Raw genomic sequence first — 55,558 nt, 5'->3', positions numbered from 1 at the left:
ACTGTCGCCAGAATTTTATGCCCATTCTCTAATTCAACAGTAAACATCGCATTAGGCATGGTTTCAACAACCTTACCTTCGATTTCAATCACATCTTCTTTTGCCACGCAAAAGTACCTCCTTAAATGTCGATTTGATGTCCCTTTTCTCAAAAGGGTAAATAATATAAGTCAGACTTATCAATTATATCACTGTTTATAGCGATTTGCAAGCCATATCTTCTGCTTATTTTAAGTTTCTAGGACTTTTACGATCGACGCAAACACATCATCGATGTCTTGATTGCCATCAATATCATGAACAAGATTTTTTGCACGATAATGTGCTAAAATCGGCTCTCCTTGAGCGATATTAACATCTAAGCGACGTTTGACCGTTTCTGGCTTGTCATCTTCGCGCTGGTAGTAATCGTCCTCGTTGTAGTCCCCAGCTGGTGGGTTGAATAGTTTGTGGAATGTGGCGCCCGTTTCTTTATGGATAATGCGCCCGCTGAGTCTCTCAACTAAGCTCTCTGGGGCAACATCAATGTTAACGACCCCATCCAAGCTTAAACCAAGCTCTGCCATGGCTTGATCAAGCGCTTTTGCCTGATCAAGTGTCCGAGGGTAGCCGTCCAAGAGAACGCCATGTTCCTTGATGTCCCCTTCTGCCAAACGCTCTTTGACAATACCGTTAGTTACTTCGTCTGGAACGAGGTCGCCTTTGTCAATGTAGCTTTTAGCTAACAGACCCAGTTCCGTTTTGTTTGCCATAGCCGCACGGAACATATCTCCTGTAGACACATGCTTAAGACCAAACGTGTCAACAATTTTAGCTGCTTGAGTGCCTTTTCCTGCACCAGGCAGACCCATGATTAAAAGGTTCATCTTGTCTCCTTTATTATTTTGTTTTCAGATGAATCTGCCTTTATTGACAAACTCATCTGAAAACAAAATAGAGAGCGGGACAAGAAGCAACTGCTTCTAGCAGCGCTATTGTCGTCCCGCTTCTATGCAAGTTTCACATTGTGACTGTCCAGTCTAACCCTAAACAATCTTTCATTTCTTGCACGATATTCTATTTTGAAATACCTCTTATTCAGCTGCGTTCATAAAACCAACGTAGCGCCGTTTGAGGAGATAGCCTTCCAACTGCTTCATCCCTTCAATTCCTGTTGAAATCAAGATCAGCAAACTCGTTCCCCCTAAGGCAATATTGGATGACAGACCGAAAATCTGTTGTGCCAAAATTGGACTGAGTGCTACAAAAGCAAGGAAAATCGCACCAATAGTTGCTAGTTTTTTCAACAAACTAGACATGTACTGTTCTGTCTCACGACCTGGACGTACGCCAATGATATAAGATGCACTCTTTTGCAGATTTTCAGCCGTCTTTTCAGGGTTCACCTGCACAAAGGTGTAGAAGAATGAAAAGACGACAATCAAGACAGCGTAGAGTGCCATACCAGTTGGCGACTGATAAGACAAGGCTTCACGTAGCTTGTCCATCCAAGGCACAATCTGGTTCCCTCTTTGAAAGAAAGGCAGGATAGTTGTTGGTAGGGTCGTAATTGAACTAGCAAAGATAACCGGGATGACACCAGCAGGGTTTACCTTAAGCGGCAAATAAGAGCTACTTGATGCCCCTTTTGTTAACTTGGTGTGCTGGATAGGAATCTTGTACTCGGCCTGTTGCACGAAAGTTGTAAAGAAAACAATCAACAAAGTCGCTAATGCAAAGGCACTAACATAAATGAGTGAGGTTTGAAGCTCATCTGATTTAATGTTGACAAAATAATCCTCATGGATCGTCCTAAAGGTGTTAGGAATAGATGAGATAATCCCTGAAAAGATAATCATGGATACCCCATTACCAAAACCTTTATCTGTGATTTGCTCACCTAGCCAAGTCACCACAACACTTCCAGCAGTCAGTAAACTACCAATCATCACATAGGTTTGCCAGACGGGCTTGTCAATCAAGGCTACACTTGAAAGAGCATTAAAACCAGCAGTAATACCAATCGATTGAGCAAAGGCCACAAAGAGCGAAATGTAGCGAGTTGCTTGATTCAGCTTACGACGACCGACCTCACCTTGTTTACCCCATTCCACAAACTTGGGAACGATGTCCATCTGTAAAAGCTGGACAACAATGGAAGCCGTAATGTAGGGACTAACCCCCATCGAAAAGATAGAGAAATTCGTCAATGCATTACCAGACACCAAGTTCAACATGTTTAGAAACGGAAGATCTGCTAATTGCTCCAAACTCTTAACATTGACGCCTGGTACAGTGATATGAGTTCCCACGCGAAACACAAAGATGATAAAGAGTGTGAAAGCAATTTTCTTGCGAACATTCTTTAGCTTCAGGGCTTCAAAGAGTAATTTGAAAAACATAAGAAGTACCTCGCTTAGATAACTTCTACTGAACCACCTTTAGCAATGATTGCTGCTTCAGCAGATTTTGAGAATTTCGCTGCTTTCACAGTGAGTTTTTTGGTCAACTCGCCATTGCCGAGAATCTTAATACCTGATTTCTCAGCCTTAACGATACCACGATCAATCAAGACAACTGGGGTTACTTCTGTGCCATCTTCAAAAACGTTAAGTGCATCAAGGTTTACCAAGGCATACTCTTTCGCATTGATATTGGTGAAACCACGTTTTGGCAAACGGTAGAACAATGGAGTCTGACCACCCTCGAAGCCTGGGCGAACGCCACCACCGCTACGAGCTTTTTGACCTTTTTGACCACGGCCAGAAGTTTTACCGTTACCTGATGAAGTACCACGACCAACGCGGTTGCGAGTTTTACGAGAACCTTCTGCAGGTTTCAATTCATGAAGTTTCATTTATTTTTCTCCTTTTTTAAAATGCTAGCGCTTCTCATCTGTGAAGGATACGCAGACCAGAAACTCGCCAATAAAACGGACTTGAAGTCGCCAGAAATCCTGGCGACTGAGTCCTATATGCATCGAGGCGACTATTTTTTATCGAAAATTGGTCGCCTCACAAAGGGCATCGCCCTCAGGCTTCTCACTGATTAGATTTCTTCTACTGTCAACAAGTGAGAGATTGCAGTAATCATGCCACGGATAGCAGGGTTATCTTCTTTGATAACGGTGCTATGTAATTTGCCAAGTCCAAGAGCAACAGCTGTTTTACGTTGCTCAGGCTTGCGTCCGATTGGAGACTTGGTCAAGGTAATTTTAAGTTGAGCCATGATAATCTCCTTTCTTATGCTAAGTCAGACACTGAGATGCCACGAAGAGCAGCTACTTCTTCAGCACGCTTCAATTGTTTCAAACCTTCAACAGTCGCACGAACGATGTTGATTGGAGTGTTTGAACCAAGTGATTTAGACGTGATGTCCGCAATACCTGCCAATTCGACAACGGCACGTACAGCTCCACCTGCAGCAACTCCAGAACCTTCAGCAGCTGGTTTCAACAAGACACGAGCGCCTCCAAAATCAGAGTAAACTTCGTGAGGAATTGTTGTTCCAACCATTGGTACATCAATAAGGTTTTTCTTAGCGTCTTCAACAGCCTTACGGATTGCTTCTGGAACTTCTTGAGCTTTACCAGTACCAAAACCAACACGACCGTTACGATCACCGACAACCACGAGAGCTGCAAAGCGAAGACGACGTCCACCTTTTACAGTTTTAGAGACACGGTTGACAGCAACCAAACGCTCTTCAAGTTCGGCTACGTTTTTTTCAAATGCCATTATTAAGTATCCTCCTATTAGAATTTCAATCCGTTTTCACGGGCTGAATCAGCCAAAGCCTTCACACGTCCGTGGTAAAGGTATCCACCACGGTCGAAGACCACTTCAGAAATACCTTTAGCAACTGCACGTTCAGCAACGAGTTTACCAACAACAATGGCTTGTTCTGTTTTTGTTCCCTTAGAAACAGCTTTGTCAAGAGTTGATGCACTTGCGAGCGTTACACCCGCTACGTCATCAATTACTTGAGCGTAGATGCCTGTATTAGAACGGAAAACGTTCAAACGTGGGCGTTCTGCAGTTCCAGAGAGTTTTCCGCGAACGCGACGGTGGCGTTTTTGGCGGATTTTATTTTTATCTGGTTTAGAAATCACAATTTTCACCTCTTACATTTTTTGTGCCCTAGGGCATGTTTAATAGACATAGCCGAGCGATTTAGTCAAGAAGACTGACCACTCGATTAGGCTATTATTTACCAGTTTTACCTTCTTTAAGACGAACGTATTCACCAACGTAGCGGATACCTTTACCTTTGTAAGGTTCTGGCGCACGCAAGCTACGCACATAAGCTGCTGTTTGACCAACAACTTCTTTGTTAATTCCTTCAACAGAGATTGAGGTAGGGTTCGTAACAGTGAAGGTAATACCAGCTGGTGCTTCAACTTCGTCTTGGTGAGATTTACCAAGTGAAAGAACCAATTTAGTTCCTTGCAGTTGTGCACGGTAACCAACCCCTTTGAGTTCAAGGTCTTTTTTGAAACCTTCAGATACACCAACAACCATGTTGTTAAGGTTGGCACGGCTAGTACCGTGGATAGTTTTCATTTCTTTTGAATCGTTTGGACGGTGCAGACTCACTTCGTTACCTTCAACACGAATGTCGATATTTGTGTCGAACTCACGAGTCAATTCACCTTTAGGTCCTTTAACAGTTACTAAGCCAGCATTTTGTGAGATTTCTACACCAGCAGGCAAAGTAATGATTTTTTTACCAATACGTGACATATTCTTTTATTCTCCTGTTAGATTATCAAGCCGCTCAACGCGACTAGTTTTCACGGGGGTGGATTAGAGTAAACCTAGCTTCTCTCTAAAAGCTTTGACAAACTCCTGATATTCTGTCAATACATCAATAGCAGCAGGACTATAGCCAATTTCACCTAAAAGAGACACGAGATCATCTTTTGATAATTCAGCCAAGGCGTCTTCTGCAACAACCAATTTTTCATTCAATTCAGTCGCTGTCATACTTTTCTTCAAAACCAATTTCCTCTCTATTTAGCTGACCTGTTAATCAGCTAAACTGAACACAAGCCACTACCTGTGCAAAAGTGATAAACTCTCCTAGAAACCAAGGTTTCTGCGTCAAGTTTCCTATTTTTGCTTTGGTAGCTTTATGCTCTTTGTATCTTGATTTTACCAAACGTAGGCAATCACTTCTCCACCAACGTTCTTTTGACGAGCTTCTTTATCTGTCAAGAGACCTTCTGAGGTAGAGATGATAACGATACCGAGTCCATTAAGGACACGTGGAATGTCGTCACGTTTTGAGTAAACGCGCAGACCTGGTTTTGAGATACGTTTCAAGTTTGTGATAACGCGCTCACCGTTAGCACCGTACTTCAAGAAGACACGGATGATGCCTTGCTTATCGTCTTCGATGATTTCGATGTTTTTCACAAAACCTTCGCGTTTCAGGATTTCAGCAATCCCTTTTTTGATGTTTGATGCAGGCACTTCAAGCACATCGTGCTTAGCCATGTTGGCATTACGAATGCGAGTTAAAAAGTCTGCAATAGGGTCAGTCATAACCATTTTATTTTTCTCCTCTTACTAGTAGTTTGCAAGACGCACTTGCTAGTTAATGATGCCCGATTGGGCAGGGGGTTAAATGCAGCTAGTGCTGTATTTAACTCAAGCAACAACCGATTTTTTTGTGGTTGTTTAACGCTCTCACATCATGTGATTACCAAGACGCTTTAGTGACACCTGGAATCTGACCTTTATGTGCCAATTCACGGAATGCGATACGGCTCAAGCCAAATTTGCCCATATAAGCATGCGGACGACCTGTCTCACGGCAACGATTGTGAAGACGAGTTGGAGATGCATTACGAGGTAATTTAGCTAAACCTTCATAATCACCAGCAGCTTTCAACGCAGCACGTTTTTCAGCATAGCGATCAACAATCTTTTGACGTTTTGCTTCACGAGCAACCATAGATTTCTTTGCCATTATTTTTACCTCCTATATTATTTAGCGAAAGGCATACCAAGGCCTTTTAGCAATGCACGTCCTTCTTCGTCAGTGTTTGCTGTTGTAACGATAACGATGTCCATACCACGAACTTTATCAACATCGTCAAAGCTAATTTCTGGGAAGATTAACTGCTCTTTGACACCAAGTGTGTAGTTACCACGTCCGTCAAATGATTTGGTTGGAACACCGTGGAAGTCACGAACACGCGGAAGTGAAACAGTTACCAACTTGTCCAAAAATTCGTACATGCGTTCACCACGAAGGGTAACTTTTGCACCGATAGCTACGCCCTCACGAAGACGGAAGCCGGCGATTGATTTTTTAGCTTTGGTGATCAGTGGCTTTTGACCTGAGATAAGTGCCAACTCAGCAGCAGCTTTCTCAAGGTTTTTAGCGTTAGAAGTCGCATCACCCACACCCATGTTAAGAACGATTTTCTCAATCTTTGGCACTGCCATGATAGATGGGTAGCTAAATTGTTCTGTCAAAGCAGGAACAACTTCTTTAAGGTATTTTTCTTTTAAACGATTTGCCATGTTACTTCTCCTTTCCTTCGTGATTAGTCAAGCAGCTCGCCTGATTTCTTGTTGTAACGAACTTTTTTGCCGTCAACAACCTTGTAACCAACACGACCAGCTACGCCGTTTTTGTCCAAGACTTGAACGTTTGAAACATGGATAGCTGCTTCTTTTTCAACAACGCCACCTTGAGGGAGGTCGTTGTTTGGTTTTTGGTGTTTTTTAACAAGGGCTACGCCTTCAACGATAACCTTGTTAACTTTTGGAAGTGCGCGAAGAACAACGGCTTCTTTGCCTTTGTCTTTACCAGCGATTACGCGAACTTTGTCGTCTTTTTTTACAAACATGTTTTTCTCCTATATTTTCTTACGCCCTAACGGGCACCCTGCGACTAGCGCAGGGGACTACGTTTGTTTGAAATTAAAGTACTTCTGGTGCCAATGACACAATCTTCATGAAGCCACCTTCACGCAATTCACGTGCAACTGGTCCGAAGATACGAGTACCACGAGGGTTTTTGTCCTCACGGATGATAACGGCAGCATTGTCGTCAAACTTGATGTATGAACCATCTAGACGACGGGCACCCGTTTTTGTACGTACGATAACAGCTTTGACAACGTCACCTTTTTTAACAGCGCCACCAGGAGTAGCTTGTTTTACTGAAGCAACGATAACGTCACCGATGTTAGCGAATTTACGACCTGAACCACCAAGAACTTTGATAGTCAAGATTTCGCGAGCGCCGCTGTTGTCTGCAACTCTCAGACGAGATTCCTGTTGAATCATTCCAATGTTCTCCTTTCAGGCTTAGATAATGACAGCTTCTTCAACAACTTCTACAAGGCGGAAGCGTTTTGTAGCTGACAAGGGACGAGTTTCCATGATACGAACGATGTCGCCTTCTTTAGCAACATTGTTTTCGTCATGGGCTTTGTATTTTTTAGAATAGTTGATACGTTTACCATAAACTGGGTGGTTACGTTTGGTTTCAACTACAACAGTGATGGTTTTATCCATTTTGTCAGACACGACACGTCCAACAAGAACTTTACGGTTATTGCGTTCCATTGACATACTCCTTCCCAATTTATTAGTTCAACTCAGATTGCACCGTTTTGATACGGGCAATTTGTTTTTTGACTTCTTTCAAACGAGCTGTTTTCTCTAATTGACCAGCTGCTGCTTGGAAACGAAGGTCAAATAATTCTTTTTTGAGTTCGTTTTCTTTTTTAGCAAGCTCTTCTTGAGAAAGACCACGAAGCTCTTTGACAAATTCTTGAATTTCTTTAAGTTTCATTGCCTTCTCCTTATTCTGCGTCGCGCTTGATAAATTTCACTTTAACTGGTAATTTGTGACCAGCAAGACGGAAAGCTTCGCGAGCGATTTCTTCAGAAACGCCTGCGACTTCAAACATCACTTTGCCACGTTTCACGGGCGCTACCCAACCTGCAGGTGCACCTTTACCAGAACCCATCCGCACACCGATTGCTTTTTCAGTGTATGATTTGTGAGGGAAGATTTTGATCCAAACCTTACCACCACGTTTCATGTAACGGGTCATCGCAATACGAGCAGCTTCGATTTGGCGGTTAGTGATCCATGAGCTAGTTGTTGCTTGAAGACCAAATTCACCAAAGTCAACTTGTTTACCGCCTTTAGCTTCGCCGCGCATTTTTCCGCGGAACTCACGACGGTGTTTGACACGTTTAGGTACTAACATGTGTTATTTACCTCCCTTAGTGTTTTTGCGAGCTGGCAAGACTTCACCACGGTAAATCCAAACTTTAACGCCTAGTTTTCCGTAAGTGGTGTCAGCTTCTTCCCAAGCATAATCGATGTCTGCACGAAGGGTGTGAAGCGGAACAGTTCCTTCAGAGTAACCTTCGCTACGGGCAATATCAGCACCGTTCAAACGACCTGAAACCTGAGTTTTAATTCCTTTTGCACCGGCACGCATCGTCCGTTGGATAGCTTGTTTTTGAGCACGACGGAAAGCCACACGTTGCTCAAGTTGCTTAGCAATGTTAAGACCAACCAAGTGAGCATCAAGATCAGGTTGTTTGATCTCAATGATGTTGATGTGAACTTGTTTGCCAGTCAATTTGTTCAATTCAGCACGCAGAGCGTCAACGTTGCTACCAGACTTACCGATAACCATACCTGGTTTAGCAGTGTGGATAGACACGATAACTTTGTTCACTGCACGCTGAATTTCGATTGTTGAAATTGATGCTTCAGCAAGCTCTTTGTTGATGAATTTACGGATTGCAAGATCCTCGTGGAGGTAATCTGCGTATTCTTTATCAGCGTACCATTTGGCATCCCAGTCACGGATGATACCAACACGCATACCAATTGGATGTACTTTTTGACCCACGTTCTTACCTCCTTATTTTTCTGACACAACCACTGTGATATGGGTTGTGCGTTTGTTGATTGGTGAAGCTGAACCTTTGGCACGTGGACGGAAACGTTTCATTGTTGGTCCTTCGTTTGCAAATGTTTCAGAAATCACCAAGTTAGCTTTCTCTAAACCGAAGTTGTTCTCAGCGTTAGCGATAGCTGAGTTCAAGACTTTCAGGATGATACCAGCTGCTTTGTTTGGTGTGAATGTCAAGATAGCGATGGCATCCGCAACATGTTTGCCACGGATAAGATCAAGAACAAGACGTGTTTTACGAGGTGAAACACGGACTGTACGAGCCATTGCTTTAGCTGAAGTAATTTCTGCCATTGTCTCCTCCTCCTATTATTTACGACGTGTTTTCTTGTCGTCTGCCGCGTGACCTTTGTAGGTACGAGTTGGTGCAAATTCACCAAGTTTGTGACCTACCATGTCCTCTTGGATGTATACAGGCACGTGTTTACGACCATCATATACAGCGATTGTGTAGCCGATAAAGCTTGGGAAAATCGTTGAACGACGTGACCAAGTTTTGATAACTTTTTTCTTCTCGTCGTTAGCTTGAGCTTCAACTTTTTTCATCAAATGCTCATCGACGAAAGGTCCTTTTTTAAGACTGCGTCCCATTTTGTAATGTTCTCCTTTAAAATATGTACCACAGCGGCCTGGGAACTGGGCAGAGTCACAAGACCATGTTCAATGTCCAGACGATGCGCAGTTGATTGGAAATTTCGACGTAGCGAAGCTACTAGAAACTGCAATCAACTACTGCGCCAAACTGGCATTTCAATCAAACGATAATCTTGGAACTTCAAGTCCAGTAGAAACCCTACCGAGCTGGCGGAAGTCCTGAGGTTGAGTTGTTCTTGTTGCTTTTTGGATAACCAATCAGTCTTTTCAAGCTCAACCCACAGCTAGATAACGGAATTAACTCTTAGCTTATTTTTCGTTGCGACGACGAACAATCAACTTGTTAGAACGTGCTTTTTTGTTACGAGTTTTAAGACCAAGAGCTGGTTTACCCCAAGGGGTAGATGGCGCTTTTCGACCAACCGGTGCTTTACCTTCACCACCACCGTGTGGGTGATCGTTAGGGTTCATAACAGAACCACGAACAGTTGGGCGGATGCCTTTCCAACGGTTACGACCTGCTTTACCGATGTTAACGAGTGAATGTTCACCGTTACCAACTGTACCAATAGTCGCACGGCAAGTTGACAAGATCATGCGCACTTCGCCTGATTGCAAGCGAACAAGGGTGTACTTACCTTCGTGACCCAATACTTGCGCAGAAGTACCAGCGGCACGAACTAATTCACCACCGCGACCTGGCTTCAACTCAATGTTGTGAATCACTGTACCAACTGGGATGTTAGCAAGCGGCAACGCGTTACCTGTTTTAATGTCCGCTTCGGGACCAGAAACGATGCGTTGACCTACTTCCAAGCCTTTTGGCGCAATGATGTAAGCTTTAATCCCGTCTGTGTAATGAACCAAAGCGATGTTTGCAGAACGGTTTGGATCATACTCGATGGTCTTAACAATTGCTTCAACATTGTCTTTGTTACGTTTGAAGTCAATCAAACGGTAGTGGCGCTTGTGTCCTCCACCGTGGTGGCGAACTGTGATGCGGCCAGCGTTGTTACGGCCTGCTGTTTTCTTCAGTGAAACAAGCAAGCTTTTCTCTGGTTTGTTTGTTGTGATGTCAGCGAAATCCAAAGAAGTCATGTTACGACGGCCATTTGTCGTTGGTTTATAAATTTTAATACCCACGTGATTTCCTCCTTAGATTATTCCGCTTCAGCAGCGAACAACTCGATCGCTTTTGAGTCAGCTGTCAACGTCACAATTGCTTTTTTCGTTTTGCTAGTGAACCCTGCGTAACGACCAACGCGTTTCGCTTTTGGTTTCACGTTAACTGTGTTGATAGTTGCTACTTTAACACCGTCAAAAGCAGCTTCAATCGCTTGTTTGATCAACAATTTGTGAGCGCGAGTGTCAACTTCAAAGGTGTATTTACCTGCTTCAAGAGCAACCATAGACTTCTCAGTAATCACTGGCTTTTTGATAACGTCATACAAATTCATTAGGCAAGAACCTCCTCGATGGTAGAGATTGCTTCTTTAGTAACAAGAAGTTTGTCTGCGTTAACGATGTCAAGCACGCTTGCTGTTTTAGCTGTTGCCACTTTAACACCTGGGATGTTACGAGCTGACAATTCAGCGAATTTGTTACCTTCTTCAAGGATAACAAGCACTTTTGAATCGATAGCAAGAGCTGCAAGCACGTTTGCAAATTCAGCAGTTTTTGGAGCTGCGAATGAAAGGCTATCTACAGCTACAAATTTCTCTTCAGCCACTTTAGCTGAGTAAACTGATTTCAAAGCAAGGCGACGCATTTTTTGCGGCAATTTATAGCCGTATGAACGTGGAGTTGGTCCGAAAACCACACCACCGCCACGCCATTGTGGTGAGCGGATTGAACCTTGACGGGCACGTCCAGTTCCTTTTTGGCGCCATGGTTTGCGACCACCGCCTGATACGGCTGCACGGTTTTTAACCGCGTGTGTACCTTGGCGAAGGCTAGCACGTTGGCTGATAATCACATCAAAGACAACTGATTCATTTGGCTCGATGCCGAACACCGCTGGGTTAAGCTCGATGGAGCTCAACTCTTTACCAGTTTGGTCGAATAATTTTACATTTGCCATGTTAACTGATTTCCCCTTTCCTTATTATTTAGCAGCTTTGACTGCTGATTTAACGATGATAAGAGATTTCTTAGCACCTGGAACGTTACCTTTAATCAAAAGAACGTTTTTCTCTGGAATAACTTGTACGATTTCAAGGTTTTGAATCGTCACACGGTTGCCACCCATACGGCCTGCAAGGTTTTTACCTTTGAAGACACGGTTAGGCGCTACAGGACCCATTGATCCTGGACGACGGTGGTAACGAGAACCGTGAGCCATTGGACCACGAGATTGACCGTGGCGTTTGATGACGCCTTGGAAACCTTTACCTTTAGATGTACCAGTAACATCTACAACATCTCCGGCAGCAAATTGCTCAACGGTGATTTCTTGACCAACTTCCAAGCCTTCAATGTTTTTGAATTCACGAATGAAGCGCTTAGGAGTCGTGTTTGCTTTTGCAGCGTGACCTTTGGCAGGTTTGTTGCTCAATACTTCGCGTTTGTCATCAAAACCAACTTGGACAGCTTCGTAACCGTCTGTCTCAAGAGTTTTCACTTGAAGCACCACGTTTGGTGCTGCTTCGATGACAGTAACAGGGATAAATTCACCAGTTTCAGTGAAGATTTGAGTCATTCCCACTTTTTTCCCTAAGATTCCTTTTGTCATGAGAACATGTTTCCTTTTCAGATTTTATTAAAAAGTTTTTAATGAGCGTTTTTCATGCTCAAAAAAGTTTTTTAGGAGCGTTTTTCGTGCTCCGTCTCATCAAATTAAAGTTTGATTTCGACATTTACACCACTTGGCAGATCAAGTTTCATCAAAGCGTCAACTGTTTTTTGAGTTGGGTTGATGATGTCAATCAAGCGTTTGTGGGTACGCATTTCGAACTGCTCACGAGAGTCTTTGTACTTGTGAGTCGCACGAATAATCGTGTAGAGGCTACGCTCAGTCGGAAGTGGTACTGGACCAGCAACTGTCGCACCAGTGCGAGTAGCTGATTCTACGATTTTTGCAGCTGCTGTGTCAAGAGTACGGTGTTCGTACGCTTTCAAGCGGATGCGGATTTTTTTGTTTGCCATCTTTGTCTCCTTTTCGTCTATATAAGATATAGGCTAGCTCCCCAAGAAAACCAACACGAGTTGCGTGGCAATGCAACCGAGCGTGTCGCAACCTCTTGGCTCAAGGCTAAGGCTGTTTTTTACAGCACTCCTAGTATTCTACCAGATATGCTAGGAGATTGCAAGAGTTTCGACTTGTTTTTTTACAAAAAATATAAAACAACCTGCTTCTAATTAAAAAAGACTCACTGACTAAGTCAGCAAGTCATTGTTTGATCTTCTCCCAACTAATCCTGATAAAACAAGATGGTACTAAGGTGCTTCACAAAGTGCGTTCTAAAGGCGAGTTGCAATCGGACAGTATCGTAACTAAGCTCTGGAAAATTATTCAGTAGCTCTGTAAGAACATACTGCCCTTCTGTGTCCCAGTCGCTAATCAGCCACAAGTTCTTAGCATATAAGGCTCGCATATGTTGGACAATCGCTTGAACCTTTGAATAATGGAGTTCTAAAGTAGAAATAGTAGAATAAGTGTAATGCATGGCTTTCTCCTTTTGATGTTGATGGTTTAATTATAGCGACTGTTAAAAAGAAAAAACAGGACAAAACCGTCCTGTTTAAACTGTTATGACTTATGACTCGTCATTTGCCATACGCTCTTTGATCTCATCATAGGATAAAGCATGTGGCGCCTCAACTTGTTCGTCCATATCCTTAGGCATGCTGCCTGTTTCATAAAGCGATTTGATTTGGGCTGCATCTAAAGTTTCGTGTTTAATCAAAGCCTGAGCAATGATTTCCAACTTGTCTAAGTTAGCGGTGATAACCTCTGTCGCCTTGTCCATAGCTTCTGTTAGAAGGTGACGGACTTCAGCATCAATGAGAAGTGCTGTCTCATCAGAGTAAGACTTATCTGGTACCCCTTGTCCTGGGAGGATAGCATGATTACCCTGATACTGAACAGGTCCAAGTTTGTCGCTCATCCCATACTCAGTGACCATCGCGCGCGCCAGACCAGTCGCTTGTTCAAGGTCGTTTGAAGCACCTGCTGTTTGGATGTTAAACTTGAGTTGCTCTGCTACACGACCACCCATGAGACCTGCCAACTGCTCCTTCATTTCGTCCTTAGAATGAACCATCTCATCTTCTTTAGGAAGAGCGAGCATATACCCACCTGCACGGCCACGAGGAACAATGGTAACCTTGTGAACATCGCGAGCATTGGACAAGACTAGACCGACAACGGTATGACCAGCCTCGTGATAAGCAACCACCTCATTTTGATGTTTAGAGCGCTGCCTATCTTTTTTAGACGGACCAGAGATGACACGATCTTCTGCTTCATCAATATCACTGGCATCAATTTTGGTCTTGTTGCGACGTGCGGCAACTAGGGCAGCTTCATTAAGGACGTTTTCTAGGTCAGCACCAACAAAACCTGGGGTATGTTGGGCAACAACTTTCAAATCAACATCATCTGCCAGAGGCTTGTTCTTAGCATGGACACGCAGAATAGCTTCGCGACCTTTGACATCTGGTCGTCCAACCAAAACTTTGCGGTCAAAGCGTCCCGGACGCAAAAGAGCCGGATCCAGCACATCTGAACGGTTGGTCGCCGCAATGACGATGATGCTTTCGTTCCCTTCGAAACCATCCATCTCAATCAAGAGCTGGTTGAGGGTTTGTTCACGTTCGTCATTACCACCCCCCATGCCTGCGCCGCGTCGGCGACCGACCGCGTCAATTTCATCGATGAAAATAATGGCACGCTCTGCCTTTTTAGCGTCTTCAAAGAGTGAACGCACACGGCTAGCACCAACACCGACAAACATCTCAACAAAGTCAGACCCTGAGATTGAGAAGAACGGAACACCCGCTTCACCAGCCACCGCTTTGGCAAGCAAGGTTTTACCTGTTCCTGGGGGACCCTCAAGGAGAATACCTGCTGGAATCCGAGCACCTAAATCCTTGTATTTCTTAGGGTTTTTAAGGAAATCAACAACTTCAACCAGCTCTTGCTTTTCTTCTTCTGCACCCGCAACATCAGAGAAGCGGATTTTGACATCGCCTTTGTTAGCTGGTTTGATTTTGTTACGACCGAAGCTCATCGGATTGCGGCCACCGCCTCCTGCACCGCCACCCATCATGGTCGTTAAGAAAAACATCATGAGGACAAGTGGCAAGAAACTCATCAAAACAGAGACCCATGTTCCCGTAGAGCTTTCAGGAATAACCTTTAAGCTAGTTTCTTTACCCTTGGTCGCTTCCTGTATGGTTTGCAAGGAAGTCTCGCTGGTCAACAGGGTAGCAGAAAACTTTTCAACCGTAATAGTTGGACTTCCAAAAAAGGAAAGTTCGCTTGTTTCTTTGACCTTTTGCGGTTCCTTATAGGTTCCGGTGACCTTAATCACACTACCGGCAGGCTGATAGGTAATGTCTTTAACTTTATCTTCCTCAATCGTTTTAATCAAGGTTGAGTAGTCTATCTTCTGGCTTGTTGTTCCATTTCCTAAAAAGAAATACTGAAATCCAAAAATCAAGGTTACAATCGTGATGATGTAAAGAAATGGATTTCTGACAAAGCCATTTGGTTTTTTATTATTCATCTAAACACTTTCTATTACTTGTTATAAACATCTTCTTTCAAGATACCGATGTAAGGTAGGTTACGGTACTTTTCCTCATAGTCAAGCCCAAAACCGACAAGAAACTCATTGGGTACTCGGCAACCAACATAGTCAGCTTGGATATCAATGACCCTAGCTTCTGGCTTGTCGATCAAAGTCACAATCTTGATAGAAGCAGCTTTCCTATACTCAAACATATCACGCAGATACCTCAGCGTACGACCAGTATCAATGATATCCTCGACGAAAATCACATCACGCCCTTCGATATTAGTATCAACGTCCTTGATAATTTTGACTTCACCACTGCTAGACACGCCACCATGATAGCTTGATACCACCATAAAATCTAACTCAACATGGGTATCGATATGCTTAATTAACTCAGCCATAAAAGGAATGGCACCTTTTAGAACACCGACCAGAAGTGGCGTTTTGCCGGCATAGTCTTCGGTCAGTTGCTTCCCTAAGCGCTTGGCTTCCGCAACAATCTGCTCATTGGTATAAAGAACTGTTTTAATATCCTGCTCTAACATCTTTGTCTCCTTGTCTTACAATCGTTACACTGAACCTCATTATATCACGTTTCGGGTCTTTTCTCAAATAAGTTTTATCACTGGTCACAACGATTTCAATCTGTCCGTGTTGTTCTATCACGAGAGCCTTATGGCGGTCATTTAGCGGTAGCTTATCATCGATAAACAGTCGCGATAGTTTTTTGTGAAAATGGCCGAGCTGAATCTTATCCCCAGCCAAAGGCGACCGTATGAGCAAGGCCGATGAATCTGGCAACAAGTAAGTGGACTCTTGATTTTCAGAAAAAGCAATCAAAAAATCATTGAAAACCACTTCTTCTCCATAGTTTAACACGATGGGTGGCTGAGGCAAATCCGTCTCAGGATTGATTTTTTCGATTCGCCAATGGCTGTAATCCTTTATCAGCCAGTAGCCATTCTTTAATGGGGCACGGTAATTAGCTTTTGTTCTTAAAACAGTCAAGACTTGTTGGTACTGAGCCTTACTCAAGGCTAAATCAGCAAAAGACGATAGGTAATCTTGCAGCAGAAAATACTGAACGGCTGGTGTTTGCTGCCTGAACACCGACACCTCTGTCGCAGACAAACCCTGGGATAAATCAGACAGGGCTGTCAAAAGTAATAAACTCTCTCGACCTAGATCCAACAAGTGCTGGTCAAGTTTTGGACTTTCCTGCCGCAAATAAGGTAAATACTCCAAACGAACACGATTTCGGGTATAAGTAGACTCTTGATTAGACTGGTCTTCAAAGTGTTCGCTGTCTGGAAAATCTGACTTAGAAAAAGAAAGCAAGGGACGAATCAGTTGCCCGTACCCGAAGGATTGAACCTCTTTTATCCCGGATAAATGCCGCAGGCGGCTCCCCCTCAACAGCCTCATCAAAATCGTTTCAACCTGATCATCACGATGATGCCCCGTCACCAAAGCAGTATAGCCCTGCTCTGCCATGATATGAGAAAAAAAAGCATACCGAAAATCACGTGCTTTTTCTTCTGAAAAAGCTCCTGAAAAATGAGCGACAAAAATAGGCAACTGCAACCGCTCCGCCAAGCTACGCAGATGGTTTTCTTCGTCAGTTGACTCAGGCCGTTGCTGATGGTTGACATGAGCAATTCCCAGCTCAATCCCCAGCTCCTCACGCCAATCATAAAGAAGATTGAGCAAGGTCATGGAGTCCAATCCTCCCGAAACAGCAACCAATACCTGTTGATGATGAGTAAAATAGCCCTTAGCCAAGAAGTGCTTTAATAGTTTTTTCTTCATTTATTTCAATAGATTGTAAACGTCATTAGCAATGGCAGTGATCTCATCATAGGAACTATGGGCGGTCAGAATAGATAAAACAAAGGGACGCTCTGCATAGACGACGGCAACATCATGACGGAATTCATCGGCATCACCTGTTTTATGGGCAACAGGGACTGCGATGTCTTTTGAGATACGGCTATCATCAAAAGCTGTCTCTGTCATATAAGTCAGCGCCTCTCCACCCTGGTGATAAAGCTCTGCCATCATCTGTCCAGCTATCTTAGCTGATAACTCCCGCTTCACCATATCCCATTCATCACCAAGCAACAACCAAATATCCGTTTGAAAAGCCCTGTTCAGCTGATCTGCAACATAGTAACCTAGCATGTTACTTGCCACATTATCTGATTGCTTGGTCACAGCCTTTAACAAGTGCTCAACGGTATAGTCCTTGCCGTCTGGTATCTTGCTAATATTCCCAGCCCCTTCAGGGTCATAAAATCCTCTAGACCGATTGACCTCTGGTATGTACTTAAAGGTATCTGACAGCTTAATCGCACCGTCATTGAGCTGTCTTTGGGTCTCATAAATCGTCGCTAGTTTGGTGATGCTGGCACCATACATCCCTTGTTCAGCATTGACGCCTGCTTCTGCACCATCATCTAAACGCTGAATGTAAATAGACAAGTTGTTTTTTTGGTACTTGTCCAATAGCAGAGCTTGAACAACGTCAATAGGATCAGTGTACAGCTCTTCGCTCGATACCCAACCCTTACCAGCAATCAGGTAATAGACCCCATCATGGGTGGTGGCTTGTTCTGTGACGAGTAGCTGCTGACGGGCTACCAAGTCTGTTTTGACTTCCTTAGCCCCGATGACGTAGGGCTTATCATAGACTGTTGCCCCTGCTCTCAGCCAAACGGTCTGTGACACCTGTTCTCTACTCAACTCCACATCATCAAACACCACCAACTGACTGGCTTCGATAAAGTGACCATCGGCTAGCTTGAAAACCGGCAAGAGGTTGTCGTTGATGATTAACTCCTTAATGACAAGAGACTCATCAGCAGATACCAGCTGACCAAACTCGGTTAGGTTTTTATCCAGATAAGCCCGTGTCTCTTGAAAGAGGCGAGGATTCTTTGGAATCGTCGAAAAATCTGATGTCCGTGCTAGAAAACTCTTTTTTTCAGCCTCGGTCAAAACGAGCTCGTGCTCTGTGCTAATGATGGTCAGAGGTGCCAAAAAAACAGGCAGAACCATCAGTGCTAACAGTTTTTTCACAGCTCCTCCTTCCTATGTGTCAGTCTGTTCTCTCAGTGCTTGGTTCTTCTCAGCTAATTCTTCCAGCTTGTCATCTGAGTAAGCCAGAAATTTTTCAATTGTTTTAATTAAATCGTCCATTATTTTGGTAATAAATCAGGCAAGAGATAGACCGTCTCACCTTCTAGTGAATAATAGTATTTGGCGCGAGCGTATTTTTCAACATATTCTTCATTTTGTAGCCGCCGTGCCAACTCTTTTTGCTTGGCCGTCTCAGTTTGGACGTCTTTATAAGTCTGCTTGAGCGTCTCAATTTCAGCTTTTTTTTCATTGAGTTTGACGTAACTGGCCACCATATTGTAGGTTGGCAGGATAAAGAGCAGGACAATCAGCACCATGGTAACACCTAAGAAACGGTGGTGTTTTTTCGTCTCCTCAGCCTGATAACGCCTCTTTAGTTGCTCGTCTTGGATAAACTCATTATTGATTTGGACAACTTTAGACGTCTTCATGATCCTCTATCCTCGTTTCGCTGATGATGTCGTACATCTTGCTCGCGTCTTCTTTCTTGGTACTGTCCAGCATCTCCAGAACACGCACGGTCAAGAGCTTGTTCCCAAAGCGGATTTCCACCTCGTCATTTATTTTCAAGTCCGTTGACGATTTTGCCAAGATGCCATTGACCTTGATTCGTCCCTTGTCTGCGACTTCCTTGGCAACTGTCCGCCGCTTGATAATCCGCGACACCTTCAAATACTTATCTAATCTCATGGGTTCACCTCCCTAACTATCCTATTTTATCACTTTTTTGGAAAAATAGCAGAGCTAAACGCAGAAAAAGTGAGCCTAAACTCACTTTTACCAGAATAATAATGCCGACACAGCTGTACCTGCAAAGAAAATCAACCAGATGGAGAAAATCAATTTTACCGTGAACCAAATATCCCCACGAACACTGGGCTCATGTTTTTTCTTATTGTCCAAGAAGTTGAGAATATCAGCATAGGTTCTAAAATCTTGACTTTTCCAGATATGAAAAATCTGCGCATGTGCATGAATGACAGGAATCGCTAACAGGCTAATTAAAAGAGTAAATTGAGTACCTGTCAACAAAAATCTTGTGGGATAAGCGATAGAAAAGATAAAGAAGGAAATACCAGCAATAAACACCCATTTTTTGAATTGTTTTTGATTTACTTGATGCTTCATCTCATCAATGTCTCCTTTTACTAAATCATCCAAGGACACATCAAAATAGGTCGCTATCAAGAGCAGGCTATTGATGTCGGGATAGGTTTGCCCCCTCTCCCAGTTGGAAATGGTTTGACGTGACACATAAAGTTTCTCCGCCAACTCTTCCTGTGATAACCCCCTTTCTTTTCTAAGTTTTCTTTTCTAAGTGACACTAGTCTGCCTTGTAGTTCCATTGTGATGTCCTCCTTGGTGATACCAGATTACCGCTTTTCCTCCCAGTTTACCACAAAATTCCTTTGTCAGGGAGGCTTTTCTGTGACAAAAGGCTTTGACAAGGGCTGTTTTTAGTGACAAAAAGGTTTACAACCTTGACAATGTTGTAAACCTTTCTCACTTGTTAAAAATTAACCTCATCTGGATTGGACTGGCTCTTCACACCGTCCAATTTATCCAGTATAGCAATATCTGCTGCGCTGAGGGTCAGACCAAAGCAGTCGAGGTTGGCTGCGATGTTGGCTGGAGTAGCTGATTTAGGAAGAGGAAGGAAGCCTTTTTGCAGCGACCACGCCAAGGCAAGCTTACCAACAGGTACCTGGTAGCGCTCTGCCATTTCCTCCACAAGAGGGTTCCCAAAAAGCGTTCCAGTTCCAAAAGGACTATACGCCTCCAGCAAGATACCATGCTGCTGACAAAGGGCAACCAACTCCTCCTGAGTAGTGCCTGGCGCTAGGAGCACCTGATTGACATGAGGGATAATATCAGCCGTCTCAAGCAAAGCCTCAATGTGGTGGGGCATGAAGTTTGACACACCAATTGCTCGGATCTTACCTTCCTCATAGAGGTCTTCCAAAGCAGACCAGACTTGGGCGTTACGGTTCCGCCAACCCTCAGCATCCTGATCACGGAGGCTCTTAGGATTTGGCCAGTGGATCAGTACCATGTCCAGATAACTGACACCCAGCTTATCCATGGACTCTAGCACAGAGTCCCTCGCACTGTCATAGTCTTGCTTATCATTCCAGACTTTGGTCGTCAAGAAAATGTCCTCACGCGCCAGATTGCTGTCTGCAATGGCACGACCAACCGAGCGCTCATTGCCATAAATCTGCGCTGTGTCAATATGCCTATAGCCTACTGCAAGAGCATTTTTTACTGCCTCATAGGCAACCTCGCCCTCTGGAATCTGCCAGGTTCCAAAGCCAATCTTTGGAATAGCAACGCCGTTCGTCAATGTATAATGTTCCATCTAAAACCTCCTGTTACTGATAGGTCTATTATAGGTTAATTGCCGAGCAGAGGCAAGAAAGTGGTATCGTAAACGTTCTTGGAATGAGTGATAATTTTCTTTTCACCAGCTATCAACCGATTAAAATAGCTATTTTGCCTTCGAGATTAAGCTAGCGTTAGAACAGCTGACCGATTGCCTAACAGCCAATCAAAAAAACCATCTACCTGCAGGCAATCAACCACAAGATAAATGGTATAGATTAGTGCAAATTTAATACAAATCAAGGTAATGATCAATTTCCCACTGGGAAACAAAGCTGGCATAGCTTGCCCACTCGATGCGCTTGGCCTCATAAAAATCGGTAAAGATATGTTCTCCCAAGGCAGAGCGAACAGCATCAGCAGTTTATCATCCGAGTAATGTTTGATTGAGGCTAGCGAGCAATGCCTTTCATTTTTGCCCCCTGAACAATCAAGAAAAGACCTAAGCTAGCCACCAAAACAAAACTAATTTGAACACCCAACACCCCAGTAAATTCACTCAGGGAAACCATACTACCTGCAAGGATGTAACCAATTGGGTGAGCCATGGCAATAAAGCCCGAATAGGAGCCAATTTTATTCTGATCCATCATGTCTGCCCGTAAGACTTGACTAGCTGGAACATTGATCATCTCACCTACCGTATAAACGACAGCTGACAACAAAATCAACCAGAGGTTTTTGAAGGTAAAGGCCGAAAAGATACCCACCGCAAAAATCGTCCCTCCTAAGACCAACTGAGGAATCAGTTTCATCGGTTTAGTCCAACGGTTAGCTGTTGTCATCAGAAACACAATCATGATTGTGTTGATTAAAACTGCTAAGCTCAGCAATTTTGCCCCAGTTATCTCAATGCCAAAGACCACCGTCGGCTGGTAGATGGTTTTGTAATGAATGGGAATATAGTTGTCAATTTGAGTCCAGACCGCCGAAAAAAGGACGACTCCAAACGTGTACACTATAAACGCGCAATCCTTAACCACCTCACCATAGTTCTTGAAGGTGGAAAGTAGCCCCTGACCGTGATGAAACACAAAATCAGCCGGCCTGGTCTCCTCAAACTTCCAGAGCATGATGAGATAAGTGACAGCCGCAATACCTGTCATGGCCAAGAGCAATTCAAAGAAGTGTTTGTCATAAAAGGCACCAGCAACACCTGATCCCAGCATCACCGCCACATTGAGAATCCAATAACTAATGGTGTAAACAAAACGACGATTCCCCTCATTAGTTAAATCAACGATCATGGCATCATAGGCAGGATGGGCAAAGTTGGAAAAAACTTCCACCGTAAAAATCCCAACAAAGGTTAATAGCGGCTGAACCTGACCAGGAATATTAGCAAATAAGGTCACCAGGTAGCCAATCAAAACACCTAGATTGCCCCAATCCGTTACTGTTTTACGCCCCAGCGAGTCTGCCAAGTGGCCGCCATAAAGAATGGCGATAAAGCTGGCCGCCTGAGTGCCCATGACTAAAAGCCCCGTCACAAAAGCCCCAAAATACTGGACGTAATACATGGACATAAAGGGAAAAATAGCAGAGCCTAAGATAATGGAAACAAACCGCAAACCTTCTCGCCATTGGAGTTGCTTGGGTAAAGAGAAAAATTCTGTCATGGTTATCTTTCTAAACTATTGTTTCTTCCCATTTTAACACAAAAAGCGGCTGAAAGCCACTCCCGCCGATTATCCTATCGTTAATTGGTTAACTGGGTTTAATACAAATCGAGGTAATTATCAATTTCCCACTGGGAAACAAAACTGGCATAGCTTGCCCACTCGATGCGCTTGGCCTCATAAAAATTGGTAAAGATATGCTCTCCCAAGGCAGAGCGAACAACATCAGATGTTCGGAGTGCTTTTAGGGCATTGTGCAAGGTTGACGGCAAATCAATAATGCCTGCCGCACGTCGCTCCTCTCTGGACATGCCATAAATATTAGTCTCAACCGGCTTAGGTGCTTCAATCTGATTAACAATCCCATCCAAACCAGCCTCAAGTAAGACCGCCATAGCCAGGTAAGGGTTGGCTGTCGGATCAACCGAACGTAGCTCCAGCCGTGTCCCCATTCCTCGGCTAGCAGGAACACGAATGAGTGGTGAACGATTGCGACCAGCCCAAGCGATATAGACAGGCGCCTCAAAACCTGGGACCAGACGTTTATAGGAGTTCACCGTTGGATTGGTAATGGCAGTGTAGCTATAAGCATGTGCCATCAAGCCACCAAGGAAGTAATAAGCGTCTTGTGACAGCCCCATTCCCCTTGGGTCTTTTGGATCTTCAAATGCGTTGCCCTGCTCATTAAAAAGGGACATGTTGCAGTGCATTCCTGAACCAGCAATGCCGTATTTGGGTTTGGCCATAAAGGTCGCATACATGCCGTGCTTACGGGCGATCGTTTTAACAACCAGCTTGAATAACTGAATATTATCACAGGCTTTCAGGACATCGGCATACTTGAAATCAATCTCGTGCTGACCGACAGCACATTCGTGATGGCTAGCTTCGACTTCAAACCCCATCTGGGTCAAGACGTTGACAATCTCGCGTCGGGTATTGTCCGCCAAATCTGTCGGTGCTAAATCAAAATACCCACCCTTATCATTGACTTCCAGGGTCGGAGCTCCTTTTTCGTCTAGCTTAAAGAGGAAAAACTCAGGCTCTGGACCAAGGTTAAAGGAAGTGTAGCCTAGCTCTTTCATATGCGATAGCGCTCGTTTCAAATTGCCACGCGGATCTCCAGCAAAAGGCTCACCCTCGGCTGTATAAACATCGCAAATCAGACCTGCCACCGCACCATTCTCATCTCCCCAAGGAAAAACAATCCAGGTATCCAAGTCGGGGTAAAGGTACATGTCAGACTCATTGATCCGGACAAATCCTTCGATGGAGGAACCGTCAAACATGGCTTTATTTGATAACACTTTTTCTAGCTGTTCTGGCGTTGCAGGAATTTCAACGTTTTTCATCGTTCCTAGAATATCTGTAAACATTAAACGTAAGAACGTGACATTTTTTTCTTCAACTTGTCGGAGAATATCCGCTTTAGTGATGGTCATAACTACTCCTCTTTGAAAATCTAACCTCTATGAGAAAACGGTGTGGATGATGTCGAAAATCGACTCTGCGACTGCAATTCATCTCGCAAAATGCGCCGCACATCATCATCTGTTAGAGATGGTTTTAGTTGAACAAACTGCTGTTCACGCTGAGCATACTCTCTCTTTATGGCAGCAATATTTAACCCCTCAGCAATAAAATCCTTGATTTCCAAGAGCCTGTCCATATCGTTCAACGAATATAGTCGTCTATTGCTGTCTGTGCGTTCAGGCGTTAACAACTCCTGATCTTCATAATAACGAATCTGTCGTGCGGTCAGGTCCGTCAACTTCATCACACTACCGATTGGAAAAACAGCTAACGACCGGCGAAATTCCTTCTCTTTCATGATGTTCTCCTCCTTAACTCATTATAAAAGTATTGCCCAAAAATGTCAATAGACTCATGTTATAATTTATGACATGAGTCTATTTTTTAAGCATATTTTTCCATGTTGCCAAATCGCCATTTACCAAAATAGTAACAAAAACTCCAACAAAAGTCTGAAAAACTCTGGTAACAACGTAGAGCGACGTGCTACCAGCAGGTGCCGCCAAGGAGATAATCAGCAAAGCAGAGACTGAACCAATGACCCCTGACACGTTTGTCAGTGCGACATTTAACACAATCGTCAACATGGTTAACACTGGCAGCAAGATAATGCCAACAAGCGGATGGTGCCCAAACCAGCCACTCACCACATAAAACACCAAGGCTAACAGCCCACCTATGGTATTGCCCAAAATACGGGATGCCCCGAAGGACAGGCTCTTATCAAAGTCTTCACGCAGACTAAAGACAGCGGTCAAGGCTGCAATCTGAGCTCCTTCCCAGTCTAGCCAGCCAAAAATGGTCAACACTAAAAAAACCGCTAAACCAGTCTTAGCCGTGCGCATGCCAATTTTCAATTTACTTTTATCAAATTTGAACCTCATATGTTCATTATACCATAACTTGGTTGGCATTGATCGTTTAGGCGACCATCTCTCTCGAACAAAAAAAGACTTGCAACGTCAAACCTGTTGAAAGTCTTGTCGAGATTTTTCAGAAAATCCGTAATGTCTAATCAGACAGTTTGCAATGCTGAGGTCATGGAAACCCATCGGCACTAAACAAAAACAAGCTACTCAAACATTATGCTGTTGCCTTTGTTGCGATATGTTCAAGTTCTTCAAGGCTTAAAGGCGGCAAGAGTAGATGGGTATCTGTTGTCTACACAGCCATTTCCCTCAACAAGAGAAGGGCAGCCTGGAAGTCGATAATCCCAATCAGGTCGTCACGGCTGGTACTAATCAGGGCTAAGCGGTAATCACTGATGGACTGACCATCTACAGCATAACTGGTCTCAGGCGCATGAGGCAAGAGGGTCAAGGTCCCTTCTGTTAGCGCAAAGCTACCAAAGGTCTTGCTATCTTGGTCTTGATAAAACTGTGGTTGAGCTAGGTAAGGATCTACATTCTGATAATCTCTAGAAACTGAATCTGGTTCTGATTTTTTGAAAAAACGGTCAAACAATCCCATATTAAATTCCTCCTTACCAAATTATACCAACTAAAAACCTGCAATCGCAGGTTTTTAAGCCTCTCATTAATCCTTACGCGACTTTCTCGCGATATCTGCCAAGATGCTCTCCACAAAGCTGTCAAGGGCAACCGTTTCGGTTTCTTTTGAGCCGTAGCGGCGGACATTAACCGCACGGTCTGCCTGCTCCTTGTCCCCGACAATCAGCTGATACGGAATCTTGCTGGTCTGTGACGCACGAATCTTGTACTGCATCTTCTCATTGCGCTCATCGACCTCAGCACGGACACCGCGGTCTTTGAGGGCTTTTGCCACTTCCCAAGCGTAATCCGCGTGGGCGTCGTTGGAAATCGGAATCACTGTTACCTGTTGTGGCGCTAACCAAGTTGGGAAGGCACCTTTATAAGTTTCAATCAAGATAGCGGTAAAGCGTTCCATGGTTGAAATGACCCCACGGTGAATCATAACAGGGCGGTGCATTTCGCCATCTGCGCCGATGTACTTGAGGTCAAAGCGTTCTGGCAAAAGGAAGTCCAGCTGAATGGTGGACAGGGTTTCCTCGTTTCCAAGGGCGGTTTTAACCTGAATGTCCAACTTCGGCCCGTAGAAGGCTGCTTCGCCTTCGGCTTCAAAGTAGTCCACATCCATTTCATCAAGGGCAGCTTTCAGCATGCCTTGAGCATTCTCCCACATCTGGTCGTCGTCGAAGTATTTTTCCTTGTCCTCTGGGTCACGTAGAGACAGACGGAAGCGGTACTCGGTCAGGTTAAAGTCTGCATAGACATCAATGATGAGTTGCAGGGCTTTTTGGAATTCTTCCTGAATCTGCTCTGGAGTGACAAACAAGTGACCGTCGTTGAGGGACATTTCCCGCACCCGCTGGAGACCTGACAGGGCACCTGATTTCTCGTAGCGGTGCATCATGCCGATTTCGGCGATGCGGATTGGCAACTCGCGGTAAGAGTGCACATGGTGCTTGAAGACCTGAATGTGGTGCGGACAGTTCATCGGACGCAGGACAAACTCTTCCCCATCTCCCATGTCCATGACAGGGAACATGTCCTCATGATAATGATCCCAGTGACCTGAGGTTTTGTAGAGGTCAACGCTGGCAAGCGGTGGCGTATAAACATGCTGGTAGCCAGACGCCAACTCCTTATCCACGATGTAGCGCTCTAGCTCACGACGGATAGTCGCCCCATTTGGCAACCAAAACGGCAGACCTTGTCCGACTTCTTGGGAAATCATGAAAAGGTCCAATTCCTTACCAAGTTTACGGTGGTCACGCTCTTTGGCTTCTTCCCGCATTTGCAGGTAGCTCCTTAGGTCTTTCTTGTCAAACCAAGCTGTCCCGTAAACCCGCTGCATCATGGCATTGTCAGAATTGCCCCGCCAGTACGCACCAGCTACATTGAGGAGCTTAAAGACCTGTACACGACCTGTTGACGGCACGTGCGGGCCACGGCAGAGGTCGACAAATTCGCCCTGACGGTAAACGGTCAAGCCCTTGTCCGCATGTTCCTTAATCAACTCCAGCTTGTATGGGTCGTCCGCAAAGAGATCCAGCGCTTCTTCTTTGGTGATTTCCTCACGGATGCATGGGTGGTTTTCTTGAACAATCTTGGCCATCTCTTTTTCGATAGCTTCCAAATCTTCATTGGAAATTTGCTGCCCCTCACCATTGTCCGTGTCATAGTAGAAGCCATTTTCAATGGCAGGACCAATCCCCAAACGCAGGTTAGGGAAGAGACGGCGAGCCGCTTGGGCAAAGACGTGAGCGGCGGAGTGGCGGAGCAAGTCCAAGGCATCCTCGTGGTCAGCCATGACGATTTCAAGGCTGCCATCTTCCTCAATCGGACGCACGGTGTCAATCAAGATACCATTGTGCTTACCAGCCAAAGCTTTTTTCGCCAAACCAGGGCTGTTAGAGTGAGCAATGTCATAAGTTGTTGTGCCTTTGGCGTATTCACGCACCGCACCATCTGGGAAAGTAATATTAATCATCGTTTAAGATATAAAGGGTGTTAAACGGACTCAGAAAAATAGGAAATCAACCACATAAGCTAGCTTCTAGGGAGATTTATCTTTTTTCCGCCGTCAGTAACCCGTATTCAGTTAGAATGAATACGAGCTTGACCCTTCAGTTCCTTTCTATATTTTTTCATTCTTTTTTAGAGACGTGAGCATTTAAGCTAACGTCAAACTAAATAAACGACGCCCTCACAAAAGGACGTCGTAACGTGGTTCCACCTTCATTTATCCATGACAAATAGCCATGAACCTCATGTTTGGCGATAAGGGAACCACCCTTTTATGTTTGCATAAAATGATACCGAGTAGTGTCAGACCTATCCTCTGCGTACTTTCCAGCAACCGCACGCTCTCTCAAAGATTTCCTAGGAATGATATGTCTCTACCCAACAGTATAGCAGGATTCGCTGATGATTTCAAGCTCTTCTGCTCATTTTATGAAACATTCTTGCCTGCATGGCCGTCATAGATGCTTTTTCTTTGGTAAATGGCGGCTACACATCTCTTGGTGGGGCTGATGAGGAAGTCTTTAAAAATTAAGAAAACAATCAGTAGCCGTTATTCAACAAAGTGAGAGCCTGTATTTTTAATCACTGAATAGTGCATATTTTGTGCAAACCACCCATCGAGCATCTGATGATAGTGCTTTTGTCCGATAAAGCGCTGCGGTGACAGCTGATTGGGTCGCGTGGCGAAAACCATGCTCTTCTAGTGCAAGGACACCTGCAATAGTCGCTCCCCCTGGGGAGCAGACAGCATCTCGCAGCTGGGCTGGGTGGTCACTGCTTTCTAGGGTCAACTCCCCTGCTCCGACAAGGGTTTGTCCTGCTAGTTCCAGTGCCAGCTGTCTGGGCAAACCATGAGTCACTCCTGCATCTGCCAACGCCTCAATAAAGGTATAGACAAAGGCTGGACCACAGCCTGCGATAGCAGTCGCAGCATCCATCTGAGCTTCTGGCAAAGGGAATACCTTACCAGAAGCAGCCAGCAAGTCCTGCACGAGCTGCTGAGCTGCTGCATCGTGACTGGAAAGAGTGGTCATCCCTTGACCGATAGCGACAGGGGTGTTGGGCATGATGCGCACCAAACGTTGAGTGGGGAGGTAATCCGCAAGCTGTGCCAAGGTCAGACCAGCTGCCATAGATACCCAGATGACCTCTGGGCGTTTCTGAATGACCGCTTCTAACTCCTCCAAAACAGTCGGCACTTGCTGGGGTTTGACCCCAAGAAAAATGACGTCCGCTTGAGAAACAAGGCCACTATTGGTCATAAGCTCCCCACCAATGCTCGCCTGCACAGCCTTGGCTTTTTCCAGATTATGCTGGCTCAAAAGGACTGTGACATCAGGCACTTGAGCGACTGCTCGAGCCAGACTAGCTCCCATATTGCCCAAACCGATAAATCCAACCTCCATCTATCCCTCCTACTGCCTGATCTGCCCATTGCCACGAATAATGTACTTGTAGGTCGTCATCTCCCGCAAGCCCATAGGACCTCTGGCGTGCATTTTTTGCGTCGAAATCCCCAGCTCACAGTCCAGTCCAAACTGCCCACCATCTGTAAAGCGGGTAGAGGCATTGACATAGACTGCTGCGGCATCCACTTGCTGGGTAAAGCGCTCTGCTGTTGCTGTATCAGCAGTTACAACGGCTTCGCTATGACCCGTCGAGTGCTGGGCGATATGGGCGATGGCCTCATCGGCGTTTGCCACTACCTTGACCACTAAAATATAATCCAAAAATTCTGTATCAAAATCCTCGGCTTGTACAGGTTGAGTGAATTGTAGATAGGACGCAGCTTTTTCATCTGCCCGAAACGCGACCTGTCCTCCAAGTGCTCCTTCTAACTCAGGCAAAAAGGTTGCCGCAAGGTCTTGGTGAACCAACAGAACCTCCGCTGCATTGCAGACAGACGGACGACTGGTCTTAGCATTGGTGACAACCCTAACGGCCATCTCAAGATCAGCAGCCTTGTCCACATAGACATGGCAAATCCCTGTTCCTGTCTCAATGACAGGCACTGTTGCCTGCTCCACGACAGCTTGAATCAGCCCTGCGCCACCGCGTGGCACCAGCAAATCCAGCTTGCCCTTGGCCGTCATCAGCTCTAGCGCAGACTGACGACTGGTATCCTCTACCAGCTCAATAACTTCAGCCGGCAGTCCCGCCGCCACTAAACCTGCCTTGAGAGCTGTCACAATGGCTTTGGCAGACGCAAAGGTCTCCTTGCCACCACGCAGAATCACCGCATTGCCACTTTTGATCGCCAAGGCTGCTGCGTCAGACGTCACATTAGGACGGCTTTCATAAATCATACCAATCACACCAAAGGGCTGTGAGCGTTTTTCAATGATCAGACCATTGTCTAACCGTGTTTCTTCCAAGGTCAGACCGACAGGATCAGGCAGGGCAATCAAGGTACGAATCCCATCTGCCATCTCCTTAATCCGCTCCGCTGTCAGAAGCAACCTGTCCTGCATGACCGAGCTAATCTTGCCTTGGGCTGCTAGCATGTCCTTGGCATTGGCTGCTAAAATCTGATCCGTGTCTGCTTCCAATTGGTCAGCCATGGCAGCTAGAGCAGCGTTTTTTTGTGCGGTATCTGCTAGATTGATGGCCAGCTTGTGGTCCACTAACGAATCGAGTAATGCTTGTGTTGTGTGCATGATGTTCCTCCTACAGGGTTACCCAGTCATTGCGATGGATAAAGACCCCTTCTGCCTGTTTGGTGGTCAACGCCTGTGCAGACCACTTCACCCGACCTTTTCCGATGAGCTGCTCTTCGTTTTCTTGATAGACAGCGACGATGTCACCAACTTCAAAATGCCCTCTGACGTCTTGAATACCGGCGACCAATAAACTGCGCCCTTCCTCTACCATGGCTTGAGCAGCTCCGCCATCAATCACAACAGCTGCGTCTGTCCGAGCATAGAAAGCTAGCCATTGCTTGCGTTGGGTCATGGCATGCTCATCCGTTAAGAAGAGAGTGCCACGATTGGTCTGTGTGACCGCTTCTAAGAGAGCTGTATCCGTTTTGGAAGAGCAGATAAAGACAGGAACACCTGACTTGGTCGCTAACTAAGCGGCCTGCAACTTGGTCGTCATGCCACCTGTACCATTGGAGGAGCCTGCACCCGCTGCCATTTCAAAGAGTTCTTGCGTCACCTGATCTACGACGGGAATATGCTGGGCATGGGGATTGCTGGTAGGATTGTCTGTATAGAGAGCATCCACATCTGTCAACAGCACCAGCAAGTCTGCCTTGAGCAAGGACGCCACCTGCGCCGACAGGTTATCGTTGTCCCCAACCTTGATTTCCTCGATGGCAACCGTGTCATTTTCATTGATGATGGGAATGGCTCGCTGGCGCAATAAGACCTGCAGAGCTTTCGAAGCGTTCTGATAGCGTCTGGAATCTGCAAAATCATCCTGCGTCAGCAAGACCTGCGCCGACACAATCCCATCTTTCATGAAGTTTTGAGTATACTCTTCAATCAGCAAGCCCTGACCAACCGCTGCGCTGGCCTGTTTTTCCGCAATCTTGGTCGGACATTTATCAAAGCCCAAACGACGAAAACCCGCCGCAATCGACCCTGATGTCACCAAGACCACCTGATAGCCTTTTTGATGAAGCTGGGCCAACTGATTGGTTAAACGGGCAATTTTAATGCGGTCAATGGTTCCATTTTCTTGGGTAATGGAGCTGGTCCCGACCTTAAAAACAATCGTAGCGTCTGTCATTCTCATCTCTCTTCTTTCCTAGCATGTGTTAAACCAGTATACCATCTTTTTAGGGGTTTTTCTAGACCTGAAAAAGAGGAGATAATAATGAACTGCACCCCAAAAGTTAAATTTTTTCATCCAACTTTTGGGGTGCTATAACTATAGAAGGAATACTCATCATGATCGGGCTTAAAATGAGGAGATTAGACACCGCAAGACCTTTCAAGACCAGATAATCATAGGGTGCAAAACCGACAATCATCAACAGATGATAGATTTCCGATAACCAATAAGTGATGACCGGTCCAATCACATAAGGCAGATAGTAATAATAGTTTTTTCTCATCAGTCCCTCCCTGATAGCCAGCAAACACAAGCAAACTGGGCTATTCCAAGAAATCCTTGATACTTGTAATCACTTTAATCGGTGCCTTGAAGACCTTGGCAGAAGTCGTTGCTGTCTTTTTGACAAGCGTCACCGGCAAGACTGCCGTTTGCTTGACAAGCTGAAGGGAGCGGTCTGCTGGACTGCCTTCCATTGTCAGAGAATACTTGTACTGGCGACAGGCTGCTTTAGCGATAATCGCATCAAGGTAGAAGCTATAGACAGCTTTGCCGAATTGCTGAGCTGAGATAGCGTTTAGTTTTTGAGTTAAATGCTTCTGTGTCATCTCTGGCGTGCTGACAAGTGCATCAATAATCGCAGCAGGCAAATCCCTCGCATCGTAGTAGAGTGTGCCAAACATCTTGTCTGTGATGAGGTCATCAAGATAAGGATTGCCGTGAGCGATGACTGGTTTACCAGAAGCCAAGGCTTCCGTATAAGTTAGCCCCTGTGTCTCACTAGTCGAAGCTGAGATAAAAAAGTCACAAGCCTTATAATACAAAGCAACCTGATTATGGTCAATCATGCCAGTAAAAATCACCGATGCCTCTAAACCTAGTTGGGTCGTCAGTTGCTTGAGGGTTGTCAGGTAAGGCCCATCTCCAACCACAACCAGCTTAACATGCGGGTACTCGCTTAACACCTCTGGCAAACTAGCTAGGATAGCCTGAATATTTTTTTCAGAAGAAATACGAGACAGGCTTAAAAGCATGGTGTCGTTCGGCTGAAACCCTAAATCCTGTCGCAAGCGGTCAACATCTTCTTGTGAAATGTCGTCGCGAACAAACTGATCCAGTTGAATGCCTGTAGGAATCGTCCGCTTCACAGGCTTAACCTCATAGCCCTCTAAAAGATTGGTGACGATACGACTTGGACAAATGATACCGTCCAAATTATTGAGATAGCCTCTAACGATATATTTGACCATCCCGGGGCGAATAATCTTGCCCTTGGCAATATAGTCAACGTAGTCCTCATACTGGGTATGGTAAGTATGAACGACAGGAATCCGCAGGGCTTTGCCAATCAATTTCCCAAGGTTACCCATCCCAAACTCCGTCTGGGTATGAATAATGTCTAGTTGGTAGGCCTTGGCAATGCGATAAGATGTCATCAACCCGCGATAGACCACACGACGATCCATGAAGGACACAAAAGGTACACTGGGCAGACGAATAATCGTCGGATCCTCGTAGCGACCGACTGCCTTATCTGTTGTCGTAAAGATATAAACCTCATGCCCTAGTTCTTCCAACTCTTCTTTTAGGGTCCGAATACTGGTCGCAACACCAGAAACCTGAGGAAAATAAGTGTCTGTAAACAAACCGATACGCATAACCTCTCCTTTATAGAGGTCAATCTGTAAAATCTAAGACCTCTTGATAAACTGCTTTTAACGCTTCACCGATACGATTGATGGCGCGGGACTGAGCGACAGCATAACCTGCCTCTCTTTTGTCTGTTTTTCCTGATAGAATAGCTGTCAACGCATCCACAAAGCCGTCCACATCTGATGCTAAATGAACCGCTTGGTGATCAGCCCACCCCTTGTAAACAGGGATGTCTCTCAAAACAGTATGCTGGCGACTAGCTAAAGCCTCCAAGACAACAATCCCTTCCGTCTCCTCCTTACTTGGGAAGAAAAACGCATCACTCCCGGTCATCGCGCCTTCAAAGATATCTCCTTTGATGTAACCTGCGAACGTCACATTTTCTGGGTGATGTTTTTCGACAATCCGTCTGACTGACCAAGGGATTACCCACTTGTTGGTCTCTCCGAACCAGATAAAACGAACATGTGGCAATCGCTCTGCCACTTTGACAAAGTCCTCAATCCCCTTACGTTTGAAGTAAAGACCTGCACACATCACCACAGGCTGGTCATCTGTCAAACCAAAATACTGACGAAAAGCTGCTTCCTTAGCAGGATCTGCTTGGTAGCGAGCAAGGTCAATCCCATTGGACACGGCATAAATCGGACGAGTAATCCCATAACGCTCAATCAAAGACTTGGAATAGGTTGTCGGCGTGATAATGGCATCAGCTTTCTGATAAAACTGGCAGAGATACCACTTGAATAGAGGACTGACCAGGTTTGAACCGATAAAAGAATCCCGAAAATCCTCCTCTGTCGAGTGCCCATGCATGATGACCTTCTTTCCAGCCCCTTGGGCACGAGCCATCAACAACCAGCTCTTGTAACCATAGGTATTGATGTGCACCAAATCATAAGAATCTTCCGGATTTTTGGTATAAGGCACACCAGCCAAATCCAGCGCGCGCTCTTGGTGCTTGATGGCACGACCAATACCTGACTTTCTGAGGTAGTGTTCGGCTTCCAAGTAAAGTAAAACATTCATAACTGTCATTATACCTCATTTAAGGTATTTTTTCACCAATTAGCCTGAAAAAACTCTCGAAAAGACCTTACAAACTTGTTCGTTTACGGAGAAATAGCAGAGCTTTTCAGCTGCGTCACACTCATTTTAGAAGATGGCAAATTATTTTTGAGGTTTGTCTTGACATGTGTATTATTTTTATATATAATCAATTTATATATAAAAATTTTATACAAGGAGGTGACAGGATGTATTTTCCAACATCAGCCACAGTCATCGAATTCTTGATTCTGGCGATTGTGTCAGACCATGATTCTTATGGTTACGACATCAGTCAGACAATCAAGCTGATTGCCAACATCAAGGAGTCGACTCTCTACCCGATTTTGAAACGCTTGGTTCAAGAGCGATACCTGACGACCTACTCTCAGGAACATCAGGGACGGACGAGGAAATACTACTCCATAACCCCAAACGGAAGGGAACAACTTGTCTATCTGAAAGCAGAGTGGCAGCTCTACACAAGCAAGATAGACGACATCATCGAAGGGAGATTGACACATGACAAGAACTGAATACCTCAAGCAGCTCGACAGCCACTTACGCAAGCTACCCCAGGCAGATTACGAGGAGGCCATGGCTTACTTTACCGAGTACTTTGCAGAAGCAGGCGAGGAAAATGAAGCCTTGGTGATGGCAGAACTGGGTACACCCAAAGAGGCCGCCAGGGACTTGATTAACAACATCTTGGATAAAAAGGTCATGGAAGACCGCTACCCACCACGCACCAAGCGGCAGATGATTTGGCTGATTATCCTAGCTATCTTTGCCGTTCCTGTTGGAATTCCTGTTATTTTGATCATTTTAGCCCTATTAGCTGCCCTTGTCGTTCTCTTTTTTAGCCTGATGGTGGCTGGTGCATCATTTTGCCTAGCCCTTTTCATCGGTGCAGGGATCTTCCTCTGGGATGCCCTGGCCTATCTTGGGCAGGGGCAACTTTTCGCCTTCGGTTTTGGTGGCGGTCTAGCCATGCTGGGCAGCGCCTTGCTCTTGGCACTTTTGGTTTATGTCTTTGGCAAGTGGACTGCTCATGGTCTTAAAACCTTGGTCAAATGGATTATCAAGAAAGGACAACGCGCATGAAAAAGATTACCCTTAAAAGTCTCTTTATCTTCGGCTTTGCTAGTCTGATTATCGGACTGGTTATGGTATTCAGTAGCTTGCTGACAGGTGGTTTTGACCAATTACGCCAGCTCAACCAACCTGTGACAGTCACCAAAACTTACACAGACTTAAAGAGCATCGATATCACTGCTACGAACAAATACATTGACGTCTACCCTTCTGATGACGATAAGATTCACCTGACCTACCATTACTGGGAAGATGAGGAAAATACCAAGGCGAATCTCTCTGATGCCAATGGTAAACTCAGCCTCTCTGACCACGGCGAACAGGAGGAGAAGATTATTCTCCAAGGTGGGCTCAACGTCATCAGTAAAATCACGAACAGCATCAATCGTGAAAATGGTAAAATCTCCCTCGCCTTGCCTAAAGGCATAACACTTGATGAGTTACGCATCGCAACCCACGGTAGCCTCTTTATCAGAGATGCGCACATTAAATCTCTTGATGTCCCTTATTCTCATTTGGATGCCCAGCAACTGACTGTTGACAAAGGGCATATCAACAACGGGACATTCTATGATAGCCACCTCAAAAACATCACCAGTGATAATTATTATTCCTTGCATTTTAACAAAACGACCCTAGATGGTGCTACCATCACCTATAACAGCGACTTTTCTGCTCAAGATAGCATCATCAAAAATAGTACCATCAAGGGAGAATATGCCCCGATGCAACTTAAAAACACGACCCTGGACAACAGCAAGATGACATTTTCGGCAGCTTCGATTTCTGCTGAAAACCTAACTGTTCTGGGTGATGTGACGATGACCACATCAGAGTATCTCGTTGACATCAGCTTATCTGAAACCAGCAAAAACAACATTGACCTAGACCTCACAACCAGCGAGTACGGTCAGCTGACCTTGGACCCTAGTCTGAAAGACATCACGGACAATGACCAAAAAGCCACTCGTAGCCGAGCAGGTAACAAAAACAAGCTAACCATTATCAATGACCATGCAGACATCAAATTGAGATAAAATCAGTCATCATCTGCCTGGCTATCACAAAGCTCTATCTTCTGTCAGAAAACAGTAACAGCAGAAGATGGAGCTTTTTTGTACCAAAAAGCGCAGAGCACATCCGGTAATTCGTCAGAACTCGCCCTCTCCTATCGACTATATAGGAGCGGGCTAAGCCTGGGACAGAGGTTCTAATTTCTCCCTCTTGGTAATTATTAACTAAGTAAGACGTAGAGGTTGAGCGCTCTAATACGCTGGGGTCATCAGCTTTTACAGCCCTGATCAGACGACATCAGCACCTTAAGGAGGAAAATCGAATGCTGCCTTTGTCATTCAAAATCATAAAAATAGCACCCCAACAGTTAGGTGTTGTATCCAACTGTTGGGGCACCATTTACTTTTGTCTCCGTCTCGTCCTTTTATCCTCATCAAGCAATAAGACGTGGTAACTATGAGCAATCCTTGACTGGTTCTGACAGCACTAGACTTGTCCTTGTTGTTCATTGAGAACTCTAAGACCGATAAAACACTACTGGTTGCTTAGGGTCCCCTTCACCTGCCAAATTATCCTTACGGCTGAACAAGCCTTAAACATTGCTGTTGCCTCCTAAGCCATACCGTTTAGAAGTAAGGAACGACCGATGGGTTAACATCCCTTATCTATCTCAGGTAAAATAGGGCTAACAGCAGGGCACTGAGACCAAGAAGAGCTAGCAAAGCCTGCTGCTTTTGTTTTTTAGAAAAAGCATACGGGTCGACACGGTTTGGCAAGATAACGGCACACAGGGCACCACCAATCGCACCCCCTAAATGTCCCCAGATGTTAATACTTGGCATAAAGAGGTTAAACAACAAGTTCACAACAATCAGGGTTTGAAAGCTCCGTCCCATCTGTTTAAGCAAGAGATTATTCCCAAAATATCCCATAATAGCCACCCCTGCAAAGATACCAAAGATAGACGATGAGGCGCCTGCTGATAGGACTTGAGGAGCTAAAGCGATGGTCAATAAACCACCAAAAACGCCTGACACCAAAAACAATAGGATATAATCTCGTTTCGACCAGACCTGCTCTGCTATTTTACCGACGATGTAGAGGCTAAAACCGTTCATCAACAGGTGCTGCAAGCCAATATGAACAAAGTTACTGGATATTATCCGCCACCACTGGCTACTGTCTACGCGAATCAAGGCGCCAAATAACCCACCAAAGGTCAAAATAGCGGTGTTGCTGGTCGCGTAAAAGGGAAAGACAAGGTTCATCACTAGATAAACCGCCACCATCATCACTAACAGTCCAGCTGTTATCGGGTAGTCTCTATAAAATTCACGGATTTGTCTCACTATAAATCAACTCCTTTACTGCTATATCGTGGGGCTCAGGTGTAAAATGGCAGAGCTGCTTTTCATAAACCGTCGCCAAGGTCATGCCCTCATAGTCTGCCAAGTAGCGGTCATAAAAACCGCCACCATAGCCGATACGATAGCCTTGACGATTAAAAAGTAGCCCAGGCACATGAATGAGGTCAATCTCAGACTTATCAACCACATCATGAGACATCGGTGATAAAATCCCCAAAGCACCTTCTGTCAGCTCATCTGAACAGTAGGGAACAAAGACCATCTCTACGTCACCGACAAGTTTCGGGACAACCACCTGTTTACCGTCTGACAGCGCACGATCAATGAAGGGAGCCGTCTGCCATTCATGGGGGAGGGATAGATAGGTTGCCACTGTCTGAGCCTGACAATAGGCATCGTGCTTAAGCAAGCTCTCCAACAGACCTTGGTCAACAAGGGCTTTTGCCTTAGGCGACCAAGCTCTAAGCCACGCCAAAATCTCCTGTCGCCGTTTCTTTTTTGTCATGTCTCTATCATAGCAGATTTTCCAATTTTTGGATAATCTTTGCTACCTTAAGCCGGTTTAAGGTTTTTTTAAGGTTTCGGATCTATAATAAAATCTTTCCTAAAACTACCAATTTCCCAAAGTGATGAGTGATAGCTAACCCCTATTACTCTCTTTTTCATAAATCTCCTAAAGTTAAGTTTTCAACAACTTAACACACCCCTTTTTAAAAGCAGCCATTCGGCTGATTTTTTTATGTCAACAAAATCACAGGTTCTATGCCAAATAAGCAATTTCTCTAAAAACGGCTGACAAAAAACACTTGCCACATCAAAATAGATGACAAGTGTTTTCTTTATCTAGTGACGTCGTCAACTAGTTGAGGCAGCTGTTCAAAAAATGTCCGACTTGCTCTACCGCAAAAGCAATAGCTCGCTCATCTGGGCTCATTTTGGGATGGTGAAGAGGATACGGGGTGTCCACGCCCAACCAGAACATGACCCCAGGAACTTTATGGAGTAGGTAGCCAAAGTCTTCACCCGTCATGGCTGGCGGGCAGTCAATCAAATTGACCCCTTCTGCCTTCTCAAAAAACGCCATCAGGTTTTTGGTCAAGTCTGGGTGATTTTCCACAGGCAGATAACCGCCTTGGTTGAGCTCGATGTCCACCGTCATGTCAAAAGACTGGGCGACACCCTGTGCTAACTGCCGCACCCGCTCCTGCATGGGCAGGCTATTCTCTTGGGTCAAGCTACGGATGGTGCCATGCAGAAAAGCCGTATCGGCGATGACATTGTTGGTCGTGCCAGCTGTCATGTGCCCAAAAGTCACCACGCCTCCCTTAATCGGGTCAACGTTACGGCTGACGACTGTCTGGACTTGGGTGACAAAGTAACTAGCCGCCACCAAGGCATCCTTGGTCTCGTGAGGAAAGGCAGCGTGTCCCCCCTTGCCTCTAAAGGTAATTTTCACCTCACAAGTACCTGCAAAGAGAGTGCCAGCGTTAGTCGCAATGTCACCAACCTTCATGTCTGGTCTGACATGAAGGGCGTAAAACTCATCTGGCAACCACTCACCAAACGCTCCATCATCATACATGAGCTTGGCACCCGCCAAATTCTCCTCAGCTGGCTGAAAGAGGAAGAGCATGTTGTTCTTGGGTTGCTGCTCTGCTATTTTTTCCAAAAGTCCCAAGGCAATGGTCATGTGGACATCGTGTCCACAGGCGTGCATCCGCCCCTCGTGCTGACTGGCAAAGTCTAGTCCCGTCTCCTCAACGATCGGTAGCCCGTCCATATCTGTCCGCCAGCCGATGGTTTTCTTAGGCGCATAGCCCCGCACAAAGACCAAAACCCCTGTCTGCCACAATTTTTGGTCGATGTACGGCTTGTTGAGCTGGCGTATCTGCTCCAGCAGATAGCTCTGTGTCATCTTCTCCTCCAAGCCCAGCTCAGGTATCTGATGGAGGTCACGGCGAATGGTTACTAAATCAAGTGTCATTTTTTATTCCTCTAGTCAAAGAGACCGACAAGCGGTCTCTGTCTTATAGTGTACGCAAGGCTTCTTCTAAAGCTGTTTTTTGTTGGGTTTTTTCATCAATTTCCTTGATGATGCGAGCTGGAACACCTGCTACCACGACATTTTCTGGGACATCTTGGGTGACGATGGCTCCTGCCGCAACGACAGAACCACTGCCAATCTGTACCCCTTCAATCACCACAGCATTGGCACCGACAAGGACATTGTCTCCGACACGAACAGGCTGGGCAGAGGCAGGCTCAATCACGCCTGCAAGGACAGCGCCCGCACCGATGTGGCTATTTTTTCCAACAGTCGCACGCCCTCCTAAGATTGCGCCCATATCAATCATGGTCCCTTCACCAATCTCAGCTCCAATGTTGATAACCGCCCCCATCATGATGACAGCATTGTCTCCGATGGTCACTTGGTCACGGATGATCGCACCTGGCTCGATACGGGCATTAATGGCCTTTTTATCCAGCAAAGGCACTGCTGAGTTACGGGAGTCATTTTCCACGACATAGTCACGGTTGGCAACCAGACCAGAGAGCAAGGGCTCAATCTCCTGCCAATCACCAAAGAGGACATTGCCTAGCTTGGTCACACTGGCTGGGACTTCTCCCGCTAGCGTCCCTTCAAAGGTGACCTTGACTGGAGTGACTTTCTTGGCTTGAGCGATAAATTGAATGATTTCTTGTGCAGACATCTTGGTTGCGGACATGATAACTCTCCATTTCGTTTTTTACCATTATAGCAGATTTTTCTAAAAGCACCAGCAAAAACGACCTCAAAGAGATCGTTTTTGACCAAGCTGTCTAAAGTGTTTAACGATGTTGACGACGATGAACCAAGCCAAGGCTTATTGAATTAGACGGAACAGATTGAGACACTTGACTACTCGTCAGTTTTCCTTAGTATCCAAGACGATGGTCACTGGTCCATCGTTGACGAGGCTGACCTGCATATCCGCTCCGAAAAGGCCTATTTTGACAGGAACATGTTGGGCAAGTTCGGCGTTGAACTGGTCATAGAGTTGGCTAGCTAGCTCTGGCTGTGCTGCTCCTGTGAAAGCTGGGCGATTGCCTTTTTTGGTCTGTGCAAAGAGGGTAAACTGTGAGACAGAAAGAACCTCGCCCTTGATGTCTTGGACGGACCGATTCATTTTGCCTGCCTCGTCAGCAAAAAGTCGCATGTTGGCGATTTTTCGCACAGCGTAGGCGATGTCTGCGGTGGTATCATCTGGAGCAATCCCAACCAACAGGAGCAGACCTTGCCCGATAGCTGCTCTGCTATGTCCCTCAATCGCCACCGAAGCAGTTGCCACGCGTTGAATAACAATTTTCATGTCCCCTCCTTAACCGTTGGTGCGTTTGACGGAGTAGACGTCTGGCACCATCTTGATTTTATCTGCCACAGTAGTTAGGGTGGCGAGGTTTGGAATGCCAAACTTGATATGAACGTTGACGAACTTCATGTCCTTGGTCGGCTGGGCGTTGACCGCCATCAGGGTCTTGGTGGCATTGTTGAGAATTTGCAGGATATCGTTGAGAATGCCTGGGCGATTGAAGCCGTAGATGTCAATGTCAGCCACATAGTCCTTGCTGGTATTGGTGTCGTCCCATTCCACCTCAATCAGGCGCTCTTCATACCCCTCCTGTCCCTTGATGTTGTTGCAGTCGGAGCGATGGATGGCAACGCCACGCCCTTTGGTGATATAACCCTCAATAATATCACCTGGCACGGGATTACAGCACTTGGCGATCCGCATAAGGAGACCTGATGCGCCTTGGATGATGACACCGTTCTCGCTCTTGACCTTTAGGACGTCACGTTTGGTTTCATGCTTGACTTCGCCGCCCTTGACCAGCTCCTCAGCTTCAGCTCTGGCTCTGGCTTTTTCTTCCTCACGGCGCTCTTTTTCGGTCAATTTATTAAAAACAGCGACAGCTGAAATTTCTCCAAAACCAACAGCAGCATAGAGGGTCTCCTCGTTACGATAGTTGAGCCGTGGCAAAATCTCATCAATATGCTTTTTATCCAGGTATTTATTGGGCACATAGCCGTTGTCCTGCAAGGTGGTCACCAGCATCTCGCGCCCTTTGTTGATGGATTGTTCCTTATCTTGGTTTTTGAAAAACTGCCTAATCTTGTTTCTGGCCTTGTTGGTTTTGACCATCTTTAGCCAGTCGCGACTAGGACCAAAGGAACTCTTATTGGTGACAATCTCGACCACGTCACCTGTTTTTAATTTATGGGTCAAGGGCACCATTTTCCCATTGACCTTAGCCCCGATGGCTTTTTCTCCAACTTCTGTGTGAATATCGTAGGCAAAGTCAATGGGACCAGAGTCCTTAGGCAGTTCACGCACCGCCCCATTTGGTGTGTAGACATAGATGCGCTCCGAGAAGATGTCTTCTTTGACAAAATCAACAAATTCCTTGGCATCACTGGCCTGACTTTGAAATTCGGATAATTGCTTAATCCAGTTGATGCCGATAGCGGTTTCTTTGGTGTCGACCTTGTTGGTCATCCCTTTTTTATAGGCCCAGTGGGCAGCAACCCCGTACTCCGCCACGCGGTGCATTTCCTTGGTTCGGATTTGCACTTCAATAGGACCCGTCGGCCCATAAACTGTTGTATGGATGGACTGGTAACCATTGGCCTTGGGCGCAGCCACATAATCCTTAAACCGACCCGGCATAGGCCGCCAGAGTTCATGAATATAGCCTAGCATGGCGTAGACATCGCTGGTCGTCTCCATCAAACACCGGATGGCAATCAGGTCAAAAATCTGATCAAACCGCTTTTTCTTGTCATGCATCTTGCGGTAGATGGAGTAGATGTGTTTTGGGCGCCCATAGATTTTGCCTTGAAGCCCTTGTTCGCTGGTGTAGTCTTGGATTTTTTGGACGATTTGCTCGACCTGCTCTTCACGCTCCTTGCGTTTCTCGTTCATCAGGTGCTTGATTTTGTAAAATTCTGGCTCGTTAAGGTAGCGAAAAGCCAAATCTTCCAACTCCCACTTGATGCGACTAATCCCCAAACGATGAGCAAGCGGAGCGTAAATTTCCATGGTTTCTCGGGAAATCCGCTCCTGCTTATCTGGTCTCAAGTGTTTAAGGGTCTTCATATTATGCAAACGGTCTGCCAACTTGACCAAAATCACTCGCAAGTCTTTTGACATGGCAATCAACATCTTACGGTGGTTTTCTGCCAGTTGCTCCTCGTGAGATTTGTACTCAACCTTACCTAGCTTGGTGACGCCATCAACGATGCTAGCAACCTCCTGACCGAACTGCTCTGCCATATCCTCAAGGGTAATGTCAGTGTCCTCGACCACATCGTGGAGGAAACCGCAGGCAACGGTGACGGCATCCAACTTGAGGTCCGCTAAAATGCCAGCCACTTCGATAGGGTGGTTATAGTAAGGCTCTCCAGATTGGCGGAACTGCCCGTCATGAGCTTTTTCCCCGTACCGATAGGCTTTTTCGACCAAAGCAATCTCCTCTGGTCCCATATAGGTCTTAATTTGATTAAGGACACTTTGTCCTTTGTTATCCTTGTTTGCCATCACGCACCCTCTCTCTTTCTAAACGTTGTTCTTGTTCGTAAATCAGCTGTCCGATAACTGCTGCCAAATCATCCAGCTGATAAGCCCTTGCCAGAGGGAGATAGACCGTTCTTGTCTCCTCAAGTTTCTCTGCTTGCTCAGGTTTTTCATGCCTGATAGGGTTTGTAGGTTGTGGATACGGTCAGCCAGTTTAACAATTAGCACCCGTTTGTCGACATCTGTTGCCTGTTTAATCTTGTCGATGGTGCAGGTCTTACAGCAACTGAACTTCGTCACTCCATCAACGATAAAGGCCACCTCATCACCAAAGTTCTGACGAATTTGTGCCAACGTATAGTCCGTGTCTTCAACCACATCATGAAGCAGGGCTGCCACTACCGTCACCGCATCATGTTCTTTATCCGCTAAAAAACAAGCCACTGCCAGGAGTGACTAAAATAAGCCGTCACCCCATCATCTCGTGTCTGTTTGACATGTGCCTCATTGCTGATATGCAGTGCCAACAAGACCTTGCCGACTTCCCAAAAATTGAGATAAGTGTTAACCTGCTTCAACAAATAAACTTCTTTGTGGTGGTTTAGCACAATTACTCCTCTTTCAAACTTGTTTTTCCTTCTATTTTACCTGTTTCTCAAAAAAAGTGCAAAGACTTGACCGATTTTTAATGCTAACCCTAAAACTTCTAACAAGGCTTTAAAATCCGTCAATATTCTGTTTTCAACCGTTATCAATTAAACATATTGCCAATTTTATCTTATTCGTGTATAATAATCTTACCGTTTTTGAAAAGGAGATTGAAAATGTCTAAATACTACCGCACAAAAACTGCTGTGCTTTTAGCTACTCTTTTAGCTACTGCCAGCACAAGCCTTGTCAAGGCTGGGGAAAATCAGCCAACAAACCCTGAACAGAACAATACGGTTAATGCAACGCTAAATCAACCATCAACACAGACGGATGATCAAGCAGCAGCTTCATCAACCAGCACCGCTCCTCAAAATGCAGAAACAGCTGCTGCCGCAACGAACGGTAAGGAGTTTATCGCACCAGTTGAAGGGCAAACTGTTGATGTTCGCATCCTGTCTACGACTGACCTCCACACCAACTTAGTCAACTATGACTACTACCAAGATAAGCCATCTCAAAACCTTGGATTAGCTAAAACCGCTGTGCTTATTGAGGAAGCCAAAGCAGAGAATAGCAACGTTGTTCTTGTTGATAACGGTGACACCATCCAAGGAACACCGCTGGGGACTTATAAGTCTACCGTTGACCCTATCGAAGCTGGCGAGCAACACCCAATGTACAAGGCGCTAACTGCTCTTGGTTTTGACGCCGGAACACTTGGGAACCACGAGTTCAACTATGGTTTAGATTATTTGGACAAGGTTGTAGCGACTGCTGGTATGCCTCTGGTAAACGCTAATGTCCTAGACGCACAAACCCACCAGCCACTCTATGACACGCACAAGATTCTCACCAAAACGTTCACAGACAAACAAGGAAATCCTGTTAGCTTAAACATTGGTATCACAGGCATCACACCGCCTCAAATCCTCAACTGGGACAAATCTCACTTGGAGGGCAAGGTCATCGTTCGTGACGCTGTTGAAGCTCTGGAAGAACTTGTTCCAAAAATCAGGCAAGCAGGCGCTGATATTGTACTGGTACTCTCCCATTCAGGTATCGGTGATGATGTCTATGACAAGGGAGAAGAAAATGTTGGCTATCAAATCGCAGGCATTTCTGGGGTTGATGCCGTTGTGACAGGGCATTCTCACGCAGAGTTCCCAGCAGGAGGCAAGGGGTTCTACAGCCGTTATCCTGGTGTCGATGACGTTAACGGTTTAATTAACGGCACTCCAGTTACCATGGCAGGTAAATATGGTGACCACCTCGGTGTCATCGACCTCAACCTCACCTACACTAATGGCAAATGGCAAACAAATACTGCCAAAGGCGCTATTCGGAAAATCGACACCAAATCGGAAAATGTTAACGCACAAATCTTAGCTATTGCCAAGGAAGCACACGAGGGAACAGTCGGCTATGTTCGCCAACAAGTTGGCACAACAACAGCACCGATTACAAGCTATTTCGCCTTGGTCAAAGATGACCCATCTATCCAAATCGTTAATAACGCCCAAATTTGGTATGCTAAACAAGAGCTGGCAGGAACACTAGAAGCTAATCTCCCAATTTTATCTGCCGCAGCCCCATTCAAAGCTGGAGGTCGGAATTTTAGTGATGTGACCAATTACACTGATATCCCTGCTGGTCCTATCGCTATCAAAAACGTGGCTGATCTCTACCTCTATGACAACGTGACTGCTATCTTAAAATTGACAGGCGCTGATATTAAAGAATGGCTAGAGATGTCAGCTGGGCAGTTCAACCAGATTGACCCAAGCAGCAAAGACCCTCAATACCTTGTCAACGCAGGCTATCGCACTTATAACTTTGATGTAATTGATGGATTGACCTATCGCTATGACATCACACAACCAGCCAAATACGACCGCAACGGTAAGCTGATTAATGCAGATGCTAGTCGTCTCCGTGATGTCTCTTATCAAGGACAACCGCTAGATGAGCAGCAAGAATTTATCGTGGTGACCAACAACTACCGTGCTAACGGCAACTTCCCTGGCGTGGTCAAGGCAACCCTCAATAAACTGCTCAATTTAGAGAATCGCCAAGCCATTATCAACTACATCATTTCTGAAAAGACAATCAACCCATCGGCTGATAATAACTGGGGCTTTACCGACAGCATCAAAGGGCTGGATGTTCGCTTCCTCTCTGCCGATAGTGCTAAAAACCTAGTGACTAATGCCAAGGACATTACTTATCTCAATCCAGCCGATAAGAATGACGGCTTTGGTGAATTCCGTCTGGTTTATATCGAACCAAAACCACAGCCAAAACCAAATCAGGAACAAGAGGCTAATAATCCATCTATTCCTGACAACAAGCGGCAACTGGATGACATCGAGCGACAAGAGATTCGTGCGATTGTTACCAAGGCCTTTAATGCACCTCAAGCACAGGCAACCCAAACAAGCACCTCTGCTCAGCAATTACCAAAAACAGGCGATAGCAACACCGCCTTGCTAAGCTTGTTAGGGGTACAGATTTTGGGAAGCCTTGGCCTACTAGCCCGCCGGCCTAAGCAGGACTAAGAACTCGTAAAAACGACAAGAAGATTCTTTCTTGCCGTTTTTATGTTATACTATTTTAGTAGGAGGTTAGGGGCATGACAAAGCCGATTTTACTGAAATTTCTGCGTGAGCTCTTGCTGGGATATTGTTTGCTGTCTCTGGTTGCTCTGGGAATTATACTTGTGCATGGTGAGCCTAGTTTTCACTTCAATCGACCACTGGGCGGTGGAATTTGGATGATAGCTATCCTCAGGCATCTCCCTTATAAGGGCTGGGGTAAGTTTTGGCTTGGACTTGGGGTGCCAATTTTAGTTGCTTGGCTATGGCTTGCCTTTTTTCCACAGGGGCTGATGGTCTCGCGTGTTCAGCTTATCGGGCTTAGTCTAGCTTATCTAGTAACTGGTGGACTCTGTCATGTTTACTTGCAGAAAGGAAGAAAAAATAATGACTAAACGAATTGCCTTAATAATCGCTCGTGAGGTTTTTCTGGGAACGTCTCTATCACTCTGTCTCATCGCCCTCTTGATGGTCGCCAGAGGAGACGAGAGTTATTTACTGCGTTTCTTGTTCAGTACAATTTTCTTGGTAACAGCTGCTTTCAGACATAGCACCTATACAAACTGGAAAAAATTAGGGCTAATCATTTTACCCATTATGGCTTTAGAATTTATCTGGTTTTCCTTAACCTCTGGCTTAGTCATGACCTTGGGACAGGTGCTTCTATACGGTCTGGTACGGGCTGGTCTAGGGCTGCTCTGTCACTGGGGTCTTCGGACGAACTCCTAAGGGTAAGAGCCCTATCTCTGGTCTCACAGGCTCGGTAGAAGTCCCTCTAGTCACTAATCACTCGTTTCAAGAAACTGGACTTATCGTCCATCTGCTCTGCTATTTTCCCAAAAAGAAAGGATACCTATGACAACTATCGACTACATCACACAACTGACCGCTATCCCATCGCCGACAGGGTTTACGCGCCACATCATGGACTGGGTGCAAACCGAGGTCGAGGGGATGGGCTATGCAGCAACTCGAACACCAAAGGACGGGCTGCTCGTCACCATCAAGGGGGCAAATAATGACAAGCACCGCCTCTTGACGGCTCACCTCGACACGTTAGGCGCTATGGTACGGGCCATCAAACCTGACGGTCGCCTGAAAATAGCCCTAGTCGGTGGCTTTACCTACAACGCTATCGAGGGTGAAAACTGTACCATTCATGTGGCGAAAACTGGTCGTCAAATATCAGGTACAATCCTGCTCCACCAGACCAGTGTCCATGTCTATCGTGACGCTGGTAAGCTGGAACGTCAGCAGGACAACATGGAAATTCGACTGGACGAGAAGGCGAGAACGGCTGAGGAGACACGGGCTCTTGGTATTGAGGTGGGTGATTTTATTTCTTTCGATCCACGAACGGTGGTGACAGAGACCGGCTTTATCAAGTCCCGCCATCTGGATGACAAGGTTTCCGCAGCCATTCTTCTCAATTTGCTCAAGACCTACAAGGCTGAACAAGTTGAATTGCCTTATACGACGCATGTTTACTTCTCCTCTTTTGAGGAGGTGGGGCACGGGGCCAACTCAAGCATTCCTGCGAAGACCATCGAGTACATCGCTGTTGATATGGGCGCCATGGGAGATGACCAGCAGACGGACGAATACACGGTCTCTATCTGTGTCAAAGACGCGTCAGGACCTTATCATTACGGGCTGCGCCAGCATTTGGTTGCCCTTGCTGAAAAGGAACAAATTCCCTATAAGCTGGATATCTACCCCTACTACGGTTCGGATGCTTCGGCAGCCATGTCCGCAGGGGCTGAGGTCCGTCACGGGCTTCTAGGAGCTGGTATCGAGTCCAGCCATGCTTACGAGCGTACCCACACCGATTCTATCCAAGCTACCGAACGACTGGTTGATGCCTATCTCAAGAGTGAGATGATTGATTAACATTGCTCAGCCTGCCACTCGATTATCTGACAAGAAAGGATAATCTAATGACCCCTCTTATCCTCATTCGAGGCAACGCTGGTAGTGGAAAAACCACGCTAGCAACCGCCCTCCAACAGCAACTGGGCGAAAATACCCTGCTCCTCTCTCAAGATCTCCTTCGCCGCACCATGCTAAATGCCAAGGACGGCACAAACACGCCGACTATCCCACTCCTCATGAGCTTGCTGGACACAGGCAAAACACTTTGTGACACCATTATCATCGAGGGGATATTTCGCTCCGACTGGTATGCACCAGTCTTTGATAAGATAGCTGAGCAGTTTTCTGACCAACTCCACGCTTATTACTACGATTTACCTTTTGAGGAGACTCTCCGCAGGCACCAGACCCGAGCCAAAGCAGCTGAATTTGGTGAAGAAGCCCTTCGCCGCTGGTGGGTCGACAAGGACTACCTCCCCCAGATACCTGAAACCCTGCTCCCACAAAACCTAAGTTTAGAGGAGGCTGTTCAACTCGTCTTAGCAGAGGTGGCGACAACATCGATTTAGTCATCTGATTGTCTCATCAATTAAGGAAAAAATGAAACTATTAAAATCAATACTCGCTTTTATTAGCTTTATGGGCTTAGGATTTGTCGGTGGCTGGCTGATTTCAGGTTTTTTACCGACAAGCCGTCAGACCATTGATGTCCCTGCCAGTCAAGGATGGCTACTATTGCCGCTAACAATCATCTGCTTTTTACTGGCTGGTATCTTACAAATTGCCATTCATGAGGCTGGGCATGTCTTTTTTGGTTGGCTGACAGGTTATCGCTTCCTCAGTTATCGCCTGCTCAATCTCCACTGGCAGCGTATTGATGGCAAACTAAAACTCTTTCGCCATAGTCTCGCTGGAACTGCTGGGCAGGCTTTGATGACACCACCTCAACCTGTTGAGGGCAAAATCCCCTATGTCCTCTATAATCTCGGTGGAGGCTTGGCCAACCTCATCACCTTGCCACTCTGCTATGGTCTGACTTATTTCCTTCCTCAATTTGCTCTACTTTGGGACACGCTAGCTTTCTTTGGGTTAATCGGTGCCCTGACAAACTTGATCCCACTGGGCAAGACGTTTCCCAACGATGGCTATAACATCTACTCGATTGCCAAGCACCCGAAAGTCTCGCTCTACTTTTATGCTCAACTGGCCGTTCATGCCAAGATGGCACAAGGCGTGCCCTATCAGGACATGCCAAAAGATCTCTTTCTCATCCCAGAAAAAGAAGACATCACAAATCCCATCATTTTTAGCGCCAGCCTGAACTGGGTCAATCGTCTGATGGCTCTGAATCAGTTTGAGGAGGCACGAGATTATCTGAACAGCTTGGCTATTGCCCAACAGCCCCTCTCTCAGATTTATCAGGTTCTAGGGAAAATCACGCTGAGCTATCTGGAGCTGCTCTGTCAACAGGAGACCCGTGTGTCTTTTGACAAAGAGGAGTGGAAGCTGATTGGCGCTCTGAGCAAATCCCAGCCGATGGTCACCGTCTTTGCCTGTGCCTACCATTCCTTAGTTACTGGCGATGATAAAAAGGCGGAGCAGGCCTTAGCGCAGTTTACTAAACTGGCAAAAACCTACCCCTATCCTGTCGACTATGCCGATGAAGCATCGCGCTAACAACGATTTCAGGCACTAAAGGAAACAAGATAAAAATTCAGCGAACAAATCGCTGAATTTTTTTAGTCTACATAAAGTTTTGATTTATTACTCAACCAGCTATACAGGAGACCGATTAAAATCCCTCCACCGACATAGTTGCCCAGAGCTGCAAAGAGGAAGTTAGATAAGACGCTAAGAACAGTCATCCCCTCAATACCACTTCCAAAAGAGAAGAACGACAAGGAAAAGAGAGAGAAGTTAGCGATCACGTGCTCGTAGCCTAAGAAGGCAAAGATAAAGATAATGAAAATCAGAGCAATCACACGTCCTGCATCATCCTTCATTCGCATAGAAACGAAAACAGCAATATTAACAACCATATTGGCGAAAATACCTTCTACAAACTGGGTCAGGGGAGTTTCTGCCAACTTGGCCACTGCCGCCTCGATTAAATAACTATCGGCTTCCACATGCCCCGCTTGAAATGGTGTGGTCAGAGATAAGAGAAAAGTGATAACAACCGCACCAACAAAGTTAAAGAAGATACAGGTAGCTAGAATTTTGAGGGCCGTTTTGAATGGAATCACCTTACGATGGACAGCTGAGGTCATGTACATCATGTTGGATGTCCCTAGCTCTGCATTCATATAGAGAATCATAACCAAACACCAGCCAAACATCAAGGCATAGCTAAATTTCCCGAGACCGTCAACGATATGATTGAGCTTGTCCGCTGTATAAGCTGAAATGGCCAGACCAATTGCCAAGTAAACACTTGCCATAATCGCACGAACGGCGTAGCCCCAGAAATTGGTCTCAATCAAATCAGCCTTTTTCTTAATGCTTTTGTCAATGTTATAAATCAGTGTATCCTGATGTTCTGCCATATTACAGCCCTCGTTTTCTTTATCATTTTTTTCACAATACCTAGTATAGCAAAAATTATGCCAAATAGTAAGCCTTTTTAGCAGAAAAAGAAGAAATTATACTGAAAGCGATTCGCTAAACCATCACGAGAGAAAAATAGGACTTGCTAAGAGAAAATTATTTAGCCTGAGTTTCTAAGCCCTGTCGCAATGCCATTGATGGTCGTATGGATCTGCTTGAGCGCTGTCTCATCCAGCCCCCCTCGTCGGAGACGTTTAATCAACTCGATTTGGACATAATTGAGGACATTGAAGTAAGGGAGGCGGTAGTCTAAACTCGCCTTGAGGAAGGGCAAATCTTCCAACAATTCCTCATGCTGCTCAATCGCTAAAATCATGTCCTTGGTCAACTGCCACTCGTCCAAAATCAGATTGAAGACCTCACGCACCTCAGGAGACTCACACATCTGAGCATACTGGAAGGCGATGTTCATGTTGGATTTGGATAAAACCATGTCAACATTTGACAACAGTGAGTTAAAGAAGGGCCATTTTTGATACATGTCTTGCAGTTTAGACAGATGGCTAGGGTCTTTGTCAATAAAGCGTTTAAAGCTAGAACCAACCCCATACCAACCTGGCAACATGACTCGGTTCTGTGACCAAGAAAAGACCCAAGGAATAGCACGCAAGCCAGAAATATCAGTGATGGTCTTACGCGCCGCAGGACGAGACCCGATATTGAGGCTTGAAACCTCACGAATCGGACTAGCCGCAAAGAAATACTCGTAAAAATGCTCATGTCCAAACACCAAATCACGATAGCTATCGTAACTGTCTGTCACAATCTCGTCCATCGTATCACGGTAATTGTCAATCTGTGTTTCATCCGTAATCATCTGCGTCACCATACGATTCAAGGTCGCAGACAGTAACATTTCCAGGTTGTAGTAGGCAGTGTCTTTATTGCCGTACTTATTGCCAATCACTTCACCTTGCTCAGTGACCCGAATACGATCTTTTATCGACCCAAAGGGTTGTGAGGTGATGGCATCATAGGATGGTCCACCGCCACGACCAACAGTTCCACCGCGACCGTGGAAGAAGGTGATAGCAACCCCGTGAGCATCTCCAATTTGAGTCAGTTCATTTTGCGCCTTGTAGAGCGTCCAACCTGAGGCAAGATAGCCACCATCCTTGTTGGAATCAGAGTAGCCCAACATGATTTCTTGATAGCCCTTGTTTCCTGCAATCCAAGTCTTAGCCACATCTAGGGACAGGTAACGTCGCATGATGTCGCCAGCATTGTCCAAATCCTCGATGGTTTCAAAAAGCGGTACAATCTGAATACGGGCAAAAGCCTTATCGACCAAACCAACTTCTTTTAACAGCACAGCAAGTTCTAGCAAATCCGAGACGCTTTCTGAGTGCGAAATGATGTGTTGTTTAATAATGTCCTCACCCATCTTATCTTTGAGCTCGCGAGCTGTTTGGTAGATGGCTAGTTCCGAAATGAGTAGGTCAGACTTTTCTTGATTGGTCGCAGACAAAAGACGCGGATCGTGTTCCAACTGATAAAGCAAGACCCGACATTTATCCTCCTCAGACAGAGCGGTATAGTCTGACTCGATATTGGCCGAGCGGAGCAGCTCTGCTACGCATGCTTCATTGATTGATGAGTCTTGACGCATATCGATGGAGGCGAGATAAAAGCCAAAAATCTCCACAGCCTGCAAAAGTTCTGAAAAGTCACCGTCTACAAGGGTTACTCCCCCGTGAGCCTGCAGCGATTCTTTCAAAATCACTAAGTCTCGCTGAAAGGCATCAGACGTCTCATAACGCGGCGACGCCTCTCCCTGGTCTAACAAGTAAGCAAGAGTATTGACCAACTTTTTCTCAATATAGGTCAAGGCACGACGGTAAAGTTCTTTTTCACGGAACTCTGATGAGTCTGTCGACAGCTCTGCCATGGCCTGCAAGACGGCGGAAGCCCCCACGTAGTTCGTTGACAGTGAGAAAATTTTGTAAAGGCTGGCGATTTTATCCAAATAATAGTTTAAAATTACCTCGGCTTGTGTTGTGGCAGACAAGCGAAGCGTATCAGCTGTCACAAACGGATTGCCATCACGATCCCCGCCGAGCCACATCCCCATCGTGATCGGCTTAGGGTTATCCAGTTCAATGCCTCTATCAGCTGCCAGTGCCTTGTACTGCCCCACCAGACTAGTGATGGCTTGAATCAATGATTGGTTGTAGTACTCCGTTACATTGCTGATTTCGTTTTTAACCTTGAGCTTTTTCTCTCGGATAATGTCTGACTGCATGATCAGCTCGATATGGCGACGAAGATCAGCTAGCCACTTGTCTTGGTTGACCAAACCTGCTTTGACATCGCGATATTTTCGTAATAACAGATGAATCTGATTGGTCAACCCCAGCATGGTACGACGCTGTACCTGAGTTGGATGTGCTGTTAAAACTGGAACAACATTGACCTGCTCTAAAATCCGTTTGGCATCGTGGTCTGAGGCAACAGCGTCCAAAGTCAGCGACAGTTTCCCCAGATAATCCTGATTGGTATTATTTTGGTAATTGACCTCATAAGCTAAGTCGACATCCTCTGAAATATTGATCAGTAAGGGCAAAATCGAAAAATAACGGGACACAATTTCCATCTGCTGGGTGTCCAAACTAGCCACCTCGGCCTCCAAACCTTGGTAGGCTTGCCGGCGAGACAAGTCTGTCAGGCGTTCAATCACCTCAAACTGCTCATCACCAATCATTCGGCGTGTCACATCCTCCAGCAGTTGCTGCAAAATGGCGACTTCCTCCTGAACAGCAGCCTTATTGTTATTACTTTCGAGTTTCTTGATGGTCATCCGTCGCCTCACTTTCTTGGTTTTGGACATGGCAGAGCTTGCCACTAAGTCTTTTCATTTTACCATATTTTTAGGAAAAAGAGTAGAACTGGGGAAATGATGGATTTTTTGCTATAATAGTCAATGACTAACGATAAAGGAGACAACACAAATGAAACAACATGCCCGTTCAGAATTTCCAGAAAATGAACTCTGGGACTTAACCGCTCTCTACAAAGACCGCGAAGATTTTCTAAACGCGATGGAAAAGACCTTAGAGGACATCAACCTCTTTAGCCGCAACCATCAACACTTGCAAACGGTTGACGAGTTCACCGCTGCTCTGATGGAACTGGAGCAGATTTATATCGCCATCAGCCATATCAGCGCTTATGCCTTCATGCCTCAGACAACGGATTATGGGGCAGAAGAGTTCGCTCAGCTTGCAGCGGCAGGGAGCGAGTTCATGACCAAGGCACGGGTTGCCTTATCCTTCTTTGATACAGCCCTTATGTCCGCTGAGCTGTCAGTCCTAGACGAGCTAGAGAAAAACCCTCAGTTCAGCTCAGCCATTCGCCAAGCAAAACTCCAGAAAAAACATGCTCTAACCCCTGAAGTGGAAAAGGCACTAGCCAATCTGCGCGAGGTTTTTGCTGCCCCTCACGACATCTATACGAAGATGCGGGCAGGCGACTATGCTATGGCAAGTTTCGAGGTTGATGGTAAAACCTATGAGAACAGTTTTGTGCTTTATGAAAACTTTTATCAGAACCATGGCAATGCTGAGGTGCGTGAAAAAGCCTTCCGCTCCTTCTCAGAGGGTCTTCGCAAGCACCAACATGCTGCTGCTGCTGCCTATCTTGCTCAAGTAAAATCCGAAAAACTCGTGGCAGATATGCGTGGCTATGACAGTGTCTTTGACTACCTGCTAGCTGGTCAGGAAGTTGAACGTCAACTGTTTGACCGCCAGATTGACCTGATTATGAATGACTTTGGACCGGTAGCGCAAAAATACCTCAAACATGTCGCTAAGGTTAATGGTTTAGAGAAGATGACCTTTGCGGATTGGAAACTCGACCTTGATAGCGCCCTCAACCCTGAGGTATCTATTGACGACACCTACAATTTAGTGATGAAAGCCTGCGCTCCTTTGACAGAAGAATACACCCGCGAAATCACTCGTTATCAAGAAGAACGCTGGGTTGACTTCGCTGCCAATACCGGTAAGGAATCTGGAGGTTACGCCAACGACCCTTACCGTGTCCATCCTTATATCCTGATGAGTTGGACTGGTCGGATGAGTGATGTCTACACCCTGATTCACGAAATCGGTCACGCTGGTCAGTTTATCTTCTCAGATAACCACCAAAGTTACTTTAACTCTCATATGTCAACTTACTTTGTCGAAGCCCCATCGACGCTTAACGAGCTGTTGCTCAGCGATTATTTGGAAAATCAATTAGATGACCCTCGTCAAAAACGCTTTGCCCTTGCTCACCGCCTAACTGACACTTACTTCCATAACTTTATCACCCATCTTCTTGAGGCAGCTTTCCAACGTCGAGTTTACACCTTGATTGAAGAGGGCAAGACGTTCGGGGCAGAACAGCTGAATGCCATTATGAAAGAGGTCCTAAGCCAGTTCTGGGGAGATGCTATTGACATTGACGATGACGCAGCGCTCACTTGGATGCGTCAAAGCCACTACTACATGGGCTTGTACAGCTATACTTATTCAGCTGGACTTGTCATTTCAACCGCTGGCTACCTCAATATCAAAAACAACCCAAATGGTGCCAAGCAATGGTTGGACTTGCTCAAATCAGGGGGTAGCCAAACACCACTCGACTCCGCCCTGATTATTGGTGCTGATATTTCTACAGATAAACCATTGCGCGACACCATCGCCTTCCTAGACGAGACTGTTGAGCAGATTATGGCTTATTCAGCCCTATTAGGTCAAAGCTAAGCTGATTGTCTCCGAGGCACCGTTTCACAGCCTTAGACACCCCAGTAAACAAAAGAGGCTCTTTGTCAACTGTAGTGGGTTGACCAATTTAACACCGAGAGAGGACAGTTCTTGTCTTCTCTCGTTTTATGTT

General features: G+C 45.6%; 66 protein-coding genes and 2 pseudogenes (1 of these 68 cut by a window edge). 10 read left to right on the top strand and 58 right to left on the bottom strand.

From position 1 onward, the window contains the following. The 48 genes and pseudogenes from infA to ACERC8_RS03400 form a co-directional block, all read right to left on the bottom strand. Nucleotides 1–107, bottom strand: the start of a protein-coding gene (gene infA / locus ACERC8_RS03635) for a translation initiation factor IF-1 (protein WP_018368215.1). Its footprint begins 112 nt before the window's first position; only the first 107 of its 219 coding nucleotides appear in the window; it begins with the start codon at nt 105–107; its stop codon lies beyond the left edge, outside the window. 123 nt (nt 108–230) lie between these two features. Next, nucleotides 231–866: an adenylate kinase gene (locus ACERC8_RS03630; RefSeq protein WP_373658534.1), complete on the bottom strand. Its 636-nt coding sequence runs from the start codon at nt 864–866 to the stop codon at nt 231–233. Between the two features lie 207 nt (nt 867–1,073). Beyond that, complete coding sequence (secY, locus tag ACERC8_RS03625; RefSeq protein ID WP_373658533.1) at nt 1,074–2,381, bottom strand: preprotein translocase subunit SecY; 1,308 nt, start codon at nt 2,379–2,381, stop codon at nt 1,074–1,076. Nucleotides 2,382–2,395: 14 nt separating this feature from the next. Further along, the gene (gene rplO / locus ACERC8_RS03620) at nt 2,396–2,836 is read right to left on the bottom strand and encodes a 50S ribosomal protein L15 (RefSeq protein WP_373658532.1); all 441 of its coding nucleotides are present in this window, start codon (nt 2,834–2,836) and stop codon (nt 2,396–2,398) included. A gap of 191 nt (nt 2,837–3,027) precedes the next feature. Further along, a complete protein-coding gene (rpmD, locus tag ACERC8_RS03615; RefSeq protein WP_018368211.1) occupies nt 3,028–3,207 on the bottom strand; it encodes a 50S ribosomal protein L30 in 180 nt (59 codons plus the stop codon). Nucleotides 3,208–3,221: 14 nt separating this feature from the next. Further along, nucleotides 3,222–3,716, bottom strand: a complete 495-nt coding sequence (gene rpsE / locus ACERC8_RS03610) for a 30S ribosomal protein S5 (protein WP_018368210.1) — start codon at nt 3,714–3,716, stop codon at nt 3,222–3,224. Between the two features lie 17 nt (nt 3,717–3,733). Further along, nucleotides 3,734–4,090 (bottom strand): 50S ribosomal protein L18, encoded by a 357-nt coding sequence (gene rplR / locus ACERC8_RS03605; protein WP_373658531.1) that lies wholly within the window; start codon nt 4,088–4,090, stop codon nt 3,734–3,736. Between the two features lie 94 nt (nt 4,091–4,184). Continuing rightward, nucleotides 4,185–4,721, bottom strand: coding sequence for a 50S ribosomal protein L6 (rplF, locus tag ACERC8_RS03600; RefSeq protein ID WP_373658530.1), 537 nt, complete (start codon nt 4,719–4,721; stop codon nt 4,185–4,187). Between the two features lie 63 nt (nt 4,722–4,784). Continuing rightward, on the bottom strand, nt 4,785–4,976 hold the full coding sequence (locus ACERC8_RS03595) for a hypothetical protein (RefSeq protein ID WP_373658529.1): 192 nt from the start codon (nt 4,974–4,976) through the stop codon (nt 4,785–4,787). Nucleotides 4,977–5,132: 156 nt separating this feature from the next. After that, nucleotides 5,133–5,531 carry a 30S ribosomal protein S8 gene (rpsH, locus tag ACERC8_RS03590; protein ID WP_373658527.1) on the bottom strand — a complete coding sequence of 133 codons (399 nt, stop codon included), beginning with the start codon at nt 5,529–5,531 and terminating at the stop codon, nt 5,133–5,135. A gap of 151 nt (nt 5,532–5,682) precedes the next feature. Next, entirely contained in the window at nt 5,683–5,952 is a 270-nt protein-coding gene (rpsN, locus tag ACERC8_RS03585) for a 30S ribosomal protein S14 (protein WP_018368205.1), read from the bottom strand. 17 nt (nt 5,953–5,969) lie between these two features. Next, nucleotides 5,970–6,512: a 50S ribosomal protein L5 gene (gene rplE / locus ACERC8_RS03580; protein WP_018368204.1), complete on the bottom strand. Its 543-nt coding sequence runs from the start codon at nt 6,510–6,512 to the stop codon at nt 5,970–5,972. Between the two features lie 23 nt (nt 6,513–6,535). Then, nucleotides 6,536–6,841 (bottom strand): 50S ribosomal protein L24, encoded by a 306-nt coding sequence (gene rplX, locus ACERC8_RS03575; RefSeq protein ID WP_373658526.1) that lies wholly within the window; start codon nt 6,839–6,841, stop codon nt 6,536–6,538. A 73-nt stretch (nt 6,842–6,914) separates the two neighbouring features. Beyond that, on the bottom strand, nt 6,915–7,283 hold the full coding sequence (gene rplN / locus ACERC8_RS03570; RefSeq protein ID WP_373658525.1) for a 50S ribosomal protein L14: 369 nt from the start codon (nt 7,281–7,283) through the stop codon (nt 6,915–6,917). A gap of 21 nt (nt 7,284–7,304) precedes the next feature. Beyond that, nucleotides 7,305–7,565 carry a 30S ribosomal protein S17 gene (gene rpsQ, locus ACERC8_RS03565; protein ID WP_000440801.1) on the bottom strand — a complete coding sequence of 87 codons (261 nt, stop codon included), beginning with the start codon at nt 7,563–7,565 and terminating at the stop codon, nt 7,305–7,307. Between the two features lie 22 nt (nt 7,566–7,587). Continuing rightward, nucleotides 7,588–7,794, bottom strand: coding sequence for a 50S ribosomal protein L29 (rpmC, locus tag ACERC8_RS03560; protein WP_018368201.1), 207 nt, complete (start codon nt 7,792–7,794; stop codon nt 7,588–7,590). Between the two features lie 10 nt (nt 7,795–7,804). Further along, the gene (rplP, locus tag ACERC8_RS03555; protein WP_018368200.1) at nt 7,805–8,218 is read right to left on the bottom strand and encodes a 50S ribosomal protein L16; all 414 of its coding nucleotides are present in this window, start codon (nt 8,216–8,218) and stop codon (nt 7,805–7,807) included. A gap of 3 nt (nt 8,219–8,221) precedes the next feature. Then, nucleotides 8,222–8,875, bottom strand: coding sequence for a 30S ribosomal protein S3 (gene rpsC / locus ACERC8_RS03550; protein WP_373658524.1), 654 nt, complete (start codon nt 8,873–8,875; stop codon nt 8,222–8,224). Between the two features lie 12 nt (nt 8,876–8,887). Further along, on the bottom strand, nt 8,888–9,232 hold the full coding sequence (gene rplV, locus ACERC8_RS03545) for a 50S ribosomal protein L22 (RefSeq protein ID WP_018368198.1): 345 nt from the start codon (nt 9,230–9,232) through the stop codon (nt 8,888–8,890). A 15-nt stretch (nt 9,233–9,247) separates the two neighbouring features. Beyond that, nucleotides 9,248–9,529, bottom strand: a complete 282-nt coding sequence (gene rpsS / locus ACERC8_RS03540; RefSeq protein WP_000533766.1) for a 30S ribosomal protein S19 — start codon at nt 9,527–9,529, stop codon at nt 9,248–9,250. A gap of 312 nt (nt 9,530–9,841) precedes the next feature. After that, nucleotides 9,842–10,675 carry a 50S ribosomal protein L2 gene (gene rplB / locus ACERC8_RS03535; RefSeq protein ID WP_373658522.1) on the bottom strand — a complete coding sequence of 278 codons (834 nt, stop codon included), beginning with the start codon at nt 10,673–10,675 and terminating at the stop codon, nt 9,842–9,844. A 17-nt stretch (nt 10,676–10,692) separates the two neighbouring features. Next, nucleotides 10,693–10,989, bottom strand: a complete 297-nt coding sequence (locus ACERC8_RS03530) for a 50S ribosomal protein L23 (RefSeq protein WP_018368196.1) — start codon at nt 10,987–10,989, stop codon at nt 10,693–10,695. Beyond that, the gene (gene rplD, locus ACERC8_RS03525; RefSeq protein WP_018368195.1) at nt 10,989–11,612 is read right to left on the bottom strand and encodes a 50S ribosomal protein L4; all 624 of its coding nucleotides are present in this window, start codon (nt 11,610–11,612) and stop codon (nt 10,989–10,991) included. Before rplD ends, ACERC8_RS03530 begins: the two co-directional genes overlap by 1 nt. A 24-nt stretch (nt 11,613–11,636) precedes the next feature. Continuing rightward, nucleotides 11,637–12,263 (bottom strand): 50S ribosomal protein L3, encoded by a 627-nt coding sequence (gene rplC / locus ACERC8_RS03520; protein ID WP_373658521.1) that lies wholly within the window; start codon nt 12,261–12,263, stop codon nt 11,637–11,639. Between the two features lie 104 nt (nt 12,264–12,367). Next, nucleotides 12,368–12,676, bottom strand: a complete 309-nt coding sequence (gene rpsJ / locus ACERC8_RS03515) for a 30S ribosomal protein S10 (protein ID WP_018368193.1) — start codon at nt 12,674–12,676, stop codon at nt 12,368–12,370. 266 nt (nt 12,677–12,942) lie between these two features. After that, complete coding sequence (locus tag ACERC8_RS03510) at nt 12,943–13,197, bottom strand: hypothetical protein (protein ID WP_018368192.1); 255 nt, start codon at nt 13,195–13,197, stop codon at nt 12,943–12,945. Nucleotides 13,198–13,287: 90 nt separating this feature from the next. Beyond that, nucleotides 13,288–15,261: an ATP-dependent zinc metalloprotease FtsH gene (gene ftsH, locus ACERC8_RS03505; protein WP_373658520.1), complete on the bottom strand. Its 1,974-nt coding sequence runs from the start codon at nt 15,259–15,261 to the stop codon at nt 13,288–13,290. Between the two features lie 14 nt (nt 15,262–15,275). Beyond that, nucleotides 15,276–15,818 carry a hypoxanthine phosphoribosyltransferase gene (gene hpt, locus ACERC8_RS03500; RefSeq protein ID WP_018368190.1) on the bottom strand — a complete coding sequence of 181 codons (543 nt, stop codon included), beginning with the start codon at nt 15,816–15,818 and terminating at the stop codon, nt 15,276–15,278. After that, nucleotides 15,799–17,082, bottom strand: coding sequence for a tRNA lysidine(34) synthetase TilS (gene tilS, locus ACERC8_RS03495; protein ID WP_373658519.1), 1,284 nt, complete (start codon nt 17,080–17,082; stop codon nt 15,799–15,801). The genes hpt and tilS overlap by 20 nt, the downstream gene beginning before the upstream one ends. Continuing rightward, on the bottom strand, nt 17,083–18,351 hold the full coding sequence (locus tag ACERC8_RS03490; RefSeq protein ID WP_373658518.1) for a serine hydrolase: 1,269 nt from the start codon (nt 18,349–18,351) through the stop codon (nt 17,083–17,085). 12 nt (nt 18,352–18,363) lie between these two features. Continuing rightward, nucleotides 18,364–18,471 (bottom strand): SP_0009 family protein, encoded by a 108-nt coding sequence (locus ACERC8_RS03485; RefSeq protein ID WP_373658516.1) that lies wholly within the window; start codon nt 18,469–18,471, stop codon nt 18,364–18,366. Next, the gene (locus ACERC8_RS03480) at nt 18,471–18,842 is read right to left on the bottom strand and encodes a septum formation initiator family protein (RefSeq protein ID WP_373658515.1); all 372 of its coding nucleotides are present in this window, start codon (nt 18,840–18,842) and stop codon (nt 18,471–18,473) included. The genes ACERC8_RS03485 and ACERC8_RS03480 overlap by 1 nt, the downstream gene beginning before the upstream one ends. Then, nucleotides 18,829–19,101 carry an RNA-binding S4 domain-containing protein gene (locus tag ACERC8_RS03475; RefSeq protein WP_373658514.1) on the bottom strand — a complete coding sequence of 91 codons (273 nt, stop codon included), beginning with the start codon at nt 19,099–19,101 and terminating at the stop codon, nt 18,829–18,831. The genes ACERC8_RS03480 and ACERC8_RS03475 overlap by 14 nt, the downstream gene beginning before the upstream one ends. An 87-nt stretch (nt 19,102–19,188) precedes the next feature. Then, nucleotides 19,189–19,683, bottom strand: a complete 495-nt coding sequence (locus ACERC8_RS03470) for a helix-turn-helix domain-containing protein (RefSeq protein WP_373658513.1) — start codon at nt 19,681–19,683, stop codon at nt 19,189–19,191. Nucleotides 19,684–19,921: 238 nt separating this feature from the next. Continuing rightward, nucleotides 19,922–20,770: an aldo/keto reductase gene (locus ACERC8_RS03465; RefSeq protein ID WP_373658512.1), complete on the bottom strand. Its 849-nt coding sequence runs from the start codon at nt 20,768–20,770 to the stop codon at nt 19,922–19,924. A 252-nt stretch (nt 20,771–21,022) separates the two neighbouring features. Then, nucleotides 21,023–21,151 (bottom strand): annotated as a pseudogene (locus ACERC8_RS03460) (hypothetical protein); the annotation flags it as partial. 34 nt (nt 21,152–21,185) lie between these two features. Continuing rightward, the gene (locus ACERC8_RS03455; RefSeq protein WP_373658511.1) at nt 21,186–22,412 is read right to left on the bottom strand and encodes an MFS transporter; all 1,227 of its coding nucleotides are present in this window, start codon (nt 22,410–22,412) and stop codon (nt 21,186–21,188) included. A gap of 98 nt (nt 22,413–22,510) precedes the next feature. After that, nucleotides 22,511–23,854, bottom strand: coding sequence for a type I glutamate--ammonia ligase (glnA, locus tag ACERC8_RS03450; protein ID WP_373658510.1), 1,344 nt, complete (start codon nt 23,852–23,854; stop codon nt 22,511–22,513). Between the two features lie 20 nt (nt 23,855–23,874). Beyond that, on the bottom strand, nt 23,875–24,243 hold the full coding sequence (locus ACERC8_RS03445) for a MerR family transcriptional regulator (RefSeq protein WP_373658509.1): 369 nt from the start codon (nt 24,241–24,243) through the stop codon (nt 23,875–23,877). Between the two features lie 79 nt (nt 24,244–24,322). Beyond that, nucleotides 24,323–24,829, bottom strand: a complete 507-nt coding sequence (locus ACERC8_RS03440) for an aromatic acid exporter family protein (RefSeq protein WP_373658508.1) — start codon at nt 24,827–24,829, stop codon at nt 24,323–24,325. 277 nt (nt 24,830–25,106) lie between these two features. Beyond that, complete coding sequence (locus ACERC8_RS03435; RefSeq protein ID WP_373658507.1) at nt 25,107–25,415, bottom strand: DUF4299 family protein; 309 nt, start codon at nt 25,413–25,415, stop codon at nt 25,107–25,109. A 66-nt stretch (nt 25,416–25,481) separates the two neighbouring features. Further along, entirely contained in the window at nt 25,482–27,419 is a 1,938-nt protein-coding gene (thrS, locus tag ACERC8_RS03430; protein WP_373658506.1) for a threonine--tRNA ligase, read from the bottom strand. Between the two features lie 613 nt (nt 27,420–28,032). Further along, nucleotides 28,033–28,860 carry a pyrroline-5-carboxylate reductase gene (proC, locus tag ACERC8_RS03425; RefSeq protein ID WP_373658505.1) on the bottom strand — a complete coding sequence of 276 codons (828 nt, stop codon included), beginning with the start codon at nt 28,858–28,860 and terminating at the stop codon, nt 28,033–28,035. A gap of 9 nt (nt 28,861–28,869) precedes the next feature. Further along, complete coding sequence (locus ACERC8_RS03420) at nt 28,870–30,111, bottom strand: glutamate-5-semialdehyde dehydrogenase (RefSeq protein WP_373658504.1); 1,242 nt, start codon at nt 30,109–30,111, stop codon at nt 28,870–28,872. 10 nt (nt 30,112–30,121) lie between these two features. Continuing rightward, nucleotides 30,122–31,186: pseudogene (gene proB, locus ACERC8_RS03415) on the bottom strand (glutamate 5-kinase). 106 nt (nt 31,187–31,292) lie between these two features. Next, entirely contained in the window at nt 31,293–31,514 is a 222-nt protein-coding gene (locus tag ACERC8_RS03410) for a hypothetical protein (RefSeq protein WP_373658503.1), read from the bottom strand. Nucleotides 31,515–31,554: 40 nt separating this feature from the next. Further along, nucleotides 31,555–32,889: a glycosyltransferase family 4 protein gene (locus ACERC8_RS03405; protein ID WP_373658502.1), complete on the bottom strand. Its 1,335-nt coding sequence runs from the start codon at nt 32,887–32,889 to the stop codon at nt 31,555–31,557. 19 nt (nt 32,890–32,908) lie between these two features. Then, nucleotides 32,909–33,913 carry a glycosyltransferase gene (locus tag ACERC8_RS03400; RefSeq protein WP_373658543.1) on the bottom strand — a complete coding sequence of 335 codons (1,005 nt, stop codon included), beginning with the start codon at nt 33,911–33,913 and terminating at the stop codon, nt 32,909–32,911. A 227-nt stretch (nt 33,914–34,140) separates the two neighbouring features. On the opposite strand from ACERC8_RS03400, the gene ACERC8_RS03395 reads away from it, so the two are divergent. The 3 genes from ACERC8_RS03395 to ACERC8_RS03385 are packed head-to-tail and all read left to right on the top strand — an operon-like array spanning nt 34,141 to nt 36,063. Further along, nucleotides 34,141–34,467 carry a PadR family transcriptional regulator gene (locus tag ACERC8_RS03395; protein WP_018368077.1) on the top strand — a complete coding sequence of 109 codons (327 nt, stop codon included), beginning with the start codon at nt 34,141–34,143 and terminating at the stop codon, nt 34,465–34,467. Then, complete coding sequence (locus ACERC8_RS03390) at nt 34,454–35,035, top strand: DUF1700 domain-containing protein (RefSeq protein WP_373658501.1); 582 nt, start codon at nt 34,454–34,456, stop codon at nt 35,033–35,035. Before ACERC8_RS03395 ends, ACERC8_RS03390 begins: the two co-directional genes overlap by 14 nt. Continuing rightward, entirely contained in the window at nt 35,032–36,063 is a 1,032-nt protein-coding gene (locus tag ACERC8_RS03385) for a DUF4097 family beta strand repeat-containing protein (RefSeq protein WP_373658500.1), read from the top strand. The genes ACERC8_RS03390 and ACERC8_RS03385 overlap by 4 nt, the downstream gene beginning before the upstream one ends. Before the next feature lie 642 nt (nt 36,064–36,705). Here the strand turns inward: ACERC8_RS03385 and ACERC8_RS03380 are convergent. The 8 genes from ACERC8_RS03380 to ACERC8_RS03345 all read right to left on the bottom strand — a co-directional run bounded on the left by ACERC8_RS03380 (nt 36,706) and on the right by ACERC8_RS03345 (nt 43,567). Then, complete coding sequence (locus ACERC8_RS03380) at nt 36,706–37,389, bottom strand: rhomboid family intramembrane serine protease (protein WP_373658499.1); 684 nt, start codon at nt 37,387–37,389, stop codon at nt 36,706–36,708. Beyond that, complete coding sequence (locus ACERC8_RS03375) at nt 37,373–37,912, bottom strand: 5-formyltetrahydrofolate cyclo-ligase (protein ID WP_373658498.1); 540 nt, start codon at nt 37,910–37,912, stop codon at nt 37,373–37,375. Before ACERC8_RS03375 ends, ACERC8_RS03380 begins: the two co-directional genes overlap by 17 nt. Nucleotides 37,913–38,266: 354 nt before the next feature. After that, nucleotides 38,267–39,391 carry an N-acetyldiaminopimelate deacetylase gene (locus ACERC8_RS03370; protein WP_373658497.1) on the bottom strand — a complete coding sequence of 375 codons (1,125 nt, stop codon included), beginning with the start codon at nt 39,389–39,391 and terminating at the stop codon, nt 38,267–38,269. Between the two features lie 43 nt (nt 39,392–39,434). Then, nucleotides 39,435–40,133 carry a 2,3,4,5-tetrahydropyridine-2,6-dicarboxylate N-acetyltransferase gene (dapD, locus tag ACERC8_RS03365; protein WP_373658496.1) on the bottom strand — a complete coding sequence of 233 codons (699 nt, stop codon included), beginning with the start codon at nt 40,131–40,133 and terminating at the stop codon, nt 39,435–39,437. A gap of 180 nt (nt 40,134–40,313) precedes the next feature. Beyond that, entirely contained in the window at nt 40,314–40,757 is a 444-nt protein-coding gene (gene dtd, locus ACERC8_RS03360) for a D-aminoacyl-tRNA deacylase (protein ID WP_373658495.1), read from the bottom strand. A gap of 9 nt (nt 40,758–40,766) precedes the next feature. Beyond that, entirely contained in the window at nt 40,767–42,983 is a 2,217-nt protein-coding gene (locus ACERC8_RS03355; protein ID WP_373658493.1) for a bifunctional (p)ppGpp synthetase/guanosine-3',5'-bis(diphosphate) 3'-pyrophosphohydrolase, read from the bottom strand. Nucleotides 42,984–43,025: 42 nt separating this feature from the next. Beyond that, nucleotides 43,026–43,403, bottom strand: coding sequence for an HD domain-containing protein (locus tag ACERC8_RS03350; RefSeq protein WP_373658492.1), 378 nt, complete (start codon nt 43,401–43,403; stop codon nt 43,026–43,028). Continuing rightward, nucleotides 43,388–43,567 (bottom strand): hypothetical protein, encoded by a 180-nt coding sequence (locus ACERC8_RS03345; protein ID WP_373658490.1) that lies wholly within the window; start codon nt 43,565–43,567, stop codon nt 43,388–43,390. Before ACERC8_RS03345 ends, ACERC8_RS03350 begins: the two co-directional genes overlap by 16 nt. A gap of 216 nt (nt 43,568–43,783) precedes the next feature. Here ACERC8_RS03345 and ACERC8_RS03340 point away from each other — a divergent pair, with 216 nt between their 5' ends. From ACERC8_RS03340 to ACERC8_RS03315, 6 genes are all read left to right on the top strand, one after another. Beyond that, nucleotides 43,784–46,165 carry a bifunctional 2',3'-cyclic-nucleotide 2'-phosphodiesterase/3'-nucleotidase gene (locus ACERC8_RS03340; RefSeq protein WP_373658488.1) on the top strand — a complete coding sequence of 794 codons (2,382 nt, stop codon included), beginning with the start codon at nt 43,784–43,786 and terminating at the stop codon, nt 46,163–46,165. A 74-nt stretch (nt 46,166–46,239) separates the two neighbouring features. Beyond that, the gene (locus ACERC8_RS03335) at nt 46,240–46,596 is read left to right on the top strand and encodes a hypothetical protein (protein ID WP_373658487.1); all 357 of its coding nucleotides are present in this window, start codon (nt 46,240–46,242) and stop codon (nt 46,594–46,596) included. Then, complete coding sequence (locus ACERC8_RS03330) at nt 46,589–46,930, top strand: hypothetical protein (protein WP_373658486.1); 342 nt, start codon at nt 46,589–46,591, stop codon at nt 46,928–46,930. Before ACERC8_RS03335 ends, ACERC8_RS03330 begins: the two co-directional genes overlap by 8 nt. A 126-nt stretch (nt 46,931–47,056) precedes the next feature. Further along, nucleotides 47,057–48,091, top strand: coding sequence for a M42 family metallopeptidase (locus ACERC8_RS03325; RefSeq protein ID WP_373658485.1), 1,035 nt, complete (start codon nt 47,057–47,059; stop codon nt 48,089–48,091). Between the two features lie 47 nt (nt 48,092–48,138). Continuing rightward, on the top strand, nt 48,139–48,642 hold the full coding sequence (locus ACERC8_RS03320) for a kinase (protein WP_373658484.1): 504 nt from the start codon (nt 48,139–48,141) through the stop codon (nt 48,640–48,642). A gap of 31 nt (nt 48,643–48,673) precedes the next feature. Beyond that, nucleotides 48,674–49,750, top strand: a complete 1,077-nt coding sequence (locus ACERC8_RS03315; RefSeq protein WP_373658483.1) for a hypothetical protein — start codon at nt 48,674–48,676, stop codon at nt 49,748–49,750. Nucleotides 49,751–49,812: 62 nt separating this feature from the next. Here the strand turns inward: ACERC8_RS03315 and ACERC8_RS03310 are convergent, their stop codons facing one another. Then, the gene (locus ACERC8_RS03310) at nt 49,813–50,619 is read right to left on the bottom strand and encodes a formate/nitrite transporter family protein (RefSeq protein WP_373658482.1); all 807 of its coding nucleotides are present in this window, start codon (nt 50,617–50,619) and stop codon (nt 49,813–49,815) included. Between the two features lie 161 nt (nt 50,620–50,780). Beyond that, nucleotides 50,781–53,477, bottom strand: a complete 2,697-nt coding sequence (ppc, locus tag ACERC8_RS03305; RefSeq protein ID WP_373658542.1) for a phosphoenolpyruvate carboxylase — start codon at nt 53,475–53,477, stop codon at nt 50,781–50,783. Between the two features lie 151 nt (nt 53,478–53,628). Here ppc and pepF point away from each other — a divergent pair, with 151 nt between their 5' ends. Further along, the gene (gene pepF, locus ACERC8_RS03300; protein ID WP_373658481.1) at nt 53,629–55,425 is read left to right on the top strand and encodes an oligoendopeptidase F; all 1,797 of its coding nucleotides are present in this window, start codon (nt 53,629–53,631) and stop codon (nt 55,423–55,425) included. Nucleotides 55,426–55,558: the final 133 nt, after the last annotated feature.

This window comes from Streptococcus sp. E29BA (assembly GCF_041807805.1).
Taxonomy (GTDB): domain Bacteria; phylum Bacillota; class Bacilli; order Lactobacillales; family Streptococcaceae; genus Streptococcus; species Streptococcus entericus.
Note: the sequence above shows the minus strand (reverse complement) of the source record. Positions and strands in the feature narration are given on the sequence as shown.

Bases quoted from the DNA above. Each gene is read 5' to 3' on its own strand.
- ACERC8_RS03320 (WP_373658484.1), top strand. From the start codon at position 48,139: ATGACCCCTCTTATCCTCATTCGAGGCAACGCTGGTAGTGGAAAAACC.
- ftsH (WP_373658520.1), bottom strand. From the start codon at position 15,261: ATGAATAATAAAAAACCAAATGGCTTTGTCAGAAATCCATTTCTTTAC.
- ACERC8_RS03330 (WP_373658486.1), top strand. From the start codon at position 46,589: ATGACTAAACGAATTGCCTTAATAATCGCTCGTGAGGTTTTTCTGGGA.
- ACERC8_RS03465 (WP_373658512.1), bottom strand. From the start codon at position 20,770: ATGGAACATTATACATTGACGAACGGCGTTGCTATTCCAAAGATTGGC.
- rplD (WP_018368195.1), bottom strand. From the start codon at position 11,612: ATGGCAAATGTAAAATTATTCGACCAAACTGGTAAAGAGTTGAGCTCC.
- ACERC8_RS03395 (WP_018368077.1), top strand. From the start codon at position 34,141: ATGTATTTTCCAACATCAGCCACAGTCATCGAATTCTTGATTCTGGCG.
- ACERC8_RS03530 (WP_018368196.1), bottom strand. From the start codon at position 10,989: ATGAATTTGTATGACGTTATCAAAAAGCCAGTGATTACTGAGAAGTCT.
- rplC (WP_373658521.1), bottom strand. From the start codon at position 12,263: ATGACAAAAGGAATCTTAGGGAAAAAAGTGGGAATGACTCAAATCTTC.
- ACERC8_RS03485 (WP_373658516.1), bottom strand. From the start codon at position 18,471: ATGGACGATTTAATTAAAACAATTGAAAAATTTCTGGCTTACTCAGAT.
- ACERC8_RS03420 (WP_373658504.1), bottom strand. From the start codon at position 30,111: ATGCACACAACACAAGCATTACTCGATTCGTTAGTGGACCACAAGCTG.
- ACERC8_RS03440 (WP_373658508.1), bottom strand. From the start codon at position 24,829: ATGAGGTTCAAATTTGATAAAAGTAAATTGAAAATTGGCATGCGCACG.
- pepF (WP_373658481.1), top strand. From the start codon at position 53,629: ATGAAACAACATGCCCGTTCAGAATTTCCAGAAAATGAACTCTGGGAC.
- ACERC8_RS03375 (WP_373658498.1), bottom strand. From the start codon at position 37,912: ATGACAAAAAAGAAACGGCGACAGGAGATTTTGGCGTGGCTTAGAGCT.
- proC (WP_373658505.1), bottom strand. From the start codon at position 28,860: ATGGAGGTTGGATTTATCGGTTTGGGCAATATGGGAGCTAGTCTGGCT.
- ACERC8_RS03335 (WP_373658487.1), top strand. From the start codon at position 46,240: ATGACAAAGCCGATTTTACTGAAATTTCTGCGTGAGCTCTTGCTGGGA.
- ACERC8_RS03340 (WP_373658488.1), top strand. From the start codon at position 43,784: ATGTCTAAATACTACCGCACAAAAACTGCTGTGCTTTTAGCTACTCTT.
- ACERC8_RS03390 (WP_373658501.1), top strand. From the start codon at position 34,454: ATGACAAGAACTGAATACCTCAAGCAGCTCGACAGCCACTTACGCAAG.
- ACERC8_RS03385 (WP_373658500.1), top strand. From the start codon at position 35,032: ATGAAAAAGATTACCCTTAAAAGTCTCTTTATCTTCGGCTTTGCTAGT.
- rplF (WP_373658530.1), bottom strand. From the start codon at position 4,721: ATGTCACGTATTGGTAAAAAAATCATTACTTTGCCTGCTGGTGTAGAA.
- glnA (WP_373658510.1), bottom strand. From the start codon at position 23,854: ATGACCATCACTAAAGCGGATATTCTCCGACAAGTTGAAGAAAAAAAT.
- rpsN (WP_018368205.1), bottom strand. From the start codon at position 5,952: ATGGCAAAGAAATCTATGGTTGCTCGTGAAGCAAAACGTCAAAAGATT.
- ACERC8_RS03475 (WP_373658514.1), bottom strand. From the start codon at position 19,101: ATGAGATTAGATAAGTATTTGAAGGTGTCGCGGATTATCAAGCGGCGG.
- ppc (WP_373658542.1), bottom strand. From the start codon at position 53,477: ATGACCATCAAGAAACTCGAAAGTAATAACAATAAGGCTGCTGTTCAG.
- rpsQ (WP_000440801.1), bottom strand. From the start codon at position 7,565: ATGGAACGCAATAACCGTAAAGTTCTTGTTGGACGTGTCGTGTCTGAC.
- rpsE (WP_018368210.1), bottom strand. From the start codon at position 3,716: ATGGCATTTGAAAAAAACGTAGCCGAACTTGAAGAGCGTTTGGTTGCT.
- rplP (WP_018368200.1), bottom strand. From the start codon at position 8,218: ATGTTAGTACCTAAACGTGTCAAACACCGTCGTGAGTTCCGCGGAAAA.
- ACERC8_RS03480 (WP_373658515.1), bottom strand. From the start codon at position 18,842: ATGAAGACGTCTAAAGTTGTCCAAATCAATAATGAGTTTATCCAAGAC.
- dtd (WP_373658495.1), bottom strand. From the start codon at position 40,757: ATGAAAATTGTTATTCAACGCGTGGCAACTGCTTCGGTGGCGATTGAG.
- ACERC8_RS03355 (WP_373658493.1), bottom strand. From the start codon at position 42,983: ATGGCAAACAAGGATAACAAAGGACAAAGTGTCCTTAATCAAATTAAG.
- ACERC8_RS03315 (WP_373658483.1), top strand. From the start codon at position 48,674: ATGAAACTATTAAAATCAATACTCGCTTTTATTAGCTTTATGGGCTTA.
- rpsH (WP_373658527.1), bottom strand. From the start codon at position 5,531: ATGGTTATGACTGACCCTATTGCAGACTTTTTAACTCGCATTCGTAAT.
- rplV (WP_018368198.1), bottom strand. From the start codon at position 9,232: ATGGCAGAAATTACTTCAGCTAAAGCAATGGCTCGTACAGTCCGTGTT.
- rplN (WP_373658525.1), bottom strand. From the start codon at position 7,283: ATGATTCAACAGGAATCTCGTCTGAGAGTTGCAGACAACAGCGGCGCT.
- ACERC8_RS03445 (WP_373658509.1), bottom strand. From the start codon at position 24,243: ATGAAAGAGAAGGAATTTCGCCGGTCGTTAGCTGTTTTTCCAATCGGT.
- thrS (WP_373658506.1), bottom strand. From the start codon at position 27,419: ATGATTAATATTACTTTCCCAGATGGTGCGGTGCGTGAATACGCCAAA.
- ACERC8_RS03510 (WP_018368192.1), bottom strand. From the start codon at position 13,197: ATGCATTACACTTATTCTACTATTTCTACTTTAGAACTCCATTATTCA.
- rpsJ (WP_018368193.1), bottom strand. From the start codon at position 12,676: ATGGCAAACAAAAAAATCCGCATCCGCTTGAAAGCGTACGAACACCGT.
- ACERC8_RS03630 (WP_373658534.1), bottom strand. From the start codon at position 866: ATGAACCTTTTAATCATGGGTCTGCCTGGTGCAGGAAAAGGCACTCAA.
- hpt (WP_018368190.1), bottom strand. From the start codon at position 15,818: ATGTTAGAGCAGGATATTAAAACAGTTCTTTATACCAATGAGCAGATT.
- ACERC8_RS03370 (WP_373658497.1), bottom strand. From the start codon at position 39,391: ATGACACTTGATTTAGTAACCATTCGCCGTGACCTCCATCAGATACCT.
- ACERC8_RS03325 (WP_373658485.1), top strand. From the start codon at position 47,057: ATGACAACTATCGACTACATCACACAACTGACCGCTATCCCATCGCCG.
- rplO (WP_373658532.1), bottom strand. From the start codon at position 2,836: ATGAAACTTCATGAATTGAAACCTGCAGAAGGTTCTCGTAAAACTCGC.
- rpmD (WP_018368211.1), bottom strand. From the start codon at position 3,207: ATGGCTCAACTTAAAATTACCTTGACCAAGTCTCCAATCGGACGCAAG.
- rpmC (WP_018368201.1), bottom strand. From the start codon at position 7,794: ATGAAACTTAAAGAAATTCAAGAATTTGTCAAAGAGCTTCGTGGTCTT.
- ACERC8_RS03435 (WP_373658507.1), bottom strand. From the start codon at position 25,415: ATGGGATTGTTTGACCGTTTTTTCAAAAAATCAGAACCAGATTCAGTT.
- rplE (WP_018368204.1), bottom strand. From the start codon at position 6,512: ATGGCAAATCGTTTAAAAGAAAAATACCTTAAAGAAGTTGTTCCTGCT.
- rpsS (WP_000533766.1), bottom strand. From the start codon at position 9,529: ATGGGACGCAGTCTTAAAAAAGGACCTTTCGTCGATGAGCATTTGATG.
- tilS (WP_373658519.1), bottom strand. From the start codon at position 17,082: ATGAAGAAAAAACTATTAAAGCACTTCTTGGCTAAGGGCTATTTTACT.
- dapD (WP_373658496.1), bottom strand. From the start codon at position 40,133: ATGTCCGCAACCAAGATGTCTGCACAAGAAATCATTCAATTTATCGCT.
- ACERC8_RS03455 (WP_373658511.1), bottom strand. From the start codon at position 22,412: ATGACAGAATTTTTCTCTTTACCCAAGCAACTCCAATGGCGAGAAGGT.
- ACERC8_RS03310 (WP_373658482.1), bottom strand. From the start codon at position 50,619: ATGGCAGAACATCAGGATACACTGATTTATAACATTGACAAAAGCATT.
- ACERC8_RS03410 (WP_373658503.1), bottom strand. From the start codon at position 31,514: ATGAGAAAAAACTATTATTACTATCTGCCTTATGTGATTGGACCGGTC.
- secY (WP_373658533.1), bottom strand. From the start codon at position 2,381: ATGTTTTTCAAATTACTCTTTGAAGCCCTGAAGCTAAAGAATGTTCGC.
- rplX (WP_373658526.1), bottom strand. From the start codon at position 6,841: ATGTTTGTAAAAAAAGACGACAAAGTTCGCGTAATCGCTGGTAAAGAC.
- ACERC8_RS03400 (WP_373658543.1), bottom strand. From the start codon at position 33,913: ATGAATGTTTTACTTTACTTGGAAGCCGAACACTACCTCAGAAAGTCA.
- ACERC8_RS03405 (WP_373658502.1), bottom strand. From the start codon at position 32,889: ATGCGTATCGGTTTGTTTACAGACACTTATTTTCCTCAGGTTTCTGGT.